The 48281-nt window shown below is 70.0% G+C and carries 74 protein-coding genes and 29 tRNA genes (1 of these 103 cut by a window edge); 49 read left to right on the top strand and 54 right to left on the bottom strand.

Annotated elements, in window-relative coordinates; genetic code table 11:
* From Psi01_RS30095 to Psi01_RS30085, 3 genes are all read right to left on the bottom strand, one after another.
* Nucleotides 1-594: the 5' portion of a hypothetical protein gene (locus tag Psi01_RS30095; RefSeq protein WP_204067496.1), read on the bottom strand. The gene continues 39 nt to the left of window position 1, outside the view; the window shows 594 of its 633 coding nt (coding positions 1-594); its start codon is at nucleotides 592-594; its stop codon lies beyond the left edge, outside the window.
* A 68-nt stretch (nucleotides 595-662) separates the two neighbouring features.
* Nucleotides 663-1067 (bottom strand): ATP-binding protein, encoded by a 405-nt coding sequence (locus Psi01_RS30090; RefSeq protein WP_204067495.1) that lies wholly within the window; start codon nucleotides 1065-1067, stop codon nucleotides 663-665.
* Nucleotides 1068-1251: 184 nt separating this feature from the next.
* Complete coding sequence (locus tag Psi01_RS30085; RefSeq protein ID WP_204067494.1) at nucleotides 1252-2742, bottom strand: DNA-directed RNA polymerase subunit alpha C-terminal domain-containing protein; 1491 nt, start codon at nucleotides 2740-2742, stop codon at nucleotides 1252-1254.
* 510 nt (nucleotides 2743-3252) lie between these two features.
* Here Psi01_RS30085 and Psi01_RS30080 point away from each other — a divergent pair.
* On the top strand, nucleotides 3253-4932 hold the full coding sequence (locus Psi01_RS30080; protein WP_204067493.1) for a TROVE domain-containing protein: 1680 nt from the start codon (nucleotides 3253-3255) through the stop codon (nucleotides 4930-4932).
* Entirely contained in the window at nucleotides 4929-5330 is a 402-nt protein-coding gene (locus tag Psi01_RS30075; RefSeq protein WP_204067492.1) for a hypothetical protein, read from the top strand. Before Psi01_RS30080 ends, Psi01_RS30075 begins: the two co-directional genes overlap by 4 nt.
* 31 nt (nucleotides 5331-5361) lie before the next feature.
* On the opposite strand, the gene Psi01_RS30070 is transcribed toward Psi01_RS30075, so the two are convergent.
* From Psi01_RS30070 to Psi01_RS30025, 10 genes are all read right to left on the bottom strand, one after another.
* Entirely contained in the window at nucleotides 5362-5973 is a 612-nt protein-coding gene (locus Psi01_RS30070; RefSeq protein WP_204067491.1) for a hypothetical protein, read from the bottom strand.
* A gap of 59 nt (nucleotides 5974-6032) precedes the next feature.
* Nucleotides 6033-6632 (bottom strand): hypothetical protein, encoded by a 600-nt coding sequence (locus Psi01_RS30065; protein ID WP_204067490.1) that lies wholly within the window; start codon nucleotides 6630-6632, stop codon nucleotides 6033-6035.
* Between the two features lie 286 nt (nucleotides 6633-6918).
* A complete protein-coding gene (locus Psi01_RS30060) occupies nucleotides 6919-7842 on the bottom strand; it encodes a tyrosine-type recombinase/integrase (RefSeq protein ID WP_204067489.1) in 924 nt (307 codons plus the stop codon).
* The gene (locus Psi01_RS30055; protein WP_204067488.1) at nucleotides 7835-8488 is read right to left on the bottom strand and encodes a hypothetical protein; all 654 of its coding nucleotides are present in this window, start codon (nucleotides 8486-8488) and stop codon (nucleotides 7835-7837) included. The genes Psi01_RS30060 and Psi01_RS30055 overlap by 8 nt, the downstream gene beginning before the upstream one ends.
* A 28-nt stretch (nucleotides 8489-8516) precedes the next feature.
* A complete protein-coding gene (locus tag Psi01_RS30050) occupies nucleotides 8517-9095 on the bottom strand; it encodes a hypothetical protein (RefSeq protein WP_204067487.1) in 579 nt (192 codons plus the stop codon).
* Between the two features lie 188 nt (nucleotides 9096-9283).
* Nucleotides 9284-9508 carry a hypothetical protein gene (locus tag Psi01_RS30045; protein WP_204067486.1) on the bottom strand — a complete coding sequence of 75 codons (225 nt, stop codon included), beginning with the start codon at nucleotides 9506-9508 and terminating at the stop codon, nucleotides 9284-9286.
* Nucleotides 9509-9550: 42 nt separating this feature from the next.
* Nucleotides 9551-9877 (bottom strand): hypothetical protein, encoded by a 327-nt coding sequence (locus Psi01_RS30040; protein WP_204067485.1) that lies wholly within the window; start codon nucleotides 9875-9877, stop codon nucleotides 9551-9553.
* A gap of 19 nt (nucleotides 9878-9896) precedes the next feature.
* Nucleotides 9897-10457: a hypothetical protein gene (locus tag Psi01_RS30035; protein ID WP_204067484.1), complete on the bottom strand. Its 561-nt coding sequence runs from the start codon at nucleotides 10455-10457 to the stop codon at nucleotides 9897-9899.
* 2 nt (nucleotides 10458-10459) lie between these two features.
* Nucleotides 10460-10720, bottom strand: coding sequence for a hypothetical protein (locus Psi01_RS30030; protein ID WP_204067483.1), 261 nt, complete (start codon nucleotides 10718-10720; stop codon nucleotides 10460-10462).
* Nucleotides 10721-10945: 225 nt separating this feature from the next.
* Complete coding sequence (locus tag Psi01_RS30025; RefSeq protein WP_204067482.1) at nucleotides 10946-11848, bottom strand: hypothetical protein; 903 nt, start codon at nucleotides 11846-11848, stop codon at nucleotides 10946-10948.
* 216 nt (nucleotides 11849-12064) lie between these two features.
* Here Psi01_RS30025 and Psi01_RS30020 point away from each other — a divergent pair, with 216 nt between their 5' ends.
* The 25 genes from Psi01_RS30020 (at nucleotide 12065) to Psi01_RS29900 (ending at nucleotide 20316) form a co-directional block, all read left to right on the top strand.
* A complete protein-coding gene (locus tag Psi01_RS30020) occupies nucleotides 12065-12451 on the top strand; it encodes a hypothetical protein (RefSeq protein ID WP_204067481.1) in 387 nt (128 codons plus the stop codon).
* Nucleotides 12452-12481: 30 nt separating this feature from the next.
* Nucleotides 12482-12754, top strand: a complete 273-nt coding sequence (locus Psi01_RS30015; protein WP_204067480.1) for a hypothetical protein — start codon at nucleotides 12482-12484, stop codon at nucleotides 12752-12754.
* A complete protein-coding gene (locus Psi01_RS30010; RefSeq protein ID WP_204067479.1) occupies nucleotides 12751-13065 on the top strand; it encodes a hypothetical protein in 315 nt (104 codons plus the stop codon). Before Psi01_RS30015 ends, Psi01_RS30010 begins: the two co-directional genes overlap by 4 nt.
* The gene (locus Psi01_RS30005; protein ID WP_204067478.1) at nucleotides 13058-14002 is read left to right on the top strand and encodes a hypothetical protein; all 945 of its coding nucleotides are present in this window, start codon (nucleotides 13058-13060) and stop codon (nucleotides 14000-14002) included. The genes Psi01_RS30010 and Psi01_RS30005 overlap by 8 nt, the downstream gene beginning before the upstream one ends.
* A gap of 194 nt (nucleotides 14003-14196) precedes the next feature.
* Nucleotides 14197-15456, top strand: a complete 1260-nt coding sequence (locus tag Psi01_RS30000) for a hypothetical protein (RefSeq protein WP_204067477.1) — start codon at nucleotides 14197-14199, stop codon at nucleotides 15454-15456.
* A gap of 64 nt (nucleotides 15457-15520) precedes the next feature.
* Nucleotides 15521-15892, top strand: coding sequence for a hypothetical protein (locus Psi01_RS29995; protein WP_204067476.1), 372 nt, complete (start codon nucleotides 15521-15523; stop codon nucleotides 15890-15892).
* Nucleotides 15892-16143 (top strand): hypothetical protein, encoded by a 252-nt coding sequence (locus Psi01_RS29990; protein ID WP_204067475.1) that lies wholly within the window; start codon nucleotides 15892-15894, stop codon nucleotides 16141-16143. Before Psi01_RS29995 ends, Psi01_RS29990 begins: the two co-directional genes overlap by 1 nt.
* A gap of 54 nt (nucleotides 16144-16197) precedes the next feature.
* A complete protein-coding gene (locus tag Psi01_RS29985) occupies nucleotides 16198-16665 on the top strand; it encodes a hypothetical protein (protein ID WP_204067474.1) in 468 nt (155 codons plus the stop codon).
* Nucleotides 16666-16668: 3 nt separating this feature from the next.
* Complete coding sequence (locus Psi01_RS29980) at nucleotides 16669-17013, top strand: hypothetical protein (protein WP_204067473.1); 345 nt, start codon at nucleotides 16669-16671, stop codon at nucleotides 17011-17013.
* A 52-nt stretch (nucleotides 17014-17065) separates the two neighbouring features.
* Nucleotides 17066-17425, top strand: a complete 360-nt coding sequence (locus Psi01_RS29975; protein ID WP_204067472.1) for a hypothetical protein — start codon at nucleotides 17066-17068, stop codon at nucleotides 17423-17425.
* Between the two features lie 74 nt (nucleotides 17426-17499).
* Nucleotides 17500-17739, top strand: coding sequence for a hypothetical protein (locus Psi01_RS29970; protein WP_204067471.1), 240 nt, complete (start codon nucleotides 17500-17502; stop codon nucleotides 17737-17739).
* Nucleotides 17740-18017: 278 nt separating this feature from the next.
* Nucleotides 18018-18091, top strand: a tRNA-Trp gene (locus Psi01_RS29965).
* A 177-nt stretch (nucleotides 18092-18268) separates the two neighbouring features.
* Nucleotides 18269-18341: transfer RNA gene (locus Psi01_RS29960), tRNA-Ala, on the top strand.
* 109 nt (nucleotides 18342-18450) lie between these two features.
* Nucleotides 18451-18523, top strand: a tRNA-Asp gene (locus tag Psi01_RS29955).
* Nucleotides 18524-18628: 105 nt separating this feature from the next.
* Nucleotides 18629-18701, top strand: a tRNA-Ile gene (locus Psi01_RS29950).
* Nucleotides 18702-18782: 81 nt separating this feature from the next.
* Nucleotides 18783-18855: transfer RNA gene (locus Psi01_RS29945), tRNA-Asp, on the top strand.
* A 144-nt stretch (nucleotides 18856-18999) separates the two neighbouring features.
* A tRNA-Arg gene (locus Psi01_RS29940) sits at nucleotides 19000-19073 on the top strand.
* An 11-nt stretch (nucleotides 19074-19084) separates the two neighbouring features.
* A tRNA-Pro gene (locus tag Psi01_RS29935) sits at nucleotides 19085-19158 on the top strand.
* Nucleotides 19159-19264: 106 nt separating this feature from the next.
* A tRNA-Phe gene (locus Psi01_RS29930) sits at nucleotides 19265-19336 on the top strand.
* Between the two features lie 117 nt (nucleotides 19337-19453).
* Nucleotides 19454-19528 (top strand) — tRNA-Gly (locus tag Psi01_RS29925).
* A gap of 1 nt (nucleotide 19529) precedes the next feature.
* Nucleotides 19530-19601 (top strand) — tRNA-Pro (locus Psi01_RS29920).
* Between the two features lie 7 nt (nucleotides 19602-19608).
* Nucleotides 19609-19680: transfer RNA gene (locus Psi01_RS29915), tRNA-Lys, on the top strand.
* Nucleotides 19681-19734: 54 nt separating this feature from the next.
* Nucleotides 19735-19807: transfer RNA gene (locus Psi01_RS29910), tRNA-Gln, on the top strand.
* 4 nt (nucleotides 19808-19811) lie between these two features.
* Nucleotides 19812-19884: transfer RNA gene (locus Psi01_RS29905), tRNA-Thr, on the top strand.
* Between the two features lie 30 nt (nucleotides 19885-19914).
* Nucleotides 19915-20316: a hypothetical protein gene (locus Psi01_RS29900; RefSeq protein WP_204067470.1), complete on the top strand. Its 402-nt coding sequence runs from the start codon at nucleotides 19915-19917 to the stop codon at nucleotides 20314-20316.
* Nucleotides 20317-20321: 5 nt separating this feature from the next.
* On the opposite strand, the gene Psi01_RS29895 is transcribed toward Psi01_RS29900, so the two are convergent.
* On the bottom strand, nucleotides 20322-21086 hold the full coding sequence (locus tag Psi01_RS29895; RefSeq protein ID WP_204067469.1) for a GntR family transcriptional regulator: 765 nt from the start codon (nucleotides 21084-21086) through the stop codon (nucleotides 20322-20324).
* 44 nt (nucleotides 21087-21130) lie between these two features.
* Here Psi01_RS29895 and Psi01_RS29890 point away from each other — a divergent pair.
* The 13 genes from Psi01_RS29890 to Psi01_RS29830 all read left to right on the top strand — a co-directional run bounded on the left by Psi01_RS29890 (nucleotide 21131) and on the right by Psi01_RS29830 (nucleotide 24571).
* Nucleotides 21131-21203, top strand: a tRNA-Gln gene (locus Psi01_RS29890).
* 39 nt (nucleotides 21204-21242) lie between these two features.
* On the top strand, nucleotides 21243-21626 hold the full coding sequence (locus tag Psi01_RS29885) for a hypothetical protein (RefSeq protein WP_204067468.1): 384 nt from the start codon (nucleotides 21243-21245) through the stop codon (nucleotides 21624-21626).
* Nucleotides 21627-21637: 11 nt separating this feature from the next.
* A tRNA-Thr gene (locus tag Psi01_RS29880) sits at nucleotides 21638-21713 on the top strand.
* A gap of 149 nt (nucleotides 21714-21862) precedes the next feature.
* Nucleotides 21863-22456, top strand: a complete 594-nt coding sequence (locus Psi01_RS29875; RefSeq protein WP_204067467.1) for a hypothetical protein — start codon at nucleotides 21863-21865, stop codon at nucleotides 22454-22456.
* A 98-nt stretch (nucleotides 22457-22554) separates the two neighbouring features.
* Nucleotides 22555-22629, top strand: a tRNA-Gly gene (locus Psi01_RS29870).
* A 13-nt stretch (nucleotides 22630-22642) separates the two neighbouring features.
* Nucleotides 22643-22716: transfer RNA gene (locus Psi01_RS29865), tRNA-Leu, on the top strand.
* Nucleotides 22717-22975: 259 nt separating this feature from the next.
* Nucleotides 22976-23058: transfer RNA gene (locus Psi01_RS29860), tRNA-Ser, on the top strand.
* A gap of 180 nt (nucleotides 23059-23238) precedes the next feature.
* Nucleotides 23239-23311, top strand: a tRNA-Lys gene (locus tag Psi01_RS29855).
* Nucleotides 23312-23410: 99 nt separating this feature from the next.
* Nucleotides 23411-23481 (top strand) — tRNA-Glu (locus Psi01_RS29850).
* A 15-nt stretch (nucleotides 23482-23496) separates the two neighbouring features.
* A tRNA-Glu gene (locus tag Psi01_RS29845) sits at nucleotides 23497-23571 on the top strand.
* 20 nt (nucleotides 23572-23591) lie between these two features.
* Entirely contained in the window at nucleotides 23592-23918 is a 327-nt protein-coding gene (locus Psi01_RS29840) for a DUF1707 SHOCT-like domain-containing protein (protein ID WP_204067466.1), read from the top strand.
* 12 nt (nucleotides 23919-23930) lie between these two features.
* Nucleotides 23931-24006 (top strand) — tRNA-Met (locus Psi01_RS29835).
* A gap of 88 nt (nucleotides 24007-24094) precedes the next feature.
* Nucleotides 24095-24571, top strand: a complete 477-nt coding sequence (locus tag Psi01_RS29830; RefSeq protein ID WP_204067465.1) for a hypothetical protein — start codon at nucleotides 24095-24097, stop codon at nucleotides 24569-24571.
* 1 nt (nucleotide 24572) lies between these two features.
* Here the strand turns inward: Psi01_RS29830 and Psi01_RS29825 are convergent, their stop codons facing one another.
* Genes Psi01_RS29825 through Psi01_RS29815 form a run of 3 tightly spaced genes read right to left on the bottom strand, consistent with a single transcriptional unit; the run spans nucleotide 24573 to nucleotide 25761 of the window.
* Entirely contained in the window at nucleotides 24573-24932 is a 360-nt protein-coding gene (locus Psi01_RS29825; RefSeq protein WP_204067464.1) for a hypothetical protein, read from the bottom strand.
* 3 nt (nucleotides 24933-24935) lie between these two features.
* Nucleotides 24936-25331, bottom strand: a complete 396-nt coding sequence (locus tag Psi01_RS29820; RefSeq protein ID WP_204067463.1) for a hypothetical protein — start codon at nucleotides 25329-25331, stop codon at nucleotides 24936-24938.
* A 40-nt stretch (nucleotides 25332-25371) separates the two neighbouring features.
* On the bottom strand, nucleotides 25372-25761 hold the full coding sequence (locus tag Psi01_RS29815; RefSeq protein WP_239128129.1) for a low affinity iron permease family protein: 390 nt from the start codon (nucleotides 25759-25761) through the stop codon (nucleotides 25372-25374).
* 52 nt (nucleotides 25762-25813) lie between these two features.
* Between Psi01_RS29815 and Psi01_RS29810 the strand changes: the two genes are divergently transcribed.
* A tRNA-Asn gene (locus tag Psi01_RS29810) sits at nucleotides 25814-25887 on the top strand.
* Between the two features lie 133 nt (nucleotides 25888-26020).
* Here Psi01_RS29810 and Psi01_RS29805 read toward each other — a convergent pair.
* On the bottom strand, nucleotides 26021-26542 hold the full coding sequence (locus Psi01_RS29805) for a hypothetical protein (RefSeq protein ID WP_204067462.1): 522 nt from the start codon (nucleotides 26540-26542) through the stop codon (nucleotides 26021-26023).
* Nucleotides 26543-26586: 44 nt separating this feature from the next.
* Between Psi01_RS29805 and Psi01_RS29800 the strand changes: the two genes are divergently transcribed.
* The 7 genes from Psi01_RS29800 (at nucleotide 26587) to Psi01_RS29770 (ending at nucleotide 27230) form a co-directional block, all read left to right on the top strand.
* Nucleotides 26587-26659 (top strand) — tRNA-Val (locus tag Psi01_RS29800).
* A gap of 2 nt (nucleotides 26660-26661) precedes the next feature.
* Nucleotides 26662-26736 (top strand) — tRNA-His (locus Psi01_RS29795).
* A 2-nt stretch (nucleotides 26737-26738) separates the two neighbouring features.
* Nucleotides 26739-26818, top strand: a tRNA-Tyr gene (locus Psi01_RS29790).
* A 1-nt stretch (nucleotide 26819) separates the two neighbouring features.
* A tRNA-Arg gene (locus Psi01_RS29785) sits at nucleotides 26820-26891 on the top strand.
* Nucleotides 26892-26895: 4 nt separating this feature from the next.
* Nucleotides 26896-26973: transfer RNA gene (locus tag Psi01_RS29780), tRNA-Cys, on the top strand.
* A gap of 18 nt (nucleotides 26974-26991) precedes the next feature.
* The gene (locus tag Psi01_RS29775) at nucleotides 26992-27153 is read left to right on the top strand and encodes a hypothetical protein (protein ID WP_204067461.1); all 162 of its coding nucleotides are present in this window, start codon (nucleotides 26992-26994) and stop codon (nucleotides 27151-27153) included.
* A 6-nt stretch (nucleotides 27154-27159) separates the two neighbouring features.
* Nucleotides 27160-27230: transfer RNA gene (locus Psi01_RS29770), tRNA-Arg, on the top strand.
* Nucleotides 27231-27258: 28 nt separating this feature from the next.
* Here Psi01_RS29770 and Psi01_RS29765 read toward each other — a convergent pair.
* A complete protein-coding gene (locus Psi01_RS29765) occupies nucleotides 27259-27546 on the bottom strand; it encodes a hypothetical protein (RefSeq protein WP_204067460.1) in 288 nt (95 codons plus the stop codon).
* A 106-nt stretch (nucleotides 27547-27652) separates the two neighbouring features.
* Here Psi01_RS29765 and Psi01_RS29760 point away from each other — a divergent pair, with 106 nt between their 5' ends.
* On the top strand, nucleotides 27653-28183 hold the full coding sequence (locus Psi01_RS29760) for a hypothetical protein (protein ID WP_239128128.1): 531 nt from the start codon (nucleotides 27653-27655) through the stop codon (nucleotides 28181-28183).
* A 274-nt stretch (nucleotides 28184-28457) separates the two neighbouring features.
* Here Psi01_RS29760 and Psi01_RS29755 read toward each other — a convergent pair whose 3' ends face one another.
* The 35 genes from Psi01_RS29755 to Psi01_RS29585 all read right to left on the bottom strand — a co-directional run bounded on the left by Psi01_RS29755 (nucleotide 28458) and on the right by Psi01_RS29585 (nucleotide 48278).
* On the bottom strand, nucleotides 28458-28790 hold the full coding sequence (locus tag Psi01_RS29755) for a hypothetical protein (protein WP_204067458.1): 333 nt from the start codon (nucleotides 28788-28790) through the stop codon (nucleotides 28458-28460).
* Between the two features lie 96 nt (nucleotides 28791-28886).
* Nucleotides 28887-29228, bottom strand: coding sequence for a hypothetical protein (locus tag Psi01_RS29750; RefSeq protein ID WP_204067457.1), 342 nt, complete (start codon nucleotides 29226-29228; stop codon nucleotides 28887-28889).
* An 80-nt stretch (nucleotides 29229-29308) separates the two neighbouring features.
* A complete protein-coding gene (locus Psi01_RS29745) occupies nucleotides 29309-30364 on the bottom strand; it encodes a hypothetical protein (RefSeq protein ID WP_204067456.1) in 1056 nt (351 codons plus the stop codon).
* A 38-nt stretch (nucleotides 30365-30402) separates the two neighbouring features.
* On the bottom strand, nucleotides 30403-30714 hold the full coding sequence (locus Psi01_RS29740; RefSeq protein ID WP_204067455.1) for a hypothetical protein: 312 nt from the start codon (nucleotides 30712-30714) through the stop codon (nucleotides 30403-30405).
* A 103-nt stretch (nucleotides 30715-30817) separates the two neighbouring features.
* A complete protein-coding gene (locus Psi01_RS44200) occupies nucleotides 30818-31531 on the bottom strand; it encodes a glycine-rich domain-containing protein (protein WP_204067454.1) in 714 nt (237 codons plus the stop codon).
* Nucleotides 31532-31537: 6 nt separating this feature from the next.
* Nucleotides 31538-32026, bottom strand: coding sequence for a hypothetical protein (locus tag Psi01_RS29730; protein ID WP_204067453.1), 489 nt, complete (start codon nucleotides 32024-32026; stop codon nucleotides 31538-31540).
* Nucleotides 32027-32035: 9 nt separating this feature from the next.
* Nucleotides 32036-33238 carry a hypothetical protein gene (locus Psi01_RS29725; protein ID WP_204067452.1) on the bottom strand — a complete coding sequence of 401 codons (1203 nt, stop codon included), beginning with the start codon at nucleotides 33236-33238 and terminating at the stop codon, nucleotides 32036-32038.
* Nucleotides 33239-33250: 12 nt separating this feature from the next.
* A complete protein-coding gene (locus Psi01_RS29720) occupies nucleotides 33251-33625 on the bottom strand; it encodes a hypothetical protein (protein ID WP_204067451.1) in 375 nt (124 codons plus the stop codon).
* Complete coding sequence (locus tag Psi01_RS29715; protein WP_204067450.1) at nucleotides 33622-33975, bottom strand: lamin tail domain-containing protein; 354 nt, start codon at nucleotides 33973-33975, stop codon at nucleotides 33622-33624. The genes Psi01_RS29720 and Psi01_RS29715 overlap by 4 nt, the downstream gene beginning before the upstream one ends.
* Before the next feature lie 79 nt (nucleotides 33976-34054).
* Nucleotides 34055-34429, bottom strand: a complete 375-nt coding sequence (locus Psi01_RS29710; protein WP_204067449.1) for a hypothetical protein — start codon at nucleotides 34427-34429, stop codon at nucleotides 34055-34057.
* A gap of 788 nt (nucleotides 34430-35217) precedes the next feature.
* Nucleotides 35218-36006 (bottom strand): peptidoglycan recognition protein family protein, encoded by a 789-nt coding sequence (locus Psi01_RS29705; protein ID WP_204067448.1) that lies wholly within the window; start codon nucleotides 36004-36006, stop codon nucleotides 35218-35220.
* A 40-nt stretch (nucleotides 36007-36046) separates the two neighbouring features.
* Nucleotides 36047-36613: a hypothetical protein gene (locus tag Psi01_RS29700; RefSeq protein WP_204067447.1), complete on the bottom strand. Its 567-nt coding sequence runs from the start codon at nucleotides 36611-36613 to the stop codon at nucleotides 36047-36049.
* 43 nt (nucleotides 36614-36656) lie between these two features.
* On the bottom strand, nucleotides 36657-37076 hold the full coding sequence (locus tag Psi01_RS29695; protein ID WP_204067446.1) for a hypothetical protein: 420 nt from the start codon (nucleotides 37074-37076) through the stop codon (nucleotides 36657-36659).
* Nucleotides 37073-37327 (bottom strand): hypothetical protein, encoded by a 255-nt coding sequence (locus tag Psi01_RS29690; RefSeq protein WP_204067445.1) that lies wholly within the window; start codon nucleotides 37325-37327, stop codon nucleotides 37073-37075. Before Psi01_RS29690 ends, Psi01_RS29695 begins: the two co-directional genes overlap by 4 nt.
* Before the next feature lie 133 nt (nucleotides 37328-37460).
* Entirely contained in the window at nucleotides 37461-37793 is a 333-nt protein-coding gene (locus Psi01_RS29685; protein ID WP_204067444.1) for a hypothetical protein, read from the bottom strand.
* Between the two features lie 9 nt (nucleotides 37794-37802).
* On the bottom strand, nucleotides 37803-38219 hold the full coding sequence (locus Psi01_RS29680) for a hypothetical protein (protein ID WP_204067443.1): 417 nt from the start codon (nucleotides 38217-38219) through the stop codon (nucleotides 37803-37805).
* A 60-nt stretch (nucleotides 38220-38279) separates the two neighbouring features.
* Complete coding sequence (locus Psi01_RS29675) at nucleotides 38280-38510, bottom strand: hypothetical protein (protein WP_204067442.1); 231 nt, start codon at nucleotides 38508-38510, stop codon at nucleotides 38280-38282.
* Nucleotides 38503-38754: a hypothetical protein gene (locus tag Psi01_RS29670; protein ID WP_204067441.1), complete on the bottom strand. Its 252-nt coding sequence runs from the start codon at nucleotides 38752-38754 to the stop codon at nucleotides 38503-38505. The genes Psi01_RS29675 and Psi01_RS29670 overlap by 8 nt, the downstream gene beginning before the upstream one ends.
* A complete protein-coding gene (locus Psi01_RS29665; protein WP_204067440.1) occupies nucleotides 38747-39409 on the bottom strand; it encodes a hypothetical protein in 663 nt (220 codons plus the stop codon). Before Psi01_RS29665 ends, Psi01_RS29670 begins: the two co-directional genes overlap by 8 nt.
* On the bottom strand, nucleotides 39399-39992 hold the full coding sequence (locus Psi01_RS29660; RefSeq protein WP_204067439.1) for a hypothetical protein: 594 nt from the start codon (nucleotides 39990-39992) through the stop codon (nucleotides 39399-39401). Before Psi01_RS29660 ends, Psi01_RS29665 begins: the two co-directional genes overlap by 11 nt.
* Nucleotides 39985-40362 carry a hypothetical protein gene (locus Psi01_RS29655; RefSeq protein ID WP_204067438.1) on the bottom strand — a complete coding sequence of 126 codons (378 nt, stop codon included), beginning with the start codon at nucleotides 40360-40362 and terminating at the stop codon, nucleotides 39985-39987. The genes Psi01_RS29660 and Psi01_RS29655 overlap by 8 nt, the downstream gene beginning before the upstream one ends.
* Nucleotides 40359-40880: a hypothetical protein gene (locus tag Psi01_RS29650; RefSeq protein ID WP_204067437.1), complete on the bottom strand. Its 522-nt coding sequence runs from the start codon at nucleotides 40878-40880 to the stop codon at nucleotides 40359-40361. Before Psi01_RS29650 ends, Psi01_RS29655 begins: the two co-directional genes overlap by 4 nt.
* Nucleotides 40870-41097 carry a hypothetical protein gene (locus Psi01_RS29645; protein WP_204067436.1) on the bottom strand — a complete coding sequence of 76 codons (228 nt, stop codon included), beginning with the start codon at nucleotides 41095-41097 and terminating at the stop codon, nucleotides 40870-40872. Before Psi01_RS29645 ends, Psi01_RS29650 begins: the two co-directional genes overlap by 11 nt.
* Complete coding sequence (locus Psi01_RS29640) at nucleotides 41094-41615, bottom strand: hypothetical protein (RefSeq protein ID WP_204067435.1); 522 nt, start codon at nucleotides 41613-41615, stop codon at nucleotides 41094-41096. The genes Psi01_RS29645 and Psi01_RS29640 overlap by 4 nt, the downstream gene beginning before the upstream one ends.
* Nucleotides 41615-41782 (bottom strand): hypothetical protein, encoded by a 168-nt coding sequence (locus Psi01_RS29635; RefSeq protein ID WP_204067434.1) that lies wholly within the window; start codon nucleotides 41780-41782, stop codon nucleotides 41615-41617. Before Psi01_RS29635 ends, Psi01_RS29640 begins: the two co-directional genes overlap by 1 nt.
* 2 nt (nucleotides 41783-41784) lie before the next feature.
* Nucleotides 41785-42555 carry a hypothetical protein gene (locus tag Psi01_RS29630; RefSeq protein WP_204067433.1) on the bottom strand — a complete coding sequence of 257 codons (771 nt, stop codon included), beginning with the start codon at nucleotides 42553-42555 and terminating at the stop codon, nucleotides 41785-41787.
* Nucleotides 42552-42854, bottom strand: a complete 303-nt coding sequence (locus Psi01_RS29625; RefSeq protein WP_204067432.1) for a hypothetical protein — start codon at nucleotides 42852-42854, stop codon at nucleotides 42552-42554. Before Psi01_RS29625 ends, Psi01_RS29630 begins: the two co-directional genes overlap by 4 nt.
* Before the next feature lie 59 nt (nucleotides 42855-42913).
* Complete coding sequence (locus tag Psi01_RS29620; RefSeq protein ID WP_204067431.1) at nucleotides 42914-43300, bottom strand: hypothetical protein; 387 nt, start codon at nucleotides 43298-43300, stop codon at nucleotides 42914-42916.
* 205 nt (nucleotides 43301-43505) lie between these two features.
* The gene (locus Psi01_RS29615) at nucleotides 43506-43760 is read right to left on the bottom strand and encodes a hypothetical protein (protein WP_204067430.1); all 255 of its coding nucleotides are present in this window, start codon (nucleotides 43758-43760) and stop codon (nucleotides 43506-43508) included.
* A 106-nt stretch (nucleotides 43761-43866) separates the two neighbouring features.
* Entirely contained in the window at nucleotides 43867-44691 is an 825-nt protein-coding gene (locus Psi01_RS29610; RefSeq protein ID WP_204067429.1) for a hypothetical protein, read from the bottom strand.
* Nucleotides 44688-45563, bottom strand: coding sequence for a deazapurine DNA modification protein DpdA family protein (locus tag Psi01_RS29605; protein WP_204067428.1), 876 nt, complete (start codon nucleotides 45561-45563; stop codon nucleotides 44688-44690). The genes Psi01_RS29610 and Psi01_RS29605 overlap by 4 nt, the downstream gene beginning before the upstream one ends.
* Nucleotides 45564-45594: 31 nt before the next feature.
* Nucleotides 45595-45915, bottom strand: a complete 321-nt coding sequence (locus tag Psi01_RS29600; protein WP_204067427.1) for a hypothetical protein — start codon at nucleotides 45913-45915, stop codon at nucleotides 45595-45597.
* 83 nt (nucleotides 45916-45998) lie between these two features.
* Nucleotides 45999-47123, bottom strand: coding sequence for a DNA cytosine methyltransferase (locus Psi01_RS29595; RefSeq protein WP_204067426.1), 1125 nt, complete (start codon nucleotides 47121-47123; stop codon nucleotides 45999-46001).
* Nucleotides 47123-47956: a hypothetical protein gene (locus Psi01_RS29590; RefSeq protein ID WP_204067425.1), complete on the bottom strand. Its 834-nt coding sequence runs from the start codon at nucleotides 47954-47956 to the stop codon at nucleotides 47123-47125. The genes Psi01_RS29595 and Psi01_RS29590 overlap by 1 nt, the downstream gene beginning before the upstream one ends.
* A gap of 100 nt (nucleotides 47957-48056) precedes the next feature.
* Nucleotides 48057-48278 carry a hypothetical protein gene (locus Psi01_RS29585; RefSeq protein ID WP_204067424.1) on the bottom strand — a complete coding sequence of 74 codons (222 nt, stop codon included), beginning with the start codon at nucleotides 48276-48278 and terminating at the stop codon, nucleotides 48057-48059.
* Nucleotides 48279-48281: the final 3 nt, after the last annotated feature.

Below are 48281 nucleotides of genomic sequence, written 5' to 3'. Positions count from 1 at the left end.
GATGACGTCGGCCTCCAGCTGTTCCAGCCGCACCGACGCGATCTGGGCGACCCAGTTGCGCTGGACCTGGCCGGGGTAGTCGCCGACGTCGCGGGCGTAGACGTTGATGGTGTAGTGGCCGGTCGCCGGGTGGTGGTCGATGCGGATGGTACGGCCCGGCAGGGCGCCGCTGTCCAGGTGGAAGGTCAGGTACTGGGCGGGGGTGCGCGGGTCGGAGCTGGGCGCGGTGATGCCCAGCTCCGACCGGGTGGCCGGGCTGATGGCGGTGTAGGCCGCATCCAGGGCGGCGGGCAGAGGCATGCCGTCACCAGCCTGGTCGAACAGGGTGGTCAACGTCGCGCCCACCAAGTCCTCCTCCACGCCGACGGCGGTGCGTACCGGCTGCCAGCGCCAGCTGTTCTGGTCGATCCGGCCGATTTCCACGCCGTAGCGGCCGGGCCCGTCGGGGGTGATGATGACCTTGCGGTGGGCGCCGGTTCGGCCGATGACGGCCTGGATCATCGGCGGGTCGGTGTGGAAGTAGGGTTCCCGGGCGTCGATGTAGGTGCGCACGCCCCGGGGAATGCGCCGCCAGAGGGCATCGTGATCAAACATGGGTCTCCTGTCGGGTCGCTCTCCCGTACCACCCAATGTACAGGTACTTAGCATAGGGCGGCAAGTTGTCAGCGCGGGACTTCGAACCACACCACCGTGTGCTGGTCGGCCTCACGCTCGAACCCCCACCGGGTGGCCAGCAGGTCCATGATGGTCACGCCGCGGCCGTTGGTGCCGTCGGCGTCGCCGGGGGCGCGTCGGACGCAGGGCACGCTGGCGGCGCCGGCGTCGTGGACCTCCACCCGGAATCCGGCTCCGTCGTCGGTGGGGCCGACGATGACGGTGTAGGAGCCGCCGGTGCAGCCGGATGCGGTGTGCCGTACGGCGTTGGCCGCAACCTCCGACACCATCAGGACTGCGTCGTCGACGAAGGAGGTGCCGCGCAGGGCGTCGGCGACGAATTCGCGGGCGTCGGCGACCCGCTCAGGTCGTCCGGCGATGGTGGTGCTGATGGCACGCAGGGAGGTGTCCATGGGGGTTTCTCCAGGTCAAGTGCTGGTATATATAAGATTTACCAAGCGTTGCCTGGGGTCAACCTATCCGAACGGTAAGTCTTTGTCCACGTACTTAGCGTAGAGGTAGCGTGCAGTAATGGTGAGGTAACTCACAGACATAACAAAACGGGCCGCCGTAACCGCGGCAAGCGCCGGACTTGCCCTACCCCTGAGTGGCCGAAACCGCCTCCGGGGACCCCCACGCCGCGCGCCCCTGCTCCAGCGCCTGCTGGATCTGCGCCTCCACCGCCGCATCGCTGCGCCGCAGCGCCACCATCTCCCCCGGCATCATGCCCTGGCGCTCACACGCCGCGGTCATCCCGACCCCGCGGGCCAGATCCGCAGCCACGCCCGCGATACGCCGGCTGAGGCGCCCCTGCTCCCGGCCCTGCTCCCGCGCCTGCTCATAACGCGCGGCGAATTTTTTGTCGTTCATGCGCCAGCGCCGCACGGTCGCCACGCTGATGTCCAGCTGGGCGCACGCATCGGCCTGGGTCTGCCCTTTGCGCACCAGCTCCAGGAAGGCCTCACCGACCCGGCCGGCCTCAAAGGGGCTCAGCTGGCGGCGGCCCTCTGCCGGGTGGCGATGGGCATAGGCGTTCTGCCCAGCCGGGCTGATCCGGTAGTAGCGGCGCGGGGTGCGACCCAGATCCTGCGCGCTGCCCTCCTCCAGGTCGGAGTTCACCCACCCCTGGTCAGCGAACACCTTCAGCGCCGCCCGCACCTTGCTGTCCTCCACCCTGGTCAGGGCGACGATCTCTGAGACGTACAGGGAGCGGCCCGGGTTACGCACCAGGGCGCGCAGGATGCGGGCGCGCACCGTGGTCAACGGCGGCCCTACCGGATCCGGGGGCCGCGGCGTCACCGGCTCCCCGGAGGCGGCGGGCTCTGCCTGCGGCGCCGCCGACCGCGGGAGGTCGGCGGCCCGCGCCAGCGCCTCCTGTAACTCCTCAACGGCCGCCGGGCCGAACTGGGGGATCTCCCGGATCTCATCGTCGGTGGCCGTCCGCAGGTCATCCAGGATGGTGATGCCTGCGCGTATCAGGCTGTTGGTGGCGCGCAGGCTGAGGCCCAGCTGCTGCACCGCAGTGGAGCCGGGCCAGTCGATGGCGCGGGCCAGGGCGGCCATGTCGTCGCTCTCCGGCCACCGCCTGGCCTCATCCTCTGTCGACGCCGCCCCCGGCCGCGGGCTTTGCGCGGCGCGCATCAGCGCCCCCCGTAACTCCTGGATGCCCGCCGGGCCGAACTGGGGGAAAGACTGGAACCTGTCATCCGGCGTCGTGCGCAGGAGGCGCAGGGTGCCGATGCCCTGGCGCAGCAGGACGTTTGTGACACGAAGACTGAGGCCCAGCTGCTGCACCGTCGTGGAACCGGGCCAGTCCACCAGGCGCGCCAGCTCCGGGACCGACGCAGGGGCCGGCACGTCATCGTCGGGGGCGGCCGGGCCCTGCTGCGGCGGGCGCAGCCCGTCGGCGATCCGCGCCAGGTGGGCCTGCACATCCGTCACCACGGCGCGGATCACATCGGTGTCAGAGATGCTGTCGAAATGCTGGGGGGTCACCCCCAGGTGGTTGAGGATGTCCGGCAGACGGATGTTCTTGACCGCGGTGAAGGCCAAGGCCCGGGCTGCCGCCTGCGGGTCGTGCACGTCCATGACTCTCCTGAGGCCGAATCGCTCATCCGGTGATCGCCTCACCCTACACCGTTCACTAAGTACCTGTACAGAAGATGGCGGGTGGTGTGTCGCCGCTGAAGCCCTTCGTCCCATGGGGTGCCCGTGACCTGGGCCCAAGCAATAAATGATCATCTGATTAACCATCCATCACTTCCGCCTCCCATCGTTCAGGTACTTAGCTTGTAATCTGGGGCCAGCCTTCCGAGATGCAGGCGACGGTTACTTCCATTTTTGCGAAATGGGCTCCCGGCCGTGCGGGCCGGGGCGCCGTCACCGCCGCCAACCTCGATTCGGGAGGCCCACAACTCCACAGCGGGGCCGAGATGCAGGTGACGGCTACTTCCACAGGTTCGATTCCTGTACCCGGGATCCCTTGACGACGGAGGGGATGGCCCGGGTCTGATTGGTTATGAGACCGCCGCCGCCGACTCCGATTCGGCCCCGCTGGCAGCTGAGGGCTCCCGGACACCGATGATGGGAGCCCTTCGCATGTCCAAGCTCAACCCCTCCGACCGCCGCAGCGGCCCACGGCCGACCCCGGCCGGCCCGCTGCGCGTCACCGCGGCCACGCCCACCACGACCACTCATGAGGGCGCCCCGGCCTACGCCCACGACCCCAAGACCGCGCTGTTCCTGCTGGCCACCACCAGCTTCTGGGGCGAAGACAGCTTCTATGAGAGCGCCGACGTGCGCGCTGAGCGCTTCCGCAGCCTGGTACGGGACCAGGCCGTCGGCGACCCGGCCTGGCTGACCGCCTTCATTGGCTACCTGCGCGGCACCGCCAACATCCGCAGCGGCGCCATCGTGGCCGCCGCGGAGATGGCCAAGACCCGCCAGGAGAACGGCCTGCCGGGCCACGTCCGCCAGGCCGTCAGCGCCGCCCTCCAGCGCGCCGATGAGCCCGGCGCCATCATCCACTACTACCTGACCCGCTACGCCACCCCCCGCCATGAGCGCCGCCTGCGCGGCTTGACGCTGCCGATCGCGCTGCGCCGCGGCGTGGTCGACGCGGTGGTGCGGCTGTACACGGAGAAGTCCGCGCTGAAGTGGGACCGCCCCGATGCCGCCGTGCGCTTCGGCGACGTGGTGGACCTGGTGGAACCGGCCCACGCCACCCACGGCAACGCCCACCTGCGCGGCACCCCCACCGGCGACCTGTTCCGGTGGCTGATTGAGCGCCGTCACAACCGCGACAACCCCATCCCGGCCACCCTGCCGATCCTGCGCGCCCGCCAGCGGCTCATGCAGGTGCCCGTCGCCGACCGGCGCTCCCTGCTGCGTGCCTACGGCGTCAACGCCACGAAGACCCTGGCGGAGGCCGGCATGACCCATGAGGCGCTGGCCGGCTGGCTGGAAGGACCGCTGGGCGCCACCGAATGGGCGATGATCCTGCCGACCATGGGCTACATGGCGCTGCTGAAGAACCTGGCCAACCTGGACCGCGCCGACGTCCCGGACGACATCGCGGCCAAGGTCGCCGCCCGCCTGGCCGACCCCGTCCAGGTCGCCCGCTCCCGCCAGCTGCCCTTCCGCTTCCTGAGCGCCTACAGCGCCGTCTCCTCCGACCGGTGGGCGACCGCGCTGGGGGCCGCGTTCGAAGCCTCCGTCGGCAACATCCCGCACCTGACAGGCCGCACCCTGGTCCTGGTCGACGTCTCCGGCAGCATGCGCTCCCGGCTGTCGGAGCACTCCACCATGACCCGCATGATGGTCGGCGCCCTGTTCGGGGTCGTCCTAGCCGCCCGCGGCGCCAAGGTCGACCTGCACGGCTTCGCCGATGCCACCTTCCACCACGACGTGCCGACCGGCGCGTCCGTGCTGAAGTCCACCCAGCGCTTCCTGGAGCGCAACAACGGCGGCATCTACGGGCACGGCACCCAGATCGCCGCCGCGATCCGCGCCACCTACCGCGGCCACGACCGCGTCATCGTCATCACCGATGAGCAGACCAGCATGCGCGACCACTACTACCACGGCAACGTCACCGACGCTGTGCCGCGCACGGTGCCGCTGTGGTGCTTCAACACCAGCGGGGAGACCGGCGCGGTCGTCGACGCCGGCACCACCAACCGCTACAGCATGGGCGGGCTGAGCGACACCACCTTCTCCCTGATCCCCGTCCTGGAGAGCGGGCAGGCCGGCCGTTGGCCGTTCGACAGCGCGGCATGACGGCACACCCGTTCACCGGCCCGCAGGCCCACGAATACCTCGACCTGGTGACCCGTAGATACATCGATCTGGAAACCTGGAGCGACGCCGACCTGCGGGGCCGGGCCATTGCCCGGGCCCGGCGAACACTGGAAGGCTGCATGGCGCTGGCCCGCTACCGGCCGCTGACGCCGGTGGTGATCACGGCGGTCGCCCTGCGCTGGCGGCCGTGCTGGCGCTCCCAGGACAGGGCGGCAGGCGCCCGGCTGGCCTGGCGGTCCGACCAGTACCGGCTGGTCCCCTGCCCGGCCGGCCAGGTGCAGGTGGTGGGGCTGCGACTGGAAGTGGTCGTGGCGCTGGAAGCCGAAGCGCAGCAAGGCCCCGGGGACGACTCCCCGGGGCCTGCGAAACAATCATGAAAAGAGCTGGGGGATTCCCGGCTCTGCGCACCTATGAAGCAGGGTTGGCGGCCAGTACCTGGTCGACCAGCTGGGCGGTCTCCTGCGGGCTGACCAGCTCCACGTTGCGGGTGGAGGCAAACCACAGAGCCCGTACCGTGGCCCAGGCGGAGACCCGCGGCGGCGCGACCGGCTGAGGGCGGCCGTCGGCGTCCAGCCGCATCGCGGTCACGTGCCGGCGGCTGGAGATCAACCGGCGGCCGGTGATCGTGAACTCCTCATGCAGCAGCGTGCTGACCGGCTGGCCGGAGCGCAGCTCCCTGACCATCTCTTCGAAGTCGCTGCGCCCCATCCGCTTGATCACGATGGTGAGGGGGGAGCAGGTGATCCACAACGCCACGGTGTCGTCGGCGCTGTTGAGCCGCACATCCTGGGGCAGCTCCTTGGCGCGGGTGACCATCGCGTCCAGCACCTGCGGGTCGACGACGGTGTTGCCGCGCAGCGCGAACCAGGTGCCGCCCCACAGGACGGCGACGGCGCCCGCCCCGATGGCCAGGGCGATCCAACCGATCCCGCCGATGATCGCCACCAGGACGGTGACGATGGCCACCGCGATGCTGAACCCCCAGGCCCGCATCAGGGCCCGGCGTCCGGATTCCGTCATGACGTCCTCCCGGTCGGAGAAGGGGCAGGGGCCCGGCACCGGCCGGGCCCCTGGGGTGGTCAGGCCGCCAGGCGGGCCAGCAGCCGCCGTCCCTCCGCCGCGGCTTCCTCAATCGCGGCCTTGGCCTCCTGTTCTGAGGCGCCCGCCGACAGCGCCTGGGACAGCGCGGAGACGGTGAGGACCTGGACGGCCTGGTCCAGGCGTCCGGCGCGGGCGTAGGCGCGGGCCTGCACCCGCATCTTCTCGATGATGTCCCAGCGGTAGGCGTCGTTGAGGACGAACACCAAGGCGGGCTTCTCCCGCGGCGTCCACTCCGTGAACTCCGGGTACTCAAACCCGCGCTGCTTGGCCAGGCGGCAGCGGTCCGGGTGGGACATACCCAGGTAGAACGTCTCGTTGACGAACACCAGCGACCGGTGGACCTGGGTCAGGTCGCTGGTGAAGCTGGAGTCGTCGGTGGTCAGCGTGCGCGCCTGCTCCAGGCAGGTGCGCGCCGCGATGGACAGCAGCCGGAAGGCGGGCTCCATGCCCGTTCCGGCGTCGGTGGTGCCGCTGCCGTGGTCGAAGTCGGCCACGGCCTCCAGGCCGGCCACGTACATCCGCGCCTGCTCAATCGCGGCGGCGGCGGTGGTGAACGCGGGGACGGCGATGGGCTGCATGGGTCCTCCTGAAGACTGTCGGTTTTCGCTCGAACCGAACTACCTCAATAGTACAGGTACTTAGCGACAGTTTCAATGAGAAGGGGTCCGGCGGTTGCCGCCACCGGACCCCTGCCGCAGGGCGGCGCAACGCCGACCCTGCCCTATCTGCCTGGACCGCAGAACCCTCAAGGAGAGGAACCCCCACCAGCCTGCCCGACCCGCGGCCACCAGGCCAGCGCTGGCACGAAACGGCACGAAATGACATGCCGTGAAAGCCGGTGAAACGCCCTGAACGCCTCCATGCTCACGGCCGCCGGCGGGCCGCCGGATCGGAGGCCGCCACGTGCCGGCCCAGCGCCTCAGCACTGGGCCGCAGGTACGGCTCCAGCGACCGGAACGACGCATGCCCGCTGCGGGCCATCAGCAGCGGCAGCGGGGTGCCGCGGTCGGCATCGTGCGACAGCGCCGCCCGCCGGAAGTCGTGCGGGCTACAGCCGATCAGCACCTGCATCACCTCATGCACCCGCCGGTACGACAGGCGGGCCCGGCCGGTGACCGGGCACAGGTCCACGGTGGCCACCGCGGTGCGCGGTTTGCGACTGGCCAGGAACACCGGCCCCCGGGCCCGGCCGGCGATCAGCCGCGGCAGCAGCCGCGCGGTGCCGGTCTGCCAGTACACCCAGTCGATGGATGATCCCTTGCGCCGCACCTTGGCCCGCTTGCCAGTCAGGTCCAGGTCTTCGATGTTCAGCCTCAGGATCTCCTCTGCCCGGGCCGCGGTCTCATACAGCATCCGGTACAGGGTCTTCTCCCGCAGCGGCAGGTCATCGCGCTCCCACAGCGCTTCGACTTCGGCGGTGGTGCGCACCTGGGTGCGGTCACGCGGGATCGACGGCCGCGACAGGCCGCTGGTGGGGTCGGTGACTATCCACCCCTGGCGGTGCCACCAGCCGAACGCCGACTGGAAGGTGGCCAGCTTGCGCGCCTGGGTGGCCGGCGCCAGGTCGGCGAAGGCCGTGCGGAACCAGGTGCGGAATCGCTCCCCGGCCGCCGGGTCGTCCAGCGCGGTCAGCGGGGTGGCCGCGCCGAAGACGGCCATCATCTGGTTGAGCACGACACGGTAGGTGCGCCGGGTCCCGTCGGATCCGATCTTTTCGTAGCCGTGCAGGAACGCCCGCACCGCCTCCGCCAGGGCGGGCGCGGTGATGAGGACGCGGACCTCACCCACGGTCGCTGGCCTGGGCGAAGCGGGCGGACAGGTCCACCACGTCGGCGTCGGGGGCGCCGGGGGTGGGCAGGCGGTCGCCGTACAGGAACATGCCGGTGGCTGCCGCAGCATGCGCCAGTGCGGCGGTGAAGGCGCCGCCGGGCAGGCCGCGTTCTTTGTCTGCTTCGGTGGGGCTGATCAGGCTGCTGTAGAACACTTTGTGCGTTTTGCCGGGCAGGTCGCGGCGCTGGGAGGCCGTCCAGTGTCGGCCTTCGATGTCGCTGGCCATCGCGGCGCGGATTTCGACGGCGTCGGGCCGCTGGTAGAAGCGGCGCTGCACCCGGTCGCGGGCGTACCGCTTGTTCTCCAGCGGGGAAGCGGTCTGCGGGTTGTGGCGGGCCGCGTGCGCCTCATAGATCAGCATGAAGCCGTACAGCGTGGGCGCGATCCCCTCCTGCTCCATCCGCTGCTTCTGCTTCATGTTCTCCTCCCCGACGATCTTAAAGATCAGATCCGGCATCTTGTCGGGGTGCACGTCCAGGGCGATGACGTTGATACTGCCGACCGTCAGCTTGTGGCCGTTCCAGTGCAGGCTGACGAACTCATGCGGCAGGTCCCAGCGGTCGCCGCGGGCACGCAGCGCCCGGCCCATCTCCCGTTCGAACATCCCCGGCGGGGCATTGCGGCGCGGGTTCTCAAACCGGCGTGACATCGATGGTTCCCTTCGTGGTCCGGCGGCGGGCCGGGTGAACATCATGCAGGTGGGCACCGTAGGCCACGATGCAGGCGCCCCGGGTGGAGCCGGTCGCCACGCACAGGGCCCCGCAAGAACAGGTGACCTCACCGGGGTGCAGCGCGGCCGGCCGGTGGAACACCTGCTGGCCGTCGGTCATGGTCGGCGCGTGGGTCGGGCACACGTAGCAGCCGCCCAGCACGCCGCTGGTCTGCAACCAGCCCGGCGCGTCCGCCTGGCCGGTCATCAACGCCAGCACGTCGAACGCGGCCGGGCAGGTCGCCACCATGCATCGCCGCATCGTGGCACCTTCGACGCGCAGCCGGTCGGCCGGGGCGATGGTGGTGCGGATGCGGTAGCGGCGCGGCGCCGATCCATCGGCCCGCAGCAGCTGTCCCTGCATCCACACCATCCCGGCCAGGTCGGGGCTTTCGGCCGGGGCGGCGGCGCTCAGGTACAGCGCGAAGGGCCGGCGCAGCAGGGCGCAGCCGGCCGGGACGAACACCACCCGTCCCGGCGTCAGCTCTCTCATCGTGGCCATGTCTCTCCTGGTCGTTCGCCCCGTCTCGCAAACCGTACGGGTACTTAGTGGTTGGGGCAAGTGGATCACGTGTTCTCATGCGGCATGCCGGGGTACGGCCGGGCCCGGGGATGCCCTTGTTGCTTGCAGGTGCACACGATGGGCCAGCGGCGGTTTAGGCATGTCAAGTGGTTAGACAGCCTTTTCCCTCACATCTGGATGTGCACATCACCGACGACGACGCCAGCCTGCATGCCCACCTTGGCGCGGTCGGCCTGCATGTTGACGATCACGGTGTCGACGGCGTCGGTGTCGGGGGCCGCGCCCTCCCGCGGGGCGGCCGACGCCTGCTCCGCGGTGTCGCTGCCGTGGATGCTGCCAGCCTGGATGGCCGTGTAGCCGCTGTCGGCGACGTTCTCCCGGTGCTTTCTCATGTCGTTCTCCATCCATTGATGATCGTTTTATCGGTCTGGCCGTCAGGGGGGAGTCCCCTCATCCCATTCGTAGGTGTCGGGGCCCTCCTCGCCGTAGCAGGCAGCGTTGATCAGCTGCTGGTACAGCTCCGACGCGCTCTGCTGTTCGTAGGTGTAGGGCTCCCCCTTGTAGGAGGTCGCGGTGACTGTCTCCATGGGGCAGCCGACCAGTGCGCGCACGATCTGGTCGATCACCCACGTCTGGTGGTGTTCGCCTTCGACGCCGCCGTTTTCGATGGCGACGGTCAGCGCCTTGATGATCCGGTCGAGTTCGGGACCGCCGTCGCGGGCAGCCCGCTGGATGGCTGCATCCAGGTCGTGTTCGTTCAATCGTTTCTCCTGTCCGCATCTACAGGTACTGCTGGGCGACGGCTTCGGCGGCCCCGGCCAGGCTGGTGTAGCCGTCGCCCTGGTCGATGGCCAGGAAGTCCTGCCGGGTGTTGTCCCAGATGACCCACCGGCCGTAGTGGTGGGTACGGGCGCCGGGGCAGTAGTAGCCCGCTCCGCCGGCCAGCCGGACCGGGTGCGCGGCATCACAGGTGGTGGCGAAGTCGTCGTTGTAGGAGATCTCATACCGACCGTCTTCGGTGACGTACGGCCCGCCCGGCCGGGGCTGCACCAGGGGCAGGGCGTAGCGGCGGAAGACGCGGGCGCCGGTCCGGTGGTTGCGCTGCCGTGCAGCCAGGGCAGGCCGTTCGACTGTCACCGACCGCCACACGATGTCGGGGTACAGGTAGTGCTCCACCCTGCTGCCGGCGGGGGCGACGGTCTTGATGCCGGGCACCGGCGTGACACCCAGCGGCGCTTCGACGGTCAGCGCCCTGGTCGGCCGGTAGTCGTCGATGGCGACGATGCGGTCTCCGGCACGGACCTGGTGGAGCTGGTCGCGCTCCAGGATCAGGGTGGCCATGGCTACAGGTCCTCGTTGAGGACGATGTCGGCGTAGATCTCCAGTGCACCGCTGGCCTGGTTCAGCTTCTCCTGCACCGTCTGCGAATCGGGGCGGGCGGCCTGGAGAGCTTCGGCCAGGAGGGCGGTGGTGCGGGACATCGCGATCAGGACGGCGTGCACCTCATCCGGCCGGATGGGGGTGTTGGCCAAGTCGGCGGCCATGTCGCCGATCTCCGTGGCGATCTGGGTGGCGCTGTGGACGGTGCCGCTCTGGTTCGTCATGGCTCTAATGTACGGGTACTTAGCGACGCTGTCCAGTTACCGCAGAAAACGCGTAGGAGTGGGATTCGGAGGCGCCGGCGGCCATCGCAGGCCCGGCCGGGGCGTCGTACGGCGGTGCATCTGGTTACCGCAGAAAATCCGGCGTTTTCTGCGGGAACCCTTTGGCTCTTCGACCTGGCCGGTATCGGGGAGCAGTGGATCTACCAGATCCGCGACGAACGCCGCTCACTGGCCTTCGCTTTCCACGCGCCAGCCCCAGGTGCCATCCAGCCTGCCGTCCCCCGGCGCGCCGGGTCGGGTCCAAGCCTTCCTCAGCCGATCGCGCCGCCTGCTGCGGTTGAACCCGCCCGATTCGATCCACCGCCGCACCGATGGATGGGCGGGGTCGATGCGGTCCGCCGCCAGACGCATCCCCACCCACGCCAGCCTGTCGGCGACACCGCTCAGCCCCTCCGGGGACCGCTTGTTCGCCGACGCTGAACCTTCTGCCACCTGCACGCGGAGCTGGCTTTTCCCCTGCGCCGGTTTCAGCATCCTGGCGATCGAAGTCAGCGTTCGCTGGTGGTGAAAGCCCTCCGAGACCGTCTCCACGTTCCCGCCTGCGGCGAGGTGACTTACCACGGCGGCGGCGGCATCGGAATCCGTGGTGATCGTCAAAAGGCTGCCGTTCAAGGCGCCGTAGCTGAACGCGCTCTTGATCGCCTCCAGTTCAGCGGCGGCTGAATTGGTCTGCTGAGCGGAATACCACCCCAGCACCGCCAGCCCGTCTCCTCGCACCACCGCCCACGTTGCAAGCTGGTTATCCGCCGCAACCGACGCATCAACAGCGATCTCGGCCTTGTCGCCCTCGGACGCGTTTCCCCTGGCAAGGAAGGGCAGCTTCATCACCAGCGGTTTCCTGAGGTAGCGCACAGACATCCACTCGCGCATCACCCCGGATTCCCCGACCTGCTCGTGGCGAAGCCGCCACCGGGCCGCCTTCACTGCGCTCCGCGACCGCCCCAGCAGCCGACCAACCTCTGCCGCACGCAGGTCCCACTGGGCCACCACGGTCAGCTCTTCCGGCGTCCAGAGCATCCCGCTACGTGAATCGGACGCCCGGCCGTTCATGCCGTCGCGTTCATCCATAGGGGGTGTCTCTCCAGCCCGGGGAAGGTGCTCTATCTATCTTGCCGTGCTTCGCTACTGAGGCGGCACAAGAGGCCTGCCGGGCGTGCGCAGCGGGTGCACCACACCCTGCCGCTGGGCCTGCGCCCGACCGCCCGCCGGCAGCCTAGACCCGTTCGCTAAGTACCTGTACTATAGATGGTGTTGGGGGAGCGACCCATCACCAAGGAGCAGACCATGACCGCGACCGTCGGCACAGTAGATCTCATCGCCCAGTTCGCCGACCGCCACAACGCCCGTGACGACAAGTTCCGGATCACCCGGCCAGCCGCGGCGGAACTGGCTGCTGCGCTGGCGGAGCTGAAGACCGACACCTTCAGGTGCGGCCGGTGCTCCTGGGTCTGCCAGAACCCGAACCTCGACATGCCGCAGTTCCAGATGGTCACCCACGCGCTGCGCCACCGGGAGATCGAAGCCCAGGACACCGATGCCCTGCGCGGCACCTACCAGATGACCCGCGTGATCTGGGATGAGTGGGCACACCTCATCGCCTACGCCGAGCTTCAGCGCCGGGACGTCGACCCGGCGGCCATCCCTGGCCTGGTCTGGCGAACCTACGCCTGACCGGCCGGACACCCCCGAAGGAGCTGGTCAGTGACCACCATCTGCACATCCGGGCAGCCGGACTACACGCACGTCCCCGCGGCCGACATCCCCCTGGGAGCCCTCATCGTCGACACCTGGGCCTTCGGCCGGGGCGGGGCGTTGCCCGTGACGTTCACCCGCCGGGTCCTGGAGCCGCTGCACTACAACAGCAGCGGGACCTGGATCGTGGAGTGCCGGGGCGACGTCTACCTGGGATCGGGCACGCCGCACGGACTGCCGGTCCTCACCTCCAGCGAACCGACCACCGGAGAGACGCCATGATCCGCTGCCTGCGCGCACTGCGCCGCTTCGTCGCCGCCGTCCGCGCTTGGCGTCAGGCCACGCGCGACTATCGGGCCCTCTGCGATGCCGGGCGCGCCCCGACCCTCCAGTTCAGCGTCCAGATCCACCCCGAGAGCTACGAATGGACCGGCCTGAACGGCATCACCGGCCTGAAGACCACGGTCCCGCTCACCCGAGACGGCAAGCGGTACATGGCCGGCGTGATCCGCGACATCGAACGCACCTGCATTCGCGCTGTGCTGGACGACTCCACCCCTGAGCCGGCCCGGGCCGGTGACGGCCATGGATGAGTTCGACCACCGGCCCTCCTTCTCCTACACCACCAGCGACCTGGAGTTCCTGGCCCTGAGCGCGTCGGCCGGCCACTCCGCGCAGATCCTGGAGACGCTGGGCGTCCAGATCGACCCGCGGGAGTTCGCAGAGAACCGTCTGGCCCGCACCACCAACGACGTCGCGACCCTGCGGGCGCTGGCACGAAGCGGCTATGACAGCGTCCGGTGCGCGGTCGCCGGCAACCCCGCCACCCCGGTCGACGCCGTACGGGCCCTGGCCTGCGACACCAGCGGCGTCACGGTTGAGGCGGCGGCCCGTCACCCCGCTCTGGAGGTGGCCGACCTGGAGTTCCTGGCCCTGACCGGAGACGCTTTCCTGCGGGCGTGCGTACTGCGCAACCACCGCATCCCCCAGCACCTGGTGGACCGGGCCGCCGTCGACGACGACCCGCACTCCCGGGCGGTGGCCGCCTGCCACCCGCGGGTACGGGAGGACGCGCTGGCGCGCCTGGCCGTCGACGACGACTCCACCGTGCGGGCCGTGGCCGCCGCCCACCCCCGGATGCCCGCTCTGGCCTTCCCCGTGCTGGCCGCCGACCCGCACTGGCTGGTGCGCGCGGCGGTCACCGAAAATCCGAACCTCCCGGAGGTGCAGCTGCTTCGGCTGGCCGCCGATGAGGAGAGCTGGGTGCGGACCGCCGCGGCCGGGAGTCCGGCCATCACCCCGGACGTGGCCGAACGTCTGGCCGGTGACATCGGCCCGGTGCAGGTACGGCTGGCCGGCAACTCCAGCTGCCCCACCGCGGTGCTGCGGCTGCTGGCCCGGCCGCGCCGCTTGGTCCAGGTGCGGTGCGCGGTGGCGCAGAACCCGGCGTGCCCGGTGGACCTTCGGCGGCGGCTGGCGGAGCGGGACCGCTCTTCCTATGTGCGGGAGCGGGCGGCTGCCTGGATGTGAGCTGGTGAAGCGCTGGTTGTAGGGCTACAAGCGTTGCGGCTTGTAGCCCTGTCGCTTTCTTGGGCTCCGCCACCTCGAGGTAGTTGATCTTGATGGAGAAGGTGTGTTGCTAAGTAGCTGTACTATTCTTCCCTCATCGCGTAAACCGGTTGTCGTCATTGACAACCAGTTGACGCAAGACCATTGTTGGGCGCATGACAACCCCCATCGCGCCCTGGTGCGCCCCCACCGTCGACATTCAGCCACTTCCGACCTTCGGCTGGTTCGACCACACCGGCTACGGCGGCTACTCCGAACACATGGACCTGCGACGGGCCAAGGAGGACGGCTGGTACGGCCTGGTAGTGCTGGACACCGGCACCGGCCAGCTGTCCATCCGGGCCAACCGCGGCTACGGCCCCCACTTCAAGAACGGCCATCCGCCGGATGAGCACTACGCCCCGGAGCAGGACCTGTGGTACGGCCGGCGTTACCACCGCACGCCCCGCCGCCTGGGCGCGTTCCTGCGGGAAGGCCTGACGCGGGAGGAGGTAGAGCAGGTGCTGGCGCAGGTGGCGCCGGCGGCCCAGCGGCTGCTTCAGCACCTGGAGCCGCTGCCCGACGGCGGCTGGGACTGGACCGTGGAGGCGGCCACCACCTACCAGGCCCTGCGCCTTTTCGTCTCCCACCCGCAGGACCGGACCCTGGAGAGCACTCTCACCGATCTTTCCCGCCACCCCAGCACCGTGGCGTTCGACACCGTCATCGAAGCGATACCGTCGATCGTCGACCCGGCCTGGACGGTCGCCTCTGATGCCGAACTGGACCGGATCGCTGAGGCGTTCTGCCAGGGCAACGGCTACTACAGCAGCAACAGCCACGGCCGATCCCCCTACGATCTCCTGACGGAGTACGCCAAGCTCGCCCAGCCCGACAGCCGGCACGTCCCTTCTGCGCCGACGGTGGTGGGCGCCCGCGCGGCCCTACGCCGCTGGCGCGCCGCCGCCATCCAGGCCCAGACCGGCTACCCGGCCCAGCCCGCCGCCGCCTGGTTCGCCGCCCACCAGGCCGACGCCCCCGACGTCACCGCCGACCTGGACGATGCCCAGCTGGCCGAACTGGCGGAGGTGACGATCGCCACCGTCGCCCACGACCACCACATCTCCCTGGTCGGCGTCGCCGACTACCTGACCGATGAGCGGGCCCGGCTGCGCGACCTGGTGCGGGCGGAGGCGACCGTGATGGGCCAGCGCACCAACGCGCTGTTGGCGGAGGCCGACCGGGCGCGCACGGCCCGCGCCGCCATGGCCGCCCGCATCGCCAGCTGGAACGACCCCAAGGAGCGCGGAGAAGACGGCGACGTCAACGGCGCGGAGATCGGCCGCCTGGTCGGCATGACCCGCCAGGGCGTGCACAAGCTGCTGGAGCGGCTGAGGGCGGAGGACCCCGACGGCGAAGAGAACGCCGACACCTGACCCGGATCACTAAGTACCTGTACTAAAGAAGGGTGGGAGAGCGACCCGCCCACCAGGAGGAACCATGGACCGCACCACCTTCCAGAACATGAACGACCGCCTGGGTACCTACTTCCAGGCGGCGGTCGACCAGGAGTTGGCCGCATGGCCCACCCCCCGCCCCCAGGTGACCTGCACCCGGGGCGCCTGGGAGGGCGGCTACCGCATCGGCTACGGCCTGCTGAACTACAGCCACCTGCCGCTGGAGCGGCTGGAGGGCGTACTGATGATCCAGCACAAGGAGCACGGCGACGGGGAGCAGGTGAGCGACGTCATCGGCGCAATGGTCTTCCCCGCGGAGGTGGCCGCCGACCTGGACATGATCGCCGCCATCGCCGTGGCCGCGATCCGCATTCACCTCCAGCGGCGCACAGCCCTGCTGGCGGTGGCCGGGTAATGGCCGGCACCGACCTGGTCGGCTTGGCCGCCCGCTTCCTGATGACGGTGGTCGCCGCCCTGGGCCTGGCCGCGTTCATCGCCCTGGGCATCGTCGCCCTGGGCCACGACGACCTGCTGCTGGCGTCCTTCTGCACTGTCATGGCGCTCCGCGCCACCATCGTCCTGGCCGACCTGCTGCGCTCCGCGACCCGGCAGGTCATCGGATCCTGGCTGCGCAGGCACCCGGCCGTACGCAGGACGCGACCGTAGCACCCCGGCCCCGGAAGACTCCCCGCCACCACCAGATGACGGGGAGTCTTCTTCATGCCCAGCTCTGCTATCACCAGCCCGATCGACGCGCTGCGCGCTTGCCGGGACCTGCTGGCCCCGGTGCCGTTCCTGTCGGAGACCATCGCTACCAACCGGCAGATCAATGACGCGATCAGCAGCGCCTACCACACCGCCAAGAACGCGGTGGCCGCCTATGAACGGCTGGAGCGGAACTGGCAGCAGGAGTTTCAGCCCGGCACCTGGAAGGTCCCCCTGCTGTGGGAGGTTCCCCTGCTGCCAGAGACGCCGGCCCCGGAGCAGATGTCGGTGGAGCTGACGTCCGAACACGCCCGGCTGGCCGTCCTGCCGCTACCGGAAGGCTTCGCGCTGGTGCTGTCCGGCTTCGACATGCCCAGCGACCACAAGGAGGCCGACGCGGTCCAGGAGGCATTCCACCACTTCGCCGTCCGGTGCGGCGCCAAGGGCGGCTGGGTCTTCGGCTGCCCCGTCGACATCGTCTGAGCGATGGTGCCGATCGAACGCCCGGACCACGCCGCCAGCGCCCTGATCGGCAAGGTCTTCCGCATGGTGGCCGCGCTGCACGCCAACACGATGGATCCGGCAGCCATCCGGGCATCGATGGTCATCACCCTGCCGGAGGCCTTCGCCCTGCTGGACTACGCCGAACCCGGCCGGCGCTGGGTGCTGCCGATCCCGGTGCCGTACCACGGCGACGGGCCACCCCCGATGGTCACCTTCGACCTCATCCTGGCGCCGCAGCCCGGCCTGGTGTGGGCCCGGCTGTGGGGCGTCAGCCTGATCATCGAAGACACCGACCGGCCGGCGGGCCCCACCCCAACTTGCAGCTGATCTTTGGCAAAGATTCCCGGAGGTACCTCCACCCCACTGACATGCTAAGTACATGAGCAATGATTCGAAGGCGCGAACGCTGTATGCGGTGGACGACCCGCGCTTCCTGCCCGGCAACATCGCCCCCACCGACCAGATCGACCTGCGCCACGCCGTCATCGTGCAGGAAGTCGAAGCGTGCCTGGTCGACCAGCCGGTGACCGGGCCCAGCCTGGCCATCCGCCTGTCGGGCATCGTGCGGGCCAGCACCGACACCGCCCGCATCACCCTACTGCTGGACCCGGCTTCGGCCGCCGGCATCATGTCGGAGATCGGCGGCCTGGCCGTGCACATCGGCCCGCGGTTCGTCGACGCCTTCCTGGGCGCCCTGAACCTGGACGCCCTGAGCGAACCCGTCCCGCAGGCGGTGTGATGGTGTCCTGGGCCTACCAGACCCCCCGGGCCGCGCACGCGTGCCGGCCACCGATGCGGGAGCGGGCGGTTCGGGTGCCGCGGTCGCTCATGGAGCCCAACTCCCCCGACGTCGACTTCACCACCACGGAGGTGGACGGCGACGTCGGCGACGTGTGGCGCTGTGAGTGCAGCCGGCTGTGGCGGGTGGCCGACGCCTGCGACACCTGCGACGCCAACGGCGGGAAGCCGCACTGGGGCCTTCACGTGATGGGGGAGACCTGGCGGCGGGCGCGACTGTGGCAACGGCTACGGCTGTTCCGGCGCGGCAGGTAACCCAGGATTGGCCAAGGCTGGAACAGGCACAGACGAAAACCCGTTGACGCCAATCGCTAAGTACATGTACATTGGATGGTGTTGGCGGTACGGCAAGCGACACCGAAGGGAGGGGACAGCATGAGCAGCAACGGCTGGCAGCACCCCGCCCCCACGGAGTCGCAGGCCCGACCCGACGGGCGATTGCGGAAAGCGACCGGGTAACCGGTCGACAGCCGCAGCCGCCCGTCGGGACCCAGGTCCGGGGCGGTTTTCCATTCCCGGCCACAACAGCACATGGGGAAGTAGCTCAACCCGGCAGAGCAGTGGTCTCCAAAACCGCTGGTTGCAGGTTCAACTCCTGCCTTCCCTGCGACGCCCCACGCACGGGCGTGCTACCTGACATCTCAACAGCGGAAGACACCAAGACGATCCCCAGGCCGCGGCTGGCCATGGACGCTGCGTTCCGGTTCGGCCGGCACGGCAGCCACCCGCCAGCCGCGCCCCGGGGATCCCGGGTCCGGCCGCCGACCGCGGCCGGACCCACCATGGGCCTTTGGTGAAATTCGGCATCACACCTGCCTTGCAAGCAGGAGTTCCGGGTTCGAGCCCCGGCTGGTCCACCGATCCCTCCCCGGTCTCCGATGGGCCGGGACCGTGCGCACACCCCAGGGATCGAAGGGCGCTCCACGCGGATCGCGACCACGTGAATCACGCCTGCAACCATCGGAAGGGACCGTAGCTCAAGGTGTAGAGCCCGCCCTGTCAAGGGCGGAGATGCGGGTTCGAGTCCCGCCGGATCCCGCGATCGGGTGCCACATGCACCACACCCCCGCCTAGGTCTCCTGTCTGTCGAACGCTCCTTCGATTTCGATCAGGCTCCCCAGGCGTGTGGCACCCGACCACCCCACGCGACGTAGCTCAGCAGGCAGAGCACACCTCTTATAAGGGTGGGCACGCCGGTTCGACCCCGGCCGTCGCGACGTGACCCCGCGCGAGAGCGAGCGGGGCGGTCCGCCGACGCGCGGATCAACAAGCACGGGCGGGGCCCGCCTCCCGCCGATGCCTGGGTAGCACAACGGTCAGTGCTCCGGCCCGTCAAGCCGGGAGGTGCCGGTTCGAATCCGGTCTCAGGCGCCTGGGACTCCGCGAAGCCGTAGCGGCGGGACGGCGACCGCCCACGTCGGCGGTGGCGACCTGGAGGCGAGATCCGTGAACAGGGGAACCTGAAGCGGCCAGGCGTCTGCCGGGGGATCGACTCCCCTCCGGAGTCCCAGCCACGCCCGTGTAGCTCAGTGGACCAGAGCGCCTGCCTACGGAGCAGGATGTCGCAGGTTCGAGTCCTGCCACGGGTACGCACCACCACCGGGATGTAGCGCAGTTTGGCAGCGCACGCGCTTCGGGTGCGTGAGGTCGCTGGTTCGAATCCAGCCATCCCGACGCGGCCACCGGCCCCCACCGGCACGGGGGGCGCGGTGGCCCGCCACGGCTTCAGCAGGTTGCTCCTGGCGCCCGGCGAACCCGCATCGGAGGAACCGCACACGATGACTCTCTAGCTCACCCGGTAGAGCACCCGGCTGAAAACCGGGGGGATGGGGTTCGATTCCCTGGGGAGTCACTGATGACAGATCACGTGGCACTGAGAGGCACCCCTGCGGCCGGGGGCTCTGCGGTATCGGGTCACGTCTGCCATCGCGGTGCCGGCCCGGGAGTCATGACCCGGGTCCGTCATCGATCCGCATAAGCCGTGGTGGTGCGGCGCCGGGCTTCCACCCCGGAGAAGCGGGTTCGACTCCCGCATGCGGGACCAGCGGAACGTAGCGCAGAGGGAGCGCGCCTGCTCGGGGTGCAGGAGGTCGCAGGTTCAAGTCCTGCCGTTCCGACTCTCTGGTGTCGCGAGCATGATCGGCTATGCAGCGGACTCTTAATCCGTGGATCAGGGTTCGAATCCCTGGCGACGCACCTGTGGGGGAATGGCGGAACCGGAAGACGCGCCGGGCTCAAACCCCTACCTGATGCCAGGTCGTCTAACTGGAAGGACGCCCGCCTCTGGAGCGGGATGGTGCTGGTTCGAATCCAGCCCTGGCAGCCGTGCCCCTGAAGCTCAGCAGGCAGAGCGCCCGTTTCGTAATCGGGAGGCCGCCGGTTCGATCCCGGCCGGGGGCTCAACCATCCGCAGCACACCCTGGGAGAGACGTGCACGACACCCCTTGGTTCGAAACGGACGCCGCCATCGCCTGCGTCGACCTGATCGGCCGAAGCGGCGCCACGAACTTCGAATTCGGCTACCTGCACGACGACGTGCCGATGGAGGAGGCCGCCTGGTATGCCCACGCCCAGTACCGCGGCGCCCGCATCACCGCGCAGGGCCACCGCGACCCCATCGCAGCGATGGAGGAACTGGCCCGCAAGGTCCTGGCCGGGGGCCTGTGCACCGGCTGCCAGTGCACGGTGTCGCTGTCGGACGACGGCGCCGGCCTGTGCCGCTGGCGGCGGATGGGGCCGCGCTGGGAGATGGGCTGCAAGATCACACCGCCGCCCTCACCGAAGAAGAGACGGCGGGCCAAGAAGAAGCGCGGTGGAAAGCGAAGGGCCTGAGGGAATCAGCTGCGCTCAGCCGGTGGCGGGACATCGATAACGTACTCAAACGTGCAGACGTCACCCGGCGCGGTGGAATCCATGACCTCAACCACATGGCCGGAGGCGTCGTAGGCTGCCCGCACCGTGCGCACCATGGGAACTCCGGCCGATAGCCGCAGCGTCACGCTCTCCTGCGGCGTCGGCATCCGGATGGACAACCGCTCCACGAACCGTGCGACGTGGCCACCCAGTTCATCTTCGAACAGTGCCAGTGCGCCGCCTTGGATACGGCGCGGCTCAGCGACCGCCGTGGCGGCGAACAGGGCGATCGGGTAGTAGGCGGTACGCAGCTGGATCAGGTCGATCCCGATGAGGACCCCGTACCGCCGGACGATGACACGTTCGTCGGCTGCCAGGCCAAGTAGTGCGGCCACATCGGCAGGAGGGTCAGCTTCGGTGACCTCCAGCAGGTTCTGCTCCACAGCGTTACCCTGCCCGGCGTTGAGGCTGGTGACGCCCTCATCCCGTCGGGAGCGCCACTGGCTGCCGGTGGAGACCATCAGCAGCGCCGGCCGGGAGCACACATAGGAGCGGCTGCCCTGGGAGCTGAAGATGCGGCCCTCTGCCCGCAGCAGCGCGATTGCTTTGCGGACCGTGGATCTGGTCGTGGCGTAGCGGGCGGTGAGATCGCTCTCCGAAGGCACCTGGTCGCCTGGCGCCAGATGACCATCAAGGATGGCCTCACGGAGTTCGTCTGCGATCCGCCGGAACAGGGGAATCGTCGACACTGCGCCTCCTCATTCGTGATCTCGCTAATTATCAGCAGACCCGATCCGGGACGCCGTGCTGGTTCGGCAACGGGTCTTTGGAACCCGCCTGCGCAGGTTCGAATCCTGCTCCCGGAGCTGGCGCGTGGAGAGCGACCACGCGAAGAGGAGGCAACCATGACGATCATCTGGAAGCCGTTCCTGTTGTGCGACGGCCCCGGCTGCTGGCAGCACCTGGAGGGCAACGGCGGCGACAGCGGCGCCCACATGCGCAAGCGGGCCGTGGCCGACGGCTGGGCCTACCGGTACGGGCTGCTGTTCTGCCCGTCGGTGGAGCAGGTCGCCCAGGACCTCAGCGGCCAGGAGACGCGGCGCTGGACCGACCTGGGCTGCACCACCACGGTGCTGTCCTACCACCGGCCCCTGTTCATCGGCGGCCCCGGCACCGGCTACACCGCCGACTGCGTCTGCCGCGGCCTGCCGGTCCAGCGGTTCCGGTACCGTCGTGACGCCGTACAGCACTGGCTGGGGCACGTCCCCGACCAGGGCCCACGCCGCTGAGCGCGGCCCTTGCCCTTGCAGTCTCCGGGGTGGAGATGCCGCCTTGGTACGGCGGAGAGGCGGGTTCGACCCCCGCCAAGGGCTCCAGGACGGTGCGGCCCCTGCGGGGCGCACGCTGCGGGGCATCCCGTGGGGCCGCATTGTCCTACCTTCCTTTCCGGAAATTTGCCGATCAGCGGACGACACCGCCTGTCGCCGCTAGGTTCCCCGCTGTGACATGGGAAGCGGAGACCTGGGTGGCGGCGGCCAGCGCGGTGATCGCGCTGGGAAGCCTGCTGTACAACGTCGGTATGAAGAAAGCCGCACGCCAGTCAGCGGCGGCATCGGAACGTTCCGCGACAGCGTCTGAACGGTCCGCGGCGGCCTCAGAGAAGTCAGCCGCGGACGCGTCCGTGGTCGTGGAGATGAGCGTGGCGCGCCGGCATGAGGAGCTGGGGCTGCCACAGCCCGTCGAGCTCCAGCTGGAAGTCAAAACCGGTGGCCTGAACGGCCGGTGGTTGGCAGGGACGATCACCCTGCCGCGCCGCTACCGGGTCCAGGCAGAAGCCCGATGGGGATGCTTTTTCTCCACTCATCTGCACCTGCCGGACTTCGCCGAAGGCCGGCAGGAGTTCTTCATCGAACACTGGAAGGACGTGCAGGAGACGCCGGTCACGGATCTGGTGGTGATACGGCTGTGGCCACCGGTCGACGGTGATGAGCCCAACCCGTGGTCATGTCCTTGCGGAGGGCCGACCGGCGAAACACTGAGCGGGCCGGGGCACTGGGAAGTGCGCATCCCGATCGATTACACCCACCCGGTCCCTACCGTCCGCTGGCTAAGCCGATAAACCCTCAAGGCTCCCCGTGGCCGCCGCTCATAGCGGACGGCTGGACTGGTCACCACGGCACCGCCGGATGAGAATCACCCGGCGGCCACGGGGGACGCGTGGATGAAGTGTTGCTGGCTGCACGCGGCCCTGCCACGGTCGCAGACCGGGTTCGAATCCCGGCGTCCACACCACGCCGTACGGCGCGCCGCTCTAGCCCAACGGCAGGAGGCACCAGGTTCAGGGTCTGGACAGTCAGGGTTCGAATCCCTGGGGCGGCACGATCACTCCGTCGACGCTGGCCACCGCGGCGCTGGTGCCGGATGCGGAGATGTCGAACCCGAACATGACCCGCACGTGTGCATTCTCCGGGCACGTGGACGGAGGCGCCCCCGGGCGGCTGAGACTGATCCGTGAGCACCCGTCCCGGCAGGTATCGCACAGCAGATCTTCTTGGGTGGCGATACGGCCGCACGCGACGTCGTAGCGGCGGCAGTGGCACGGGGCTAGGGCTCGGGTCACCTGGCCCACGGTAGTCCTGGAGGGTTGGCTGAGAGGTAAGGCATCGGCTTGCTACGCCGCAGTCAGGGCAACCTGCGGGGGTTCGATTCCCTCACCCTCCGCCGTTTTGTACTTCCTGCTCAGTCCATCCGGTTGGTGGACCCCGTCTGATACGCGGGTCGCGCTGGGTTCGACTCCCAGGGGCAGGACCTTGGAGAGTGACGTCGCCGGTGGGGCGGCCCCGGTCTCGAAAACCGGTGAGGCGTAACAGCTAGGGGTTCGACTCCTCCTCTCTCCGCGCTGCCGTCCGCGCCCGACAGGACGGGCACCCGGCTTTTACCCGGGAGTGAAGGGGTTCGAGTCCTCTGGGCGGCACACCGGCCAGGTCCCTGGCCGAACCGTTAAGTATCTGTACTATGGGGCACGCCGGGTGGCGCGTCTGTCATGCCGATCACCGCGCCGCCCGGCGCGGATGGCCCATTCGTCTAGTGGCAGGATCCCTGGCTCTCGATCAGGTGACGCCGGTTCGAATCCGGCATGGGCTACGCCGTACCGAACAAGCCCCCTTCGACCATGGGTTAGGTCACGAGCCTTTCGATCTCGTGCAGCGGGTTCGAGTCCCGCAGGGGGTGCCAGGACAACCGCCGGGGGTGGCATGGGCAAGGTCGTCGTCGTGGTGCTGATCGCCGCTGTCGTGGTGGCGGTCGCGATCGGCGCCGCTGTCATCGCTCTGCGCCAGGCTGCGCACCGCCGCCGGCAGGTCCAGGACAAGCAGCGGCGCAGCGCCTATGAGCGCTGGCTGGACACCCGGGCCACCGATGAGGACCGCCAGCGTGCCCTGGCCCAGCTGGCCGACGCCTATGCCGTCGGCCAGCTCACCCACGATGAGCACGACAAGCGGACGGCCGACGTGCTGGCGGCCGTCACCAACCGCCATGTCCAGTCCTGTCTGCGGGACCTGGGTACGGCCGGCCAGCAGTAGAGCTGGCCACGACGCGGCGTAGGGGAGTTCGGTCGTCCCCGCTGGGCTCATAACCCGGAGATCGTCGGTTCGAATCCGACCGCCGCTACAACGGCCCCTGCACTTGTGGGGCAAGAAGTCGCAGGTCGCGGCGTGTTCGCTGGGATATGCGGCGCCACGGTGTTCACGCTGGCTGCATGACCGATGAACAGCAGCCTGAGCTGGCGCGCCTTACCCCTGTGGGGGATGAGGGCAAGGAGAGGGTCCGGGCCGAATACGGCGACCTCGGCGACCCGCGCAACCCCTTGGCCATCGCCATGGAGTTCTTCAGCGCCGTCGTCAGCGGCACCCGGCCCGACGTCGAATACCTCCAGGTCCTGTGTACGCCGGAGAGCTGGGGGCAGTGGGACTTCGACGACATGCGCCGCGACATGGCCACCCGTGGGGTGGCCAGCCGGGTTGAGGTGCCTGCCAACGGTGATCCCACCGTGCGCTTCGTGAAGTTCGTCGAAGTGGAGGAAGACGCCCCCATGTCCACGGCACAGCTGGGCGGCCTGGCCAAGGCGCTCATCTTGACGCTGCACTGGCGGCCGGAGGCCGACCGCTGGATGGTCTACGCCTACGGCGCCGTCCCGCCCGGGACCATCGCCTGGGCTGCGGAGTCGGCTCCCTGACCTACGCGCCGCGGCGGGTCATCCACGCCCATACCTCCAGCGCCTCCTGCCGGCGCGGCAACTGCGGACGCTGGCACAACCCGGTGCCGGGGCAGCAGCCCTGCACGTGGGCCAGTGGGCCGACGACGCTCAGCATCTGACACTCGATGTGGATGTAGGCGGCCCGCGTGGTGACGGCCCCGCCCGGAGGCGGCAGACCGACCAGGTGGGGCATGACCACGCCGCGGTCACCGTCCCCGATCGGGGTGTCGCAGTCGGCGCAGAGTGTCCCGGCCGGTACCGATGTGCGCCGGTCGACCGCCAAGCGCTCCCCGTCGTCGTAGCAGATCTCCGGTGGCCACGGTGGCCCGAACCAGAGCATCAGCTACCGCGTCAGGAGGCGGTGGGCCAGCGTGCTGGCGGTGTCGGACACGACCTGACGGTCCGCGGGGGGCAGGCCAGCCGGGATGTCAACCAGCAGGCCGACGCTGTCGGCGCCGGTGTCGGGCAAGACGTCGACACCGATCCACTGGGCCGCCGCCAGGCGCTTGACGGTGATGACGTCGACGCCCAGTCCGGCGGCCAGCGCCCGGTACCGCCACTGCTCCAGGGAGCGGGTCACCCGCCCTTGCAGCAGGTGCCGTAGCCACTGGTCGCGCAAGCCTTCGCCGGTCTCCGGGTCGATGCAGCGCTGCGACAGGGCGTGGGTGGTGATGCGGGTCCGCTCCAGGTAGGCGCGGACGGCCGCGCTGAGACGCGGCTCCGTTCCGTCGTGTTCCATTTCCATTGCTCCCCATTGTGGCCCGCAGCGGGCGCGGTGGTCAGGAACTCTCCCGGTCTTCCAGGCCCACCGCGGCGCGCAGTTCGGCCCGGGAGGCGTCATCGTCGCGGTCGACCGCGGCCATCACGTCGGCCAGGGCGACCGCCAGCGCGTTCAGCTTGCGCTGGACGGCCTGGTCAGCGCGGCGCTGACTGTTCTGCAACAACGCCACCAGCAGGAACGTCACGATCGTGGTGGCGGTGTTGATGACCAGCTGCCAGGTGTCGACGTCGCCGAACAGGAAGTACGACGGCGCCCACACCAGCACCAGCACCACGCACATGGCGAAGAACGTGGCGCGGGAGACGAAGCGGGCCGCGCCGCCGGCGAACCGGTCGAACCAGCCCAGGTGGTCATCCACCTGGGACGGCAGGTGCGTGTCGTTACCCACGCCCGGCAGGACATCACGCCGGGCCCCCTTACAGCGCGGCCTTGGCCGCCGATCCGGCGTCGCCCAACCGGTAGGGCAGCGGATTGTTAATCCGTTCGGGTGCAGGTTCGAATCCTGCCGTCGGAGCTGCTGGACCCGGATACCGAACCCGGGATGCGCAGGGCGGCATCCCGGCCGTCGTGCGGGAGGATGCGCACCTCCACTGCTGCGTACGACGGCCGCCGGCGGGACCACAGCCCGCCCAGCCCGGCGTCCGGGTTCAGCTTCTGTTTGGCTGCGGAGTGGAGGGCACCAGCTGCTCCCGGCCGCAGCGGGTGCAACGCAGATACCACGGCTCCATGAGGGAGGGGTGAGGGTCGGGGCGCCGTACCGGCCGCCACCGGCAGTTGCCCGCCACCCAGCAGGCCAGGCGCCGCCACCAGCGCACCGGCTGGCCGGGCCAGGCGGCCGGATCGTCCAGCGCCTGGTAGGTCTGCGCGAACACCTCCGGCTTGCACCGGTAGCGCTCCCCGCGCACCCCGGTGATGATCCAGTCGCCGGGGCAGACGATGTGCCCGCCCTCCAACGTGTCGATCCAGCCGTGATCGCCCATCACGCGGGAGCAGTGGCGGCAACGCTGATCGGCAGGGACGTCGGGGCGGTTGAAGTAGCGCACCACCCGCCCTTCGCTGAGCTCCCCCGCCAAGATTTTGCCGGCGGGCGGGAGGCCGTCGTCGGGGTGGTCGCCGTTGGTCCACCAGCGGTCAGCGTCGACGACGATGGGCAGCTTCACGTACTTCATGCAGAGAAGATCACAGGCCGGGGGCGGTAACGTCGCGGCCTTGCCGGCCCGTAGCTCAACCTGGGAGAGCAGCGGTCTTACAAACCGTGGGTGCGGGTTCAAATCCTGCCGGGCCGACTGTGACCGAACCCCGAAGGGTCGAGGGGGCCCGGTTGTGACCCGGGCGCAAGCCGGTTCAAGTCCGGCCGGTCACCCCGCGTCAGCTGGCAGCGGTTGCCAAGCGGCCTGTAAAGCCGTGGCCTTCGGGCACTGGGGGTTCGAATCCCTCCTGACGCACGCCTCCGTCGCCCAAGGGATGGGCACCGGCCTTCTAAGCCGGAGTGTGCGGGTTCGAATCCTGCCGGAGGCACCCGGGCCCGGGATCTCGCTGGCGCGGGAGGCCGCCTGCAAAGCGGTCGTGACCACAAGGGGTTCGATTCCCCCCTGGGCTTCGACGGATCGGAGATGCGGTGAAAGGCACCTTCTGGGCGGTGGTCGACGCGGTCGCGCACGTCCTGTACTGCCCGGCGATGTGGGGGCGGCGCTGTGCCCGCTACCGCCGTACGCACGATGTCCATCTGATCCCTGGCCGGTGGCTGGCGTGGGTGTGCGCCCGCCGCGACCACCACTAGAGCCGGGCCCCCGACAGGGTGGATCTGAGCCGACCGTCCGAAGGTCGGTGTGGCCGGTTCGAGTCCGGCCGGGGGTACAGGGGGTGTCTTCCGCTGTGGGGATGGCTACGGCCCGGTCAGGGGCGGGATGCGGTAGACGGCCGCGCTGTAGGGGCCGGCGTCGCGCACCACCTCCAGCACCTTCTTGTCGATCAGCGCCTGGATGACCTCCTGCTGGTGGCCGGCCGGGATGCGCAGCCACTGGAAGAACTGGCTGCCCGGCGACAGGTCTGGGGCGCAGGTACGGGTCATGTCGTCGGCCGCCACGGCGAACGCGGCCAGCGCCAGTGTCTCCCGGTCGGTGAGGGTGGCAGGCGGCCGACTTAACGTCTCTGCGATCAGTTGTTCACCCATCGTGGCCTCCTTCGCGCTCCCTGAGCATAGACGCGCGTCCGCGGCATCGGCGACGGTCGCGTTGAGCGGGCGACGGTAGGGATGGCCAGGGGTCACGGTGGTGGCCATGACGCTGTATGTGTGCTCCCTGAAGGTCACCAAGGCCCAGACCGTGCCGGTCGATCCGGACTACCACCTGGTCCGCTTTCCGTACGGGGCGGCTGAGAGCTGGGATCCGCACAACATGCACCCCGCTACCCAGCCGGACGGGACCGTCAGCCTGCACCCGGACGCCCGCTCCGGGCTGATCTGGCCGTGCGTGGCCGGGTGGGCGTCCCTGATCGGCATCGTGTTCTGGGAGGCCGGCCAGTCGTCGGAGTATCGGGGCCGGTTCATCAGGGATCCGCTGTCGCTGACGACCGGCTACGACTCCACCGCCACGCGGGATGACGCTCCGACGCCGGGCGGGCAGTACAAGACGTACCACCATGAGATGGTGGTGCATCCGCGCACGCCGGTCGGCTTCGCCGTACGGCACAACGCGACCAGCCCGCTGGACATCACCCTGGCCGAATTCAAGGTCGCGATTGAAACGGGCGTGGCCGCGATTCCGGAGCCGCCGCCGTACCTGGTGGGGCGGTCGCTGCCCGACCGGTAGGGCTTGGCCTGGTTCGGGGCCGGCGGCGTGTCCGCCGACCCCGAACGGTCAGCCCCTGCGGCTAACAGGGGCCGGGTGGTGCGTAGGTTCGCTCCAGGCAGTCGTCAAAGAGAACCCGGTGTCCACGATGCCGCATGCCGTCCCATGGGTCGATGCTTGGCGAACGACGCCAGACAATCTGCGGATGACGCTGAACAATCTGGGGCTGACCAGGGCGGGCCAGGGGACTGTCAACCACTGTCACGTTGACAATCGTGGGGGCGTTCTGGCGGGATCAGGCAGCGACCGCGGCCACCATGCCCATGGCGCCGCCCGCCTCCCATACCTTCTCCACCACATCGGACAAGGTCGCATCGGCTGGTGGTTCGTACGGCGGGCCGACCAGCAGCAGGCACACGCCCATCTCCAGGGCGGCGGCGCACCAGTCCGGCGTGCTCATCCGTCCCTGGGTGATGAACGGTCCGTCGCCGGGCCAGGTCACCGTGATCTCCCCGTTGGCGCCGATCAGGACCTGCCATTCGTTGCCGACGGCGGGTTCCACCATCAGGCAGGCGGCGTCGGAGTCGCCTTCGACGCGCAGCAGCGGCAGGCCCAGCCTCTTGACCACAGGGATCAGGTAGGCGGCGGGCTGCCGGGGCGGGTGCTCATCGTTCTATCGTGGCCTGCTGCTGCCGGGGCCGCCGCCGCTTTCCCCTCAGCGGGGTCAGGCGGCGGCCCGGAACAGGCGGCGGATCTTCCAGCGGCGGCGTGGGGCGATGGCGCCCACATCGATGAGGGCCTGGACGGCGACGCGGGCCCGGTCGTGGTCGTTGGCCCGGGTGTCGGTCCACATCGACTCCAGGGCGCGGGTGACGACCAGGACGGCGTCTTCGGCGGCGTCGGTCAGGGCCGGGTCGATGGTGGCCTGGCGTACGGCCTCATCGTGGTGACGCAGGGTCGGTCCCCAGCCGGTGATGGGACGCGGGCAGACGCGGCATTCCCGCTGCCCGGTGAGGTCGTTGATCCATTCGATGGCTTGGTGGCTGTAGGGCTTGGTCACGTTCATCACATTCGGACCCCTGTTCGATCCCTGAAAGGATCTTACCCGAATGTAGTTGCATGCGCACCTATTTACTTTCCGGAGGGTCAGGCGGCCTTCTTCAGGCGTCGCTGGTTCAGGTTGTACTGCCGGGACTTGAGCATCCCCAGCTCTTCACGCACCAGCAGGAACGGGTCCAGGGTGGTGTCGCGCTCCCACTGATCCAGCACGGCCAGGATCTTGCGGACCCGGTCGTGGTTGAGGGGGGTGTCGGCCAGCACTGAGCGGGTCGCCCCCGGTTCAAAGGTCTTCACGCGGATGAACTGCAACCCTGCGGCGGAGCGGATCCGGGAGACCTGGGTGGGGTCGATGTCCGCCGACCGGGCGATCTGCTCAGCGTTCATGCGGAAGCGCAGCGTCAGCCGTAGCACCTTCAGTATGGTCGTGGCAACCTGGGCGCGGTCCTCCAGGCGCCGCCCCACCTCCTCCGCCAGGGCGTCGCGGGGCCGCAGGTCCATGAGCTGGCCGTCTTCGGTGTAGTAGTCCGGCGGGTAGAAGCCCATCTGCTTGGCGCGGGACCGTGCCCAGGTTGCGATGGGGCCGGTCGGCCGTGCATCCTCCCACATCTGAAACAGCAGGTCGATGTCGTCGGCGCGGAAGGAATCGACGCGGGTGCAGGCGCCCGTGATGACGTGGCTGACGGCGTCCTCCGACCAGCCCAGCTTGGCGGCCATCTGCCGGATGGAGAACCCGGCGGCGTGCAAACTGCCCAATTTCCAGCGCACCAGGGGCACCGGGATGTGGTCGGCCACGGCCCGCAGGTCCGCGCGGGTGACGGCCAGGATCCGGACGGCGGTGCGCTTGTGGCAGCTGCGCGACTTCATGACGTTGAGCGCGGTGTTCTTGTTCAGGCCCGCAGCCCGGGAGATGGAACTGAGCGTCCATCCCTCCTGGAGGAGTTCGCGGATGCGCTGCTGCACGGCGGCCACGTCGCTGTAACCGCCGGCGCCTTCACGCTTGCGCTCCGCGACCCGCGCCCGGTGGATCTGGATGCACGTCGGCGTGGCCGGGCAGGCGTAGGTGGCGCGGCAGCCGCTGGCGTACCCATGCGGCTGGCCGTGCGGGAAGTCGGGGCTGTCAGGGTTCCTCAATGGGGATGGCATGGGTTCCTCCTGTATGCGCGGTCGCTCACCGCGCACCTCTACGTGGTGGTGCGGTCGATGTCGTTGGCGTGGCCGGCGATCAGGTCGCCGACCCGGGCGTGGTAGCCGCTCATCGCCTGGGCCAGCACGGCCTGCATCTGCCGGGCCTGCCTGATGGTGTAGCCGTAGGCCAGCGGCGGGGCCGGGGTGGTGCGCACGGCCTTCCAGGTGCGGGCCCAGCTCTCTTCGCCCAGGGTGACCTGCGCGACGGTCAGCCAGATGGCGATGCGCCGCCGCCAGGGCCGCCAGGGTTGGGCCCGGGCGGCGTCGATGCCCCGGGACAGGGCGTCGTACATATGCGGGACCTGCACGTTTCGTCTCTCCTGTCTGTACCTGGGTCGCTCTCCCGGCACCCTACTAATAGTACGGGTACTTAGTGGTTGTGGCGAGGTGTGGCTTTGCGGATTCTGGGGCTCACATGGGCACACCCCAGCCCTGGAAGGCGGTGACGGTGTAGGTGAGCCGGACCTGTCCGGCGCGCCCGGCCGCGCCCGCCAGGGTGCCGGAGTTGGTGCCGCCCGCGCCGCCGCCCCCGCCCCCCGGGGCCGTAGCCGGCACCGACCCGGCCGTGCCCTGGCTGCCGCCCGCGCCGCCGGGGCCGCCGCCGGTGACCGCGGTCGCACCGGCGCCGCCGGCGCTGGAAGAGGCGGAGGCGTTGCCGCCGGTGTTGCCCGCCGCGGCCGTACCGCCGGAGCCGCCACCGCCGCCCGCGCCGCCCCAGCTCCCGTTGCCGTTACCGCCGGTGCCGCCACTGAAGCGGGTGCCACCGCTGCCGCCGGACCCTCCGGCACCGCCCGCGCCCGCCGCGGCCGACGTGCCACCCGCCCCTCCGGCCGCGGTCACCGTGGTGCTGGCGCCGGTGAAGGAAGAGCTACCGCCGGAGCCACCGTTGGCGCCAGCCGCGCCGGTGCCGCCCGCGCCGACGGTGTAGGAGTAGGAGTTGCCGGCTGCCACCGCAACGCCGGTGATCTTGACGTACTGGCCGCCGCCGCCACCGCCGCCACACCGGGTGGTGGCCGCGCCGCCGCCGGCGCCCCCGCCGCCCCAGCATTCGACGTCGACGGAGCTGACTCCGGCCGGGCACACCCAGTTGGAGGTGCCCGCCGCGGTGAAGGTATCGGTAGGCATACGGCCTCAGCAGAGGATCTGGACGGTCAGATCGGATCCGGCCACCGTGGACCCCACCTGATCGATGTCGATGGAGAAGTACGCGCCGTCGGCGATGGTGGCCGTGTTGTAGTTGGTGACCTTGCCGGAGGTGTTGGCGCCGATGGCGATGGTCGGCCGGTTGGCCTGCGTGGACCAGATGGTCGTGCCGTTGATGTTGACGTCCACGATGATCGCCGCTCCGGTCGGGGCGGTGCCGACGGAGGCACGCACCCCGCGGATGGCCAAGCTGGAGCCGGTGTCGTTGTACAGCCGGTGCGTGCCGACCGCCACCGCCAGCGCTCCGGCCCGGGAGAAGGGGAACAGCAGCCCCGGCTCCACCAGGCGCTCCGTCCCGGCGGCGTTGCGGGTCCACAGGACGCCGCCGGACTTGGCGAACACGGACAGGAACCCCGACGCGGGGTTCGCCGGGGAGGCCTGTTCCGGGACGATGAGCGCTGAGCCGAACTTCGGCATGGGCTGCCCCTACGCCTTGGCCTGAACGACGACGCGCAGGGTGCCGCTGCCGTAGGCGATGTCGGCTTTCAGGCTGATGGTGTTGGCGTCGACGACGGCTTCGTCCAGGTGGATGCGGGCCCCGCCGCTGATCTCCCGCACATACACCTGCACGTCGGTGGTGCCCAGGTTGTGCACCACGTTGGCGGCCACGCCGGCAGTCAGGGCGGGGGCGTCGGCGCTGTAGGCGGTGACCGCGGCCAGGTTGGTGCGGGCGGCGGCGGCCGTGGTGGCGTTGGTGCCGCCCTTGCTGACCGGCACCAGGCCGACGGTGATGTTGTCGGCGTTGACGACGATGCTGCCGTCGGCCGCGGCCACGTCGAAGGTGTTGCCCGTCAGGGTCAGGCCGGCGCCGGCCAGGTAGGTGGTGCCGGAGGTGGTGAAGACGACCCAGGTCTGCGTCCAGGCGCCCGGGGCGCCGGACGGGGTGGCCGTCTGGACCATCTGGCCGCCGGCCCGGGTGCCCTCCGCCACCGCGACCAGCGTGCCGTCCAGGACCTCTCCGGCGGCGTCGGCGTCCGGTGCCCGGGTCGCCGCCGACGCGGCGCCGTTCCAGATGTAGATGCCGTTCTGGGTGCCGGTGGACTGGCCGTAGGCCAGGAACCGGTCCCCGGTGTTCATGGTGACGCCGTCCAGGGTGGCGCCGGGCGCCGACAGGGTGACGTCGGTGGACACGGCCACCTTCACCGGGTCCTTGATCCCGGCGAACCCGGCGCGGGAGTCGTCGACGTACTGCTTGGTGGCGGCGTCGGTGCTCAGGGTCGGCGACCCCAAAGAGGTGATCTTCTGGCCGTTGAAGTTGACCGACGCCGTCGGCGCGGTCATCTGGTCCAGGCGGGAGGCGCGCACGGCCGCGTCGAAGTCGCTGATCGTTGCCGCGGCCTGGCTGCCGGTGTGGTTGGCCCTGGCCAAGGGGTCGACGGCCAGTTTGCTGAGCGCGATGTTCGCCCCGGACGCGATCTTGTTGTTGGTGACGGTCCCGTCGGGCAGGTCGGCGCCGTCGGCGCGCACCCAAGCTGAGCCGTTCCACACCTTCAGCACCGGCGGGGAGGCACTGGTGTCGGTCCACTGCTGGCCGGTAGCCGGGGACGACGGCGCGGTGCCGGACGCTTCCGCCACCAGGCTCTTGACCGGGATCTGCTGCGTGTCGATCTGTGCGCCGAACTTGGGCACTGCCAACCCCTCCTAGGTGGTGAGCACGATGTGGCCCGCCATCGGGAAGGCCCATGCGATGCGGACGGTGGTGGGGGTGGGATAGGTGACGTCACCTTCGACGGGAGCGCCGCTGGAGTCGTAGGTGATCACGTTGGGGGTGATGACGATGTCGTGGGTGACCTCCCACACCGCGGCGGGGATGGCGACGTCGTAGTGCAGCTCCCGGGCCGCGCCGGTGGGCCCGGGCGGGCCCTGCGGGCCAGGAGGGCCGGGCGGGCCCTGGATGCCCGGCATCGTGAGTTCCAGCGCCACGTCCGGGGCGGAGTCGACGACGACTTCCCTGACGGAGTCGATCTCCACGATGATGACGCTGGGGGAGGTGACGACCTCAACCTGGACGGTCACCGGGTCACCTCAGCGCTGACTTCGACTTCGCCCTTGAGCAGAGCGGTGGTTTCACCGCCGGGAGATTCGATCTCCAGCCCGTACAGGCCGTACCGCCAGGCCCAGGCCGCGGTGATCTCATCGGCGACATGCAGTTCCACGCGGCCGTCGGATGCGGTGATGGTGATGCCCCCGCCGGGGGCGGAGGTGAGCGACAGCAGCGGCGTCGGGGAGGTGACCGACTCCCGGACCTGCATGCGTGCGCTGTAGCCGGTCAGATCCAGCGGGGTGCCGTCGGGGTTCTTCAGCCGCAGCACCATCCGCCAGGTCTCCCCCTGGTCGACCTGGATTTTCCAGTAGGCCGCTGGCACGCAAACACCCCCGGAGTGATCCCGTGGGGTGGGCTTCCGGGGGTGAGCGTGTCAGGTGGACGCTTCTTGTGTCGCGTCCTTACATGCTGGCCTTACCGGTGTCACCGACGGCCTTCTTTCGGCCACGGTAGGTACGCGGCCGGGCTCCACCTGCGGTGGCGATACGGCTCACCATGGCATCGTTCAGCCCGGCCGCGTTGCCGATCACCGCCAGGTTCAGTTCCCGGACATTGTCAGCCAGTGCAGATATGATCTTGTCTCTTGCCTGTCGCGGAAGGTCCTTGCCGCCGTTCAAGACACGCAGCGCCTTCAGCGCCAGGTCCACCACGTCGTCGGTGGGGTCATCCTTGAGCTGGGCCACGATCATGTCCCCGGCTTTCAACACCTCAATGAGGTCAGTGATCGTGGTGGGTTGCTGTGATGTCACAACGCGACCGCTCGGGTTGGACGTCAAAATCGCCTCCTAGGGCCGGTCAGGGACCACCCAGGGTCGGGTGGGCGGTATCCCTGCCGCCGGGGTGAAGGGGTTGTTGCAGCGGGTCGTCGCTGGTGGTGGTGCCGCCAGCGTAAATCGGCGCAGCCTTTGCCGCGCGCACACAAGTTGGCCGGTGCACCACCGCTAGCGCACCGGGAGACGGTCACCTCTCCCCCTTCTGGTCGCGCTACGGCGCGGGGCGATCGGCGTGTCACCTGCTGCCATTGATGGCTCTCATTTCCCGATAGTCGGTCATGGGGATAGCCAAGGACGGGCAGGCGGGGGCATCGCCCGCGGTGCGCCGGCATGGACAATGAGCGCGGTCGACGATTGCGCCCGCGGCATCGGCCGGGGCGGCATATCGCCGTACGCAGGTCGGGCAGGTGACGTTGAGCGCGGGGTCTGGACGATCAACGTCTGCGATTTCGGAACGTTGTAAGTCGCAACGTAAAGGATGCCACTGTACTTGAACACCCCGTAGCTACTTGTTTCCAGAGCGTTTATGACAGGGGTGGTCATAGCCGGATCGGAAACACACGCTCCCCGGGGATCGCCGGGAGCGCCAGAAGGGGTGTTATGGCGGCGCGATACCCACGCCGCCGCGGCGTCACGGCCGCGGGCAACGATCGGTGTAGGGCTTGACATGGGGGTCTCCTGTCTGGCCGTGTCGCTCACAGGCCACGCCACCCCTGAAACGATCGTTCAGGTACTTAGCCCAGATTGTACAGGTGAGCCCCGATCACAGGGGTGGACAAGGCGAACCGGACTCATGTCACCGGTTCTTCCCATGCCGCGATCCAATCATCCCGCCCCACCTCACCGGTCACCCGCAGCCTCTTCTCCGCCTGGAAGGCTTGCGCCACCTTCGCCGACTCCCTGCCGTACAGGCCGTCGACGGCGATGCGCCAGCCGCGGGCGCGCATGCGCCGCTGCCAGCGGCGCACGTCCTTGCCCTCCATCAACGGGCTGGTCAGGCGCAGGATCCGGCCGGGCCACATCGGCGTCGACACCGTCTCCTCCTGGTTGGCCTGCGCGCCGCCCAGGTGGTGCTGGACCCGCTCCAGGAAGTATGCCCAAGGAAAGTTCGGTCCGGGATCGGTGTGGTCGGAGCGCCGGTACACCGCCGATACATCGGCGTGGCTAGTGATCCCCTTGTGGCCGGCGCGCAGCTGGGCGCGCGTCAGCCGCCGGGCCGGCAAGCCGTACTTGGCGCACCATTCGGCGGTCTGGATCGCGGCCTGCTCCAGCGCGGCCCGGGAGAAGCGGTCCAGCCACTGCTCACGGGTCTGCCGGGCATAGCCAGCGATTTCCAATTGGAGCCCGTCGGCATTGGCCCCTGGGGCGGCCCAGGCCGTGTGGGCGTCTGCGACGCAGCGGACCCGGGAGTCGGAGTCGACACACACATGCGCCGAAGCCTTGGTGCCGGTCGTGGCGAAGTAGCGGGCGACGTTTTCGGCCGTGGTCGCGCTTTCGGGTGCTTCCATGTCGTGCACGACCACGACGCGGATGTCTTCGATGCGACCCTGGGTGTACCAGCGGGCGGTGATGGTGCGCATGACCGCCACGGTCCCCGGCTGCCACCGCTAACGTCGCGTCCTACGCCGGCGGCCAGACCTTGGTCTCCAGGTCGCGTTCTGAGCGCGGTGCCTTGCCGTCGGGCGTGCGCTCCAGCACACCGCGGATCGCCTCCAGGGCCGCGGCCGGGTCCTCCTGGTCGCACAGGCCGCGGATCTCCTCCAGGGCGTTACGGCTGGGCAGGGCGGTGTCGTTCACAGGCTCCTCCGATGCGGTACGGCCGGCGGCGATGTCGGCCAGGGTCTGCGCCCAGGTGCGGAACACCACGGCACGGTCGTCGATGTAGACGACGGCGGGCAGCTTGCGGTTGGTGACCAGCAGGACGCCGTGCCCCCACTGGTCGGCGTAGGCGCCCGGCAGGTCGGCGATGGCCGGGATCTGGGTCTTCTCCGTGATCCATGCGGCGACGCGGTCGACGTCGGTGCGGCTGGTCAGGATGAACACGTCGTGGTCGACCATCAGGGTGCGCAGTGCGTCGGCGGCCCCCAGGACCAGGCCGCCGTCGATGACGCCGGTGCCGTAGCCGTTGGGGTAGGTGTGCACGACCTTGTCGAAGTCGACGGCGATGCGGTGGCGGAAGCGGGGCATGAGGGCTGCTCTCCTGGGGTTTATGCGGGCGATGGTGAGCTGGTCAGCAGGCGCGACCACGGGGTGGCCGCAGGAGTAGGTGCCGGCCGGTGTCTGCCCCAGGCGGCTGCGGTAGCGCATCAGCAGGCCGCGCCGGCAGGGCGTCGCACGCCGCGCAGGCCTGGCCGGCGCAGGTCTCCAGCAGCTGGTAGCGGGTGGTGGTGGCCCCGCAGGTCCATCGGACCAGGGAGCCGACCAGGTGGCCGCTGGCCCAGGCGGTGTAGATGGCGTCGACCCGGTGCACCAGGCGGGCACGCTGGTGGGTGGAGCGGCCGTACGGCCAGGTGCGGCTGGAGCGGTAGACGGCGCGGCCGTGGGCGGCGCAGACCAGGCCGGGCCGCCGCGGCAGAGTGAGGGGGCGCCCGGCCCGGCCGTAGGTGGCCCGGGTGAAGGCCTGCGCGGTGGAGCGATCCGGCGCACTCATGTGCCCATCCGCAGCCAGCGGCGCCAGCTGGTGGGCACGCGCTGGGCCAGCAGCCAGGCCGGGCGTGCCTGCTCCCCCTTCTGCTCCCACAGCAGCCGTTCGCAGGTGGCGCAAGTTTCGAACCAGGCATCGCTGTGGTGCGGGACGTGGTAGCCGCGTGCCCAGCAGTAGGGCTGCCACAGCAGGGCCAGGGCGGGGTCGTCGTCGACCATGGCCGTCCAGATGCGGTGGCGCAGGGATCCGGGTTTCACATCCGCCACGGTGGCCGGTGCAGGGCGCTACGGTCGCGTCCTATGGGCAGGGCCGCCAGCTGGAGCCGGCGGCCCTGCTGAGCCTTCGCCTTCCCCGCGATAGGCCCGTGCGACGCCCCTCTGGTCGCATGTGTCACTTAGGACGTTTCGTGAGCGGGTCGGGATGACAGGTGCCTGACGAAGTTTCGCCATGTCGTGGGCCTTTCCATGCCTGCCCGCCGTTCCTGCGGTCTTCCGTCAGTGCCTCTTGCCAGTCCATGGCGAACTGGTAGTAGGCGCGGCGTGGTCGGCCAGCGGCCACGTGGGCGATCGTCTCGCGGGCGTTTCGCCGGGCGGTTTCGGCCGCGCGTCCGGCGAACCATTCAACGATCTCGTCTTCGCTCGCGTCCCACACGACGATCCGCCCGTACTCTGACGAGAAGATCGCAAAAGTGCCGTTCGGCTGCTGGATGATCTGATTACCCATCGCTGCGCTTCAGCTGGCGCGCTTGCTGCGGGCGGACCGAGCGTCCAGGTAGGCGCGGCCGTCGTCGGTGAGGCGCACCGGGTCGGTGTGGCCGTTGCCGACGTCGACCATCCCGAACCGGTCCAGCACACGGAAGGTGTCGGTGTTGACGGTGTAGGTGCTGCCGCGCATCCGCCAACGGCCCCGGGGGGCAGAGTCGAACATCACGCCGTCGCCGGTGTCGTGGGCGGCGATGGTGCGCAGCAGTTTCTGCCAGGAGGGCCGCAGCGGGGCCGACGGGATGACGTGCGGCCAGGTGACACCGCGTTCGGCGTCGTAGTGGTCGCTGGGCCCGTGGTGGGGCTTCTTGGTGCACACGTTGGTGACGCGCAGGGCGCGGTTGTCGCGGCGGGCGTTGCAGCGCGGCTGAGGCGTCTGGTCGGTCATAGCAGCTCCTTGATAGGGGGTGGCGGCCGGCGATGCGGTCGGTGGATCAGGTGGAGGCCGTCAGTCACGGCCCGCTTTCAGGCGCATGCGGGCGTGCGCCCACTTCACGCAGTACGCGTAACAGCCGACGACCAGGACAAGGCCGATCCATGCCCTCCCGCGCGCCGTCGGCTCAGGTGCCGACGGGTAGATGTTCCGGCTCAGGCGAAGGCCCTGAGCGTCGTCCGCGACCCGGTATCGGTAGAGGCGGGGCTTATGCAGTTCGGCGTAGTGGTGCCACGTCTCAGGCATGATTGATCTCCTCCCCCAAGAGGCGAAAGCGCTCCGGGTAGATGCGGGCTGCGGCCTGCGCCATCACGGCATGCTGGATGGCGTGGACATGGACCAGCAGTTCGTTCAGATCGTGGGCGCGTGACCGTCCTTCACCCACGATGAGGGCGAGCCTGCCAGCAAGATCCGCCGTAAGGCTCAATGCGTCGAGTTCATCAGGAGTGAGACCGGTCTGCGCGTTACGGGAACGGAGATCGTCAGCCACAGGTCGCCTCCGGGGTGTCTCCGGTAGAGGGGGCGGGGAGTGCGCCGAGTGTGGCGCGGGCGGTGGCATCCGGGTAGGGCTCCACGCCGACGTAGCCGCGTCCACGCGACACGTAGGCGGCGATGGAGATGAGGCGGTCGTACAGGTCAGCGGGAATGGTGACCTTGGAAGCGGCGCCGTTTTCTGCATTAGCGGGGATAGCGGCCAGCATGCGGTCAAGGGCCCACCCGACGAGAGGGTCACCGGCGCTTTCCACCCGGATGCGGGCGGCTTCCCGTCGGAGCAGGGCAAGTGCGGCGCCGGGTTCGGAGCATTCAGCGCGGTCTCGCCAGTGCTTGGCGTAGTCCCGCCACGCGTTCACGGTCTTGGTGGCGTCTGGGTGCTCGTAGGTGTCGATCAGGGCGCGGAGTCGGCCAATCTCAGCGTGATCAGCTGAGGGTGCCGTAGAGGTGTCCGTGTGGTCGGACACTCCAGGAGACGCTGAGGGCTCTTCAGGGGCCGCAGGGACGATGACGTAACCCGCCTCCCGGAGAACACCTAACGCCGACTCCGTGAGGGCCATACGGACCGTCAGAGGTAGCCATCGGTCCTGCTTCCTCAACGCACCCGTGATCGCGTTGTGGACGATCCCCTGGACGTGCTGCTCAACGGACATCGGCCCCGGCCCTCCCCTCAGTGATCTTCTTGGGTGAGGTGCCGTCGTCCCAGGGCCGCAGGTCGTACACCTCACCGCGGGGCAGGATCGGTCGGTCGTTGCGGTCCAGGAACAGGCGCAGGTGCACGACGTTCGGCGCCCGGTAGGCGTCACCCGGGCCGACGGCCGGCTCAAACCACGCCCACGTCGCGTACTGGCGGAAGAAGGTCAGGCCCCAGGCGCGGACCTCTTCGTCGGCCGGCGTCTCCACCTGCACGGCGGCGTAGGTGCCCAGTCCCAGGTCGGCGGGCAGGGGACGGACCTGGCGCGGCAGGTCGGGCCGGGGGTGGGAAACCGACAGGTGCAGGCACCGGTCGTAGTCGCTGTTGGCGAACCAGCCGGAGGAGTGGTAGCCGTAGTCCAGGGTGAACATGATCCGCGTTGGGCGGCCGGGTTCGGTGATCGCGGTGGTGTCCAGGCAGTGCCGGGGGTCGGCGGTGGTGTCTCCGCGCCAGGGATGGGCGTAGGCCAGGCGCTGGAGCCGGCGCAGCTGCTGGCGGGAAGCGGGGCAGGTCAGGTCGTCGCGACCCCAGACATCAACCATGGTCATCCTCTTCGGTGTCGGGGCGGGCGGCGTGGCGGCCAGCGCGCCAGGCCGCACCCCACAGAGCGGTCACCCGCTCCAGCGGGTCGACCAGGGCGCCTTCGCCGCCCATCAGGTCCAGGCAGTCGTGGATCCACTCATCCGGCGGGTCCGGTACGGCCGCACCCACGACCGGGACGATGGCGTAGCCGCGCCGGCGCAGCGCGGCCGGGAAGTCGGGGCCGGCCAGGGCGGCCAGCAGCTGTTCGGCGATGGTGTCCATAAACGCGCCGACCAGGTGCTCATACGGGCTGGCTGATACCCGGCTGGTGACCTGCTGGCGGGCGGTGCTTTCGGCGGCGCGGCGGGTGGCCCGGTCGGCGGTGCTCATGGCGGGCACGCCCGTCCGCAGTCACCGTGCTCTGTGGCATCCGGGCCGCCGATGAACGTCACTCCGGCCAGGCGGGCGTCGGCGTGGTCGCAGGCGGCCAGCAGTGCCATGGCGATGCGCCGGGCCGCGGAGATGCGGGCGGCGGCGAAGTCGCTGGGGTGCATCGCGTCCGGGGTGCTGACGTGCACGACGTCGGGCATCGGGTCGTTGTCGATGACCCGGACCGTCCAGCCGGGCGCCGGGTGCCAGACCGGGCCGGGCAGCCGGTGGTCGGCCGGGTTGACGTGGTCGGGCACCGGCCGGCCGGAGGTGTCGATGCATGCCAGCAGACCGGAGACGTGGCGGCGTAGTTCGGCCAGCATCTCCAGGGGCCGCTCCAGCCGGGGCGCGCCCAGCGTGGCGGTGAACGTCTCCCACTCCGTTGCGGTGGCCACCACGGTGCCGCCCGGGCCGCCGTCACCGGTGTTGCGGATCATCACGTCGCCGGTCAGCGGATCCTGACGGAATTCAAGGGCCATCGAGGGCCTCCGGGCCCCGGCTGGCCAGCCGGTACAGCGCGGTCCGCCAGTCTTCATCGACCCGTATGCGCATGATCTGCTCCCGGTAGTCGGCCAGGACCGGATCGACCGACAGCACCCCCTTGACCATGCCCAGGGCAGCGATGATGGCAGCGGCGTCATCGTCACGGACGTCGCGCTCCAGGACGACCAGGTAACCGGCGTGCCTATCGGTCATGTCACGTCCTTCGGCGGGTCGGTCCACAGCACGGCTGTGGCGGGGATGTAGAGCAGACCCATGGTGTAGGTGTCGGGCCGGGTCTGGTCGGGGGTCAGCCGGTAGGTGGTGCCCAGGCAGACCGGCTTACGCTTCAGCGTGATGGCGCAGTCCCAGATGTCGACGTCGGAGCCGTCCTCCACGCCGTACACCCACTCCCCGGGCCGCACGTCGACCGGGGCCCGCCGTACGGCGTGGGCGGGCGGCATGCGCATCGGCGCGGTGGCGGGCAGCGGCCCGGCCGGAGGCGGCGGTGCCGGCTCCGGGCGGGGGCGCGGGATGGCGCAGGCGTCGGCGGGCGGCGGGCAGGAGGGGGTCTTGTCCAGCACGCCCAGGTAGCGGCCGTCGCCGGTGGTGTACTCCTTGACCCACAGGCGGGCGTAGGGGCCGATGCGGTCGACCTGGCGCAGGTGGCAGCGCGCACACGCCCGTGTGATCTTCGATGTGCCGACCGGCTCCCACCTGTGGCGGCGCCACATCAGGTGCCCTGGCTGGCGTCGGCCAGCTGCATGGCCCGGTCGCGGGCGCGGGCCTGGGCGTCGCTGAGGGAGCGGGCGTCGCGTTCGCGGGCCGTACCGCAGACCACGGCGGCCACCATCAAGACGATCGTGCTGACGATCAGGAGGTATCCGGCGACGATAAACATGATCACTTCCTTGTGTAGGCGGCCAGGTGGACGTCGGTCAGGTAGTGCCAGGAGATGTGGCCGGGGCTGATGCCGACCGGCTTCCAGTCGGCGCGCAGCGCCTCCAGGAAGGCGTTGTCGGCGGCGCACGGGTCGCGCCGGAATTCGGTGCACACGATGACCAGGTCGCCGCGGTAGGCGGTGAGCGCGTCATGGGCCATGGGGTCGTCGTGCGGCGGCCACACCATCATCAGTGCGGCGTCACCGGCGCTGGCGGCGGCCTGGTCGGCGGCGGCCTGGCGGATGGAGACGAACGTCCGCTGCGGGTCGGGCGGGGTCAGGTCGCTGGCGTCGACGGTGGCGCCGGCCTGGGTCAGCTGCCAGGCCCAGTAGCCCAGCCCGGCGCCGACCTCCACCACCGGCCGCCCGTTCAGCCTGCGGACGATCCAGGCGATGTCGGCGGGGGTGAGGATGCAGTAGGCGAAGCGGTGGGCCAGCGCCATGCGCCAGTGCCCGAACTCCTCCAGCAGGCCGATGGGGCCGTCGTAGGGCAGGCCGGTGTCGGCGAAGGTGGGCAGGCGCCGCACGATCTCCCACATCGGATGGAGCGTGTCAGGGATCTGGTTGTGGTCCAGCTCAATGATCGGCGGCTGGGAGTAGATGCCGGCCGCTCTGTAGGCGTCGTAGCGGCGGCCGGTGGCGCGGTAGGCGTCCAGGGCGATGACGGCGGCGCAGTGCCAGGCGATGGCGCCCTCTTCGGTGGGCGGGGCCAGGGGCGGCGGCAGGACACTCACGCCCCCTCCCTGCCCTCTTCACGCAGCTGCTTGAGACGTTCGTCCAGGATGCCGTCGTGGTAGGCCGCGCGGACCCGCTTTTCGGCCCACACCCAGGCCCCCGCCACCGTGAACGCGACCATCCAGGGCATGACGTAGACGGCGAACGCGCCGCCCAGGCGGGCGGTGTTGTAGGCGGCGGCGCAAGAGGCGAAGACCAGGACGACGAAGATGACGGAGGCGATGCGGCGCCGGATGGTGTCGGTCGTCTCGTGTCTGCTACCGGTGTCGGCCGGGTCGTCGGGCATGTTGCGGGCCATCGGTGTTTCCTTCCAGGGTGTGGCGGGCGGGCCCCGGCGGGTGCCAGGGCCCGGGGCGGTCAGGGGCAGTCGGGCGGCTCCGGCCGGAACTCATTGACTCCGTCGCCGTCCAGGTCCCCCGACAGGTCGGGGGTGGGCGGGACGGTGGGGACGGCGCAGGGGTCGGCGGGCACGTCGGCCGCGGCGGGCCCGGTGGGCTCCGGCGGTGCCGTCGGCTGGGGCGGCTGCTGGAGGTCGGCGGCGGCGGGCCCGGTGGGCTCCGGCGGTGCCGTGGCCGCCAGCGGCGCCGCGTTGGCGAAGTAGGTGCTGCCGACGCCGGCCAGGGCCGCGCCAACCAGCAGGACGGCCACGACCGCCAGCACGATGATGAGGACAGTGCGGACGATCCGCCGGATGTTCACCCGCCGGGGCGGGGGCGGCGTGGTGGGGTAATTCACATTGGTCATGACTCTCCTGATCCCGGCGACCGGCCTCGCTCTGGCCGTCCGCCACTGTACGGGTACTTACCTACGGACACGGGGATGTTGGCGGGTGCAGGCCGGTGTGCCGCACGGTTTGTGCAGGCATACACGGTTCGGCCTGTCGGTCGTGCTGGTCCTCCTGATGCGGGTGCCGGTGTCGCTCTCACCAACACCTCGATAGTACAGGTACTTAGCAAATGGGTCGATAGGGAGCGGTGGCCGTCTTGGGACGATCGACCCGGGCCCGCATGCGCTCCACCCGATCCAGGCTCAGCAGGATCATGCCGATGCCGATGACCGGCAGCGCCACGATGCTGATCGCCACCAGGACGGCGTCGTGCAGGCGGACGGCCACGGCCAGGGCGGCCATGTCCACCCACAGCAGCACGCGCGCCAGCACCTCCAGGGCCCAGGTGGAGGGGGTGCGGCCTGACATCTCCAACATCGCCGCCCACTTGTTCACTGTCGCCCCCGACTTCTCCAACTGTGGTCCACGCCATCAGGCGATCGTGGCGGCGCGGGGGCGGTAGCGTCGCGGGCATGCCGGGCCGCTAGCGGGGCCGCAGGACGCCGTAGGCGGCCACCGAAGCGGCGATCAGGTCGTGGTCGGCGCGTTCGGCGTCGTCGTAGCCGAAGTAGCGGTAGCTCAGCACGATGCCACCGCGGGGATGGCTGCTGTGGGAGGTGACGGCGTAGGGGTGGCTCCACTCATAGACCCGGCCGCAGCGGATGCGGGTGGGCACCCGGATGACGGCGCCGGCGGTCACCTGTTCCCACGGCCCGGGGATCCAGCCGGTGGGGATGGCGCGGGCCGCGCAGGCGTTGGGGCTGTCGTCGGTTTCGGCCAGCCAGCGCGCCCACGCGCGTTCCGCGTGCGGGGTGCGGGTCCGGTACAGCACGGTGCGGGTGGCGGCCGACAGCAGCAGCGGCTGGGCGGGGGTGGCGGGGCCGTGCAGCGGGGTGGACACCAGCAGCGCGCCCCCGTTGTCGAACGTCTCTACCTGTACGGCCAGCGCGGGTTCACGCCAGCAGTGCGGGGCGCGGGTGCGCACCATCTGGCCCTCTTCCAGGTCGGCGACGTCGGCCAGGGCGTAGCCGTCGGCCAGCAGGGCGGCGGTGCGGGCCGCCTCCGCGTCGGCCCGCTGGCGGGCGTAGGCGGCCAGTTCTGCGCGGGTGTCGACGCACAGCAGCAGCCGGACCACCGCCTGGGCGCGGGTGGGCCGCAGGTCCGGGCAGCCGTCGCTGGGGTCGCCAGCGACGTACCAGGCCCAGGACCGGGCCAGTTTGCGGACGGTGCCGACCAGGATGCCGTCGCGGGTGACGGTGTAGGAGCCGGCGGCGGTGCGGGCCAGGACGGGCTGGCCGGAGTCGGTCATGATGCTCCCTGCGGTGATCGGATACGGGACGGGGACCAGGGTGGGATCTCTTCCTCCAACAGGGAGGGCTGCTGGTAGCAGGCGTCGGCGTCGGCCTGGTCGACTGCCTCCAGCACGCGCCGGTACCAGGCCAGGGCCCAGGTGCGGCAGTTGGCTTCGGTCTTGTGGCTGGGCGTGCATCCGGGCCGGCGGCGGCCCCAGGACGACCAGGCCATGGAGTCGGAGCTGGCCATGGCGGACCCGTACAGGCCGATGCCTTCGATCTTCACGCCGAAGCCGTGGGTGCGCAGCGTGGGGAAGGCCCGGAAGATCTCTCCGATCTCCATGGTGTTCTGGCGGCGGCACACCGATCCGATGCCGACCACCTCACACTCCTCCAGGCACACCCCGGCGCGTTGATACAAATCAGCGCAGCGCATGTAGTCGTCGCGGGTCTGGCCTTGCAGGACGGGGATGAACGGCAGGTCGGCATCCAGGGTGCGCAGCTCCAGGTAGTTGTCGACGGTCTGGCGCTGGTGGATGGGCACCGACAGGTGGGTGCCGACGAAGTGCTGGCCAGCGAAGGTGCCGCCGTTGATGACCGCCTCCTCACACATTCGATCTTGAGGGGCGATCCAGATGATGTTGCCGATCTCTTCGACGTAGCGGCGGCACGCGGTGGCGTAGGCGGCCGGGCTGTCGGGGAAGTCGCCGTAGTCCTTCAGGTAGGAGAACCCGCCGGAGTCGATGGCCACCCGGCCCACGGCGCGCGGCAGGGTCCGCGGTGGCTTGTCGCGGCCCAGCAGGCGCCGGTGGGAGATGAACAGGGGGACACCGGCGAACTCAGGCAGCTTCGCCCAGTTGGGCTGGTGGGTGCCCAGGTAGAACTCCACGGGTCTGTCCCCCCTGCCGGCGGCCGGGCGCCTACTGGGGGGTGCGGCCGTCGCCGCGCAGCAGGTCGGTGACGTCCACGCCGGGGTCCAGTTCCGCCAGGGCGGTCATGGCGGCGTTGTAGGCAGCGCAGGCGGCTTCGTAGCGGTCCAGCAGGTCGGCGGTGAGCTGGTGGCGCTCCGCCTTGCGCACGGCCAGGGCCATGACCGGGGCGGTCATGGGCCGGTCGCCGGGGCAGCCGACCATCACGCGGATCAGACCGGTGTAGCGGCGCATGTCGGCGACGGCCACGCGGACGGCGCGGCGCGTCTCCTCCAGCTGGACTTCGCGGGCGGTGGTGACGTCGGCGGTCATGTGTTTCTCCTGGTGATCGGGGCGGGTCGCTCTCCCGCCCGAACACCACCTATAGTACAGGTACTTAGCGATCGGGTCGAGGGTTAGACGGCCAGGGAGAACAGGGCGCCCTGGTAGCCGCCGGGGGTGGCCCGCCCGACCGGGTAGATCTCCGCCAGGTAGTCGCGCACCAGATCCCGCCAGTCAGCGTGCAGGATCTCCCGGCCCAGCGTCGCGCCCATCACGGCCGCGGCCACCATGGGCGCCACGACGTCGGCCGCCTGCAAGAACTGCTTGGACCGGCTCCCCTGCCAGGGGTAGTCGGCGGGGAACCCGGTCAGCAGCCCGGCCTGGCCGGAGGTGAGCCGCAGGCCGTCAGAGACGCGCTTCCACGTGCGGGCCTTCTCCGTCAGGCACCAGGCGGGTCCGTCGGCGGAGAACTCATTACCGCCGGAGGTGCGTCGGTTGCCGCGGGTGTTGATGCGCTCCCCGGCCGGCCAGCCCAGCGCCTCCGCCATGCTGATCGGCGGCACCAGCGGGCGGGGCGTGACGGGGTGCTCCCAGGGCGGGTCGATCCGGCCGCACGACCAGTGCGCCCGCATCGGCAGGTCGTCCACCAGGTCGGGGGCGTGGCTGCGGGTGGCGATCAGGAAGGTGCGGCTGCGGCGCGACGGCAGGCCCAGGTCGTCGCCGTGCACGGTCACGACGTGGCAGGAGCGCCAGTCGCCGGTGACCGACGCCAGTTCGGCGGCCATCTCCATCCAGATGGGCCGCGCCCCGGGCACCTGTTCGGCGATGATCCAGCGGGCGTTCGGCAGGCACAGCGCCCAGCGCAGCGCCTGGAGCACCAGTGCGGTGCGGATGTCGCGCACCTGGTGGTGGATCTCCTGCCAGGCGTCCTCATCGCAGCGGCCCAGGTAGCCGTCGCCCATCCGCTCGATGCTCTTGCGCAGCAGTTCGGGCTCATCGCCGCTGACGCCGGTCAGCAGGCCGCCGCGGGAGAACGTCGGGCAGGGGGAGGAGATGATGCACATTAGCGTGTCGGGGAAGTCGTCCGGGTCCATGGCGCGCACGTCGGCCTGGGTGCGCAGGAACCCGGCGGCGCGGGCGGTCGTGCAGGCGTCGGCGTCGATGTCGTAGCCGTGCAGCTCCGGCATCCGCAGGATGCGCCCGCCCATGTCCCAGCCGCCGGGGCCGGCGAACAGGTCCAGCACCATGCGCTCAGCCATCACGCCACCGCCTTGCGGGGGCGGTCGCCCCGGAAGCGCCGTCGGTATTCGCGGGCCGCGGCGACGATGACGGGGGAGGTCTCCTGGCGGTCGTAGCGGGCGGTGCAGCAGCGGCGCAGTTCTTCGTCGTCCATCAGCGCGACCTGCCGGGCGATCTCCTCTTTCAGCGCCGCGGGCGGCAGGTCGATCATGTCGTCGTCCCACGCAGCCGGACGCAGCCAGTTGAGGGCGGCAGCATAAGTCCGGGCCCGGGAGGCGGCCCCCCGATCGCGGGGGTTGCCTTCGGGGGGTGCGACGTCCCACAGGTCGGCGTACAGGCCGCGGACCAGGCGGGCGGTGGCCACGGTCACCCGCTCCGCCTTCATCAGCGTGCCGATGTTGCTGGGGGTCCAGCCGATGCGCTCTGCCAGTTTGGCCTGGGACCAGCCGCACGTCACTAGCGCCTGGAGGCGGCGCACGGTTCCGGCGGCGTCGATGATGGTCTTGGCACCCAGCAGGTCGAACGTCGGCTCCACCGCCAGGATCGCCGTGGCGGTGCGCGGCCGGATCCGTGCCGGGGGCGGGGTTCCGCGGTCGGCGCGGCCGTTGACGATCACGTTGAGGGTCTTCCGCTGGATGCCCGCGGCCTGGGCGATGATCCGCAGTCCGATGCCGAACTCCCGCAGGGCGGCGATGTGCTGGCGGACCGGTTCGGCGCCGACGAACGGGGCCCAGGTGCCGTAGGCGATGGCCCGCTCCCGGTTGATGGCGTAGGCGCTCTTGGCGGCGGCGCACGGGTAGCAGCGGCAACCGTCCAGCTGGTAGCAGGCGTAGGTGCCGTGGTCGCGGTTCACGGATCCCCCCGGGGTCTCTCCTGTGTCAGTGCGGCGGGTCGCTCTCCCACCCACATCCAATGTACAGGTACTTAGCAAATGGGTCGAGTGGGAGGGGAGATTAGCTGGCATCCGGTGGCAGGCGCAGCCGGCGGGAGAACGGCACGACCTGGAGGCGGCCGTCGCTGCGCCGTACGGCGACGTTGCGGGGTCCGCCGCCGGGCCCCCAGCCCACCACGACCGTCACCGGCTCCGGCGGGGTGCGCGGGCCGGACAGGCGGTCGCCGGGGTCCAGGTAGGTGCGGCCGACCATGGACGACCGGCGGGGGCGGGGGTGGGTCATGGG

Source organism: Paraplanobispora siamensis (assembly GCF_016863175.1).
Classification (GTDB): Bacteria; Actinomycetota; Actinomycetes; order Streptosporangiales; family Streptosporangiaceae; genus Planobispora; species Planobispora siamensis.
This window is presented reverse-complemented; position numbering and strand designations above follow the sequence as displayed.

Excerpts from the sequence above, each read along its gene's own strand:
- Psi01_RS30090 (WP_204067495.1), bottom strand. The coding sequence starts at position 1,067 with ATGGACACCTCCCTGCGTGCCATCAGCACCACCATCGCCGGACGACCT.
- Psi01_RS30085 (WP_204067494.1), bottom strand. The coding sequence starts at position 2,742 with ATGGACGTGCACGACCCGCAGGCGGCAGCCCGGGCCTTGGCCTTCACC.
- Psi01_RS30080 (WP_204067493.1), top strand. The coding sequence starts at position 3,253 with ATGTCCAAGCTCAACCCCTCCGACCGCCGCAGCGGCCCACGGCCGACC.
- Psi01_RS30075 (WP_204067492.1), top strand. The coding sequence starts at position 4,929 with ATGACGGCACACCCGTTCACCGGCCCGCAGGCCCACGAATACCTCGAC.
- Psi01_RS30070 (WP_204067491.1), bottom strand. The coding sequence starts at position 5,973 with ATGACGGAATCCGGACGCCGGGCCCTGATGCGGGCCTGGGGGTTCAGC.
- Psi01_RS30065 (WP_204067490.1), bottom strand. The coding sequence starts at position 6,632 with ATGCAGCCCATCGCCGTCCCCGCGTTCACCACCGCCGCCGCCGCGATT.
- Psi01_RS30055 (WP_204067488.1), bottom strand. The coding sequence starts at position 8,488 with ATGTTCGAACGGGAGATGGGCCGGGCGCTGCGTGCCCGCGGCGACCGC.
- Psi01_RS30050 (WP_204067487.1), bottom strand. The coding sequence starts at position 9,095 with ATGGCCACGATGAGAGAGCTGACGCCGGGACGGGTGGTGTTCGTCCCG.
- Psi01_RS30045 (WP_204067486.1), bottom strand. The coding sequence starts at position 9,508 with ATGAGAAAGCACCGGGAGAACGTCGCCGACAGCGGCTACACGGCCATC.
- Psi01_RS30035 (WP_204067484.1), bottom strand. The coding sequence starts at position 10,457 with ATGGCCACCCTGATCCTGGAGCGCGACCAGCTCCACCAGGTCCGTGCC.
- Psi01_RS30030 (WP_204067483.1), bottom strand. The coding sequence starts at position 10,720 with ATGACGAACCAGAGCGGCACCGTCCACAGCGCCACCCAGATCGCCACG.
- Psi01_RS30025 (WP_204067482.1), bottom strand. The coding sequence starts at position 11,848 with ATGGATGAACGCGACGGCATGAACGGCCGGGCGTCCGATTCACGTAGC.
- Psi01_RS30020 (WP_204067481.1), top strand. The coding sequence starts at position 12,065 with ATGACCGCGACCGTCGGCACAGTAGATCTCATCGCCCAGTTCGCCGAC.
- Psi01_RS30010 (WP_204067479.1), top strand. The coding sequence starts at position 12,751 with ATGATCCGCTGCCTGCGCGCACTGCGCCGCTTCGTCGCCGCCGTCCGC.
- Psi01_RS30005 (WP_204067478.1), top strand. The coding sequence starts at position 13,058 with ATGGATGAGTTCGACCACCGGCCCTCCTTCTCCTACACCACCAGCGAC.
- Psi01_RS30000 (WP_204067477.1), top strand. The coding sequence starts at position 14,197 with ATGACAACCCCCATCGCGCCCTGGTGCGCCCCCACCGTCGACATTCAG.
- Psi01_RS29995 (WP_204067476.1), top strand. The coding sequence starts at position 15,521 with ATGGACCGCACCACCTTCCAGAACATGAACGACCGCCTGGGTACCTAC.
- Psi01_RS29990 (WP_204067475.1), top strand. The coding sequence starts at position 15,892 with ATGGCCGGCACCGACCTGGTCGGCTTGGCCGCCCGCTTCCTGATGACG.
- Psi01_RS29985 (WP_204067474.1), top strand. The coding sequence starts at position 16,198 with ATGCCCAGCTCTGCTATCACCAGCCCGATCGACGCGCTGCGCGCTTGC.
- Psi01_RS29980 (WP_204067473.1), top strand. The coding sequence starts at position 16,669 with ATGGTGCCGATCGAACGCCCGGACCACGCCGCCAGCGCCCTGATCGGC.
- Psi01_RS29975 (WP_204067472.1), top strand. The coding sequence starts at position 17,066 with ATGAGCAATGATTCGAAGGCGCGAACGCTGTATGCGGTGGACGACCCG.
- Psi01_RS29885 (WP_204067468.1), top strand. The coding sequence starts at position 21,243 with ATGACGATCATCTGGAAGCCGTTCCTGTTGTGCGACGGCCCCGGCTGC.
- Psi01_RS29840 (WP_204067466.1), top strand. The coding sequence starts at position 23,592 with ATGGGCAAGGTCGTCGTCGTGGTGCTGATCGCCGCTGTCGTGGTGGCG.
- Psi01_RS29830 (WP_204067465.1), top strand. The coding sequence starts at position 24,095 with ATGACCGATGAACAGCAGCCTGAGCTGGCGCGCCTTACCCCTGTGGGG.
- Psi01_RS29825 (WP_204067464.1), bottom strand. The coding sequence starts at position 24,932 with ATGCTCTGGTTCGGGCCACCGTGGCCACCGGAGATCTGCTACGACGAC.
- Psi01_RS29820 (WP_204067463.1), bottom strand. The coding sequence starts at position 25,331 with ATGGAACACGACGGAACGGAGCCGCGTCTCAGCGCGGCCGTCCGCGCC.
- Psi01_RS29805 (WP_204067462.1), bottom strand. The coding sequence starts at position 26,542 with ATGAAGTACGTGAAGCTGCCCATCGTCGTCGACGCTGACCGCTGGTGG.
- Psi01_RS29765 (WP_204067460.1), bottom strand. The coding sequence starts at position 27,546 with ATGGGTGAACAACTGATCGCAGAGACGTTAAGTCGGCCGCCTGCCACC.
- Psi01_RS29760 (WP_239128128.1), top strand. The coding sequence starts at position 27,653 with ATGACGCTGTATGTGTGCTCCCTGAAGGTCACCAAGGCCCAGACCGTG.
- Psi01_RS29750 (WP_204067457.1), bottom strand. The coding sequence starts at position 29,228 with ATGAACGTGACCAAGCCCTACAGCCACCAAGCCATCGAATGGATCAAC.
- Psi01_RS29745 (WP_204067456.1), bottom strand. The coding sequence starts at position 30,364 with ATGCCATCCCCATTGAGGAACCCTGACAGCCCCGACTTCCCGCACGGC.
- Psi01_RS44200 (WP_204067454.1), bottom strand. The coding sequence starts at position 31,531 with ATGCCTACCGATACCTTCACCGCGGCGGGCACCTCCAACTGGGTGTGC.
- Psi01_RS29730 (WP_204067453.1), bottom strand. The coding sequence starts at position 32,026 with ATGCCGAAGTTCGGCTCAGCGCTCATCGTCCCGGAACAGGCCTCCCCG.
- Psi01_RS29705 (WP_204067448.1), bottom strand. The coding sequence starts at position 36,006 with ATGCGCACCATCACCGCCCGCTGGTACACCCAGGGTCGCATCGAAGAC.
- Psi01_RS29700 (WP_204067447.1), bottom strand. The coding sequence starts at position 36,613 with ATGCCCCGCTTCCGCCACCGCATCGCCGTCGACTTCGACAAGGTCGTG.
- Psi01_RS29695 (WP_204067446.1), bottom strand. The coding sequence starts at position 37,076 with ATGAGTGCGCCGGATCGCTCCACCGCGCAGGCCTTCACCCGGGCCACC.
- Psi01_RS29685 (WP_204067444.1), bottom strand. The coding sequence starts at position 37,793 with ATGGGTAATCAGATCATCCAGCAGCCGAACGGCACTTTTGCGATCTTC.
- Psi01_RS29680 (WP_204067443.1), bottom strand. The coding sequence starts at position 38,219 with ATGACCGACCAGACGCCTCAGCCGCGCTGCAACGCCCGCCGCGACAAC.
- Psi01_RS29675 (WP_204067442.1), bottom strand. The coding sequence starts at position 38,510 with ATGCCTGAGACGTGGCACCACTACGCCGAACTGCATAAGCCCCGCCTC.
- Psi01_RS29665 (WP_204067440.1), bottom strand. The coding sequence starts at position 39,409 with ATGTCCGTTGAGCAGCACGTCCAGGGGATCGTCCACAACGCGATCACG.
- Psi01_RS29660 (WP_204067439.1), bottom strand. The coding sequence starts at position 39,992 with ATGGTTGATGTCTGGGGTCGCGACGACCTGACCTGCCCCGCTTCCCGC.
- Psi01_RS29655 (WP_204067438.1), bottom strand. The coding sequence starts at position 40,362 with ATGAGCACCGCCGACCGGGCCACCCGCCGCGCCGCCGAAAGCACCGCC.
- Psi01_RS29650 (WP_204067437.1), bottom strand. The coding sequence starts at position 40,880 with ATGGCCCTTGAATTCCGTCAGGATCCGCTGACCGGCGACGTGATGATC.
- Psi01_RS29645 (WP_204067436.1), bottom strand. The coding sequence starts at position 41,097 with ATGACCGATAGGCACGCCGGTTACCTGGTCGTCCTGGAGCGCGACGTC.
- Psi01_RS29640 (WP_204067435.1), bottom strand. The coding sequence starts at position 41,615 with ATGTGGCGCCGCCACAGGTGGGAGCCGGTCGGCACATCGAAGATCACA.
- Psi01_RS29635 (WP_204067434.1), bottom strand. The coding sequence starts at position 41,782 with ATGTTTATCGTCGCCGGATACCTCCTGATCGTCAGCACGATCGTCTTG.
- Psi01_RS29625 (WP_204067432.1), bottom strand. The coding sequence starts at position 42,854 with ATGGCCCGCAACATGCCCGACGACCCGGCCGACACCGGTAGCAGACAC.
- Psi01_RS29620 (WP_204067431.1), bottom strand. The coding sequence starts at position 43,300 with ATGACCAATGTGAATTACCCCACCACGCCGCCCCCGCCCCGGCGGGTG.
- Psi01_RS29615 (WP_204067430.1), bottom strand. The coding sequence starts at position 43,760 with ATGTTGGAGATGTCAGGCCGCACCCCCTCCACCTGGGCCCTGGAGGTG.
- Psi01_RS29610 (WP_204067429.1), bottom strand. The coding sequence starts at position 44,691 with ATGACCGACTCCGGCCAGCCCGTCCTGGCCCGCACCGCCGCCGGCTCC.
- Psi01_RS29600 (WP_204067427.1), bottom strand. The coding sequence starts at position 45,915 with ATGACCGCCGACGTCACCACCGCCCGCGAAGTCCAGCTGGAGGAGACG.
- Psi01_RS29595 (WP_204067426.1), bottom strand. The coding sequence starts at position 47,123 with ATGGCTGAGCGCATGGTGCTGGACCTGTTCGCCGGCCCCGGCGGCTGG.
- Psi01_RS29585 (WP_204067424.1), bottom strand. The coding sequence starts at position 48,278 with ATGACCCACCCCCGCCCCCGCCGGTCGTCCATGGTCGGCCGCACCTAC.